This is a genomic window from Bradyrhizobium sp. USDA 3240, assembly GCF_054063295.1.
In genome coordinates, this window is sequence record NZ_JBSSGD010000002.1 from 667,892 (window position 1) to 724,775 (window position 56,884).

General features: G+C 62.5%; 53 protein-coding genes and 1 tRNA gene (2 of these 54 cut by a window edge). 27 read left to right on the forward strand and 27 right to left on the reverse strand.

Translation table 11 applies throughout. The features are described from left to right. The 10 genes from rpoB to ACVIGA_RS03810 all read right to left on the reverse strand — a co-directional run. Positions 1-395, reverse strand: partial view of a DNA-directed RNA polymerase subunit beta gene (gene rpoB / locus ACVIGA_RS03765; protein WP_223967329.1) — the start only. It extends 3,724 nt beyond the left edge of the window; 395 of the gene's 4,119 nt are visible here — the first part of the coding sequence; its start codon is at positions 393-395; its stop codon lies beyond the left edge, outside the window. 440 nt (positions 396-835) lie between these two features. After that, positions 836-1,213, reverse strand: a complete 378-nt coding sequence (gene rplL, locus ACVIGA_RS03770; RefSeq protein WP_223967328.1) for a 50S ribosomal protein L7/L12 — start codon at positions 1,211-1,213, stop codon at positions 836-838. 54 nt (positions 1,214-1,267) lie between these two features. Beyond that, positions 1,268-1,786 (reverse strand): 50S ribosomal protein L10, encoded by a 519-nt coding sequence (rplJ, locus tag ACVIGA_RS03775; RefSeq protein WP_223967656.1) that lies wholly within the window; start codon positions 1,784-1,786, stop codon positions 1,268-1,270. Positions 1,787-2,365: 579 nt separating this feature from the next. Further along, positions 2,366-3,319 (reverse strand): 2-hydroxyacid dehydrogenase, encoded by a 954-nt coding sequence (locus ACVIGA_RS03780; RefSeq protein ID WP_456665333.1) that lies wholly within the window; start codon positions 3,317-3,319, stop codon positions 2,366-2,368. Between the two features lie 198 nt (positions 3,320-3,517). Continuing rightward, entirely contained in the window at positions 3,518-4,210 is a 693-nt protein-coding gene (gene rplA, locus ACVIGA_RS03785; RefSeq protein ID WP_029081784.1) for a 50S ribosomal protein L1, read from the reverse strand. Positions 4,211-4,216: 6 nt separating this feature from the next. After that, on the reverse strand, positions 4,217-4,645 hold the full coding sequence (gene rplK / locus ACVIGA_RS03790; RefSeq protein ID WP_066499365.1) for a 50S ribosomal protein L11: 429 nt from the start codon (positions 4,643-4,645) through the stop codon (positions 4,217-4,219). Between the two features lie 130 nt (positions 4,646-4,775). Then, positions 4,776-5,309, reverse strand: a complete 534-nt coding sequence (gene nusG / locus ACVIGA_RS03795; protein WP_021081670.1) for a transcription termination/antitermination protein NusG — start codon at positions 5,307-5,309, stop codon at positions 4,776-4,778. A gap of 20 nt (positions 5,310-5,329) precedes the next feature. Then, a complete protein-coding gene (gene secE, locus ACVIGA_RS03800; protein ID WP_223967326.1) occupies positions 5,330-5,521 on the reverse strand; it encodes a preprotein translocase subunit SecE in 192 nt (63 codons plus the stop codon). A 331-nt stretch (positions 5,522-5,852) separates the two neighbouring features. Continuing rightward, positions 5,853-7,466, reverse strand: coding sequence for an acyl-CoA synthetase (locus tag ACVIGA_RS03805; protein WP_456665334.1), 1,614 nt, complete (start codon positions 7,464-7,466; stop codon positions 5,853-5,855). Positions 7,467-7,531: 65 nt separating this feature from the next. After that, entirely contained in the window at positions 7,532-8,296 is a 765-nt protein-coding gene (locus ACVIGA_RS03810; protein ID WP_456665335.1) for a FadR/GntR family transcriptional regulator, read from the reverse strand. 187 nt (positions 8,297-8,483) lie between these two features. Between ACVIGA_RS03810 and ACVIGA_RS03815 the strand changes: the two genes are divergently transcribed. From ACVIGA_RS03815 to ACVIGA_RS03855, 9 genes are all read left to right on the forward strand, one after another. Next, positions 8,484-9,689, forward strand: a complete 1,206-nt coding sequence (locus tag ACVIGA_RS03815) for an ABC transporter substrate-binding protein (RefSeq protein ID WP_456665336.1) — start codon at positions 8,484-8,486, stop codon at positions 9,687-9,689. Positions 9,690-9,987: 298 nt separating this feature from the next. Continuing rightward, the gene (locus tag ACVIGA_RS03820) at positions 9,988-11,484 is read left to right on the forward strand and encodes a tyrosine-type recombinase/integrase (protein ID WP_456665337.1); all 1,497 of its coding nucleotides are present in this window, start codon (positions 9,988-9,990) and stop codon (positions 11,482-11,484) included. Continuing rightward, positions 11,484-12,152, forward strand: coding sequence for a hypothetical protein (locus tag ACVIGA_RS03825; RefSeq protein WP_456665338.1), 669 nt, complete (start codon positions 11,484-11,486; stop codon positions 12,150-12,152). Before ACVIGA_RS03820 ends, ACVIGA_RS03825 begins: the two co-directional genes overlap by 1 nt. Positions 12,153-12,259: 107 nt before the next feature. Beyond that, the gene (locus tag ACVIGA_RS03830) at positions 12,260-12,634 is read left to right on the forward strand and encodes a hypothetical protein (RefSeq protein ID WP_456665339.1); all 375 of its coding nucleotides are present in this window, start codon (positions 12,260-12,262) and stop codon (positions 12,632-12,634) included. 245 nt (positions 12,635-12,879) lie between these two features. Beyond that, positions 12,880-13,326, forward strand: a complete 447-nt coding sequence (locus tag ACVIGA_RS03835; RefSeq protein ID WP_456665340.1) for a hypothetical protein — start codon at positions 12,880-12,882, stop codon at positions 13,324-13,326. Next, positions 13,323-14,468: a PriCT-2 domain-containing protein gene (locus tag ACVIGA_RS03840; protein WP_456665341.1), complete on the forward strand. Its 1,146-nt coding sequence runs from the start codon at positions 13,323-13,325 to the stop codon at positions 14,466-14,468. Before ACVIGA_RS03835 ends, ACVIGA_RS03840 begins: the two co-directional genes overlap by 4 nt. Next, on the forward strand, positions 14,465-15,109 hold the full coding sequence (locus ACVIGA_RS03845) for a hypothetical protein (protein ID WP_456665342.1): 645 nt from the start codon (positions 14,465-14,467) through the stop codon (positions 15,107-15,109). Before ACVIGA_RS03840 ends, ACVIGA_RS03845 begins: the two co-directional genes overlap by 4 nt. A 698-nt stretch (positions 15,110-15,807) precedes the next feature. Continuing rightward, positions 15,808-16,221, forward strand: a complete 414-nt coding sequence (locus ACVIGA_RS03850; RefSeq protein ID WP_456665343.1) for a hypothetical protein — start codon at positions 15,808-15,810, stop codon at positions 16,219-16,221. A 195-nt stretch (positions 16,222-16,416) separates the two neighbouring features. Then, a complete protein-coding gene (locus ACVIGA_RS03855; protein ID WP_456665344.1) occupies positions 16,417-16,539 on the forward strand; it encodes a hypothetical protein in 123 nt (40 codons plus the stop codon). A gap of 61 nt (positions 16,540-16,600) precedes the next feature. Here ACVIGA_RS03855 and ACVIGA_RS03860 read toward each other — a convergent pair whose 3' ends face one another. Beyond that, positions 16,601-17,791 (reverse strand): DUF5677 domain-containing protein, encoded by a 1,191-nt coding sequence (locus ACVIGA_RS03860; RefSeq protein WP_456665345.1) that lies wholly within the window; start codon positions 17,789-17,791, stop codon positions 16,601-16,603. 505 nt (positions 17,792-18,296) lie between these two features. On the opposite strand from ACVIGA_RS03860, the gene ACVIGA_RS03865 reads away from it, so the two are divergent. Both ACVIGA_RS03865 and ACVIGA_RS03870 read left to right on the forward strand, forming a co-directional pair. Continuing rightward, positions 18,297-18,971, forward strand: coding sequence for a recombinase family protein (locus tag ACVIGA_RS03865; protein ID WP_456665346.1), 675 nt, complete (start codon positions 18,297-18,299; stop codon positions 18,969-18,971). A gap of 980 nt (positions 18,972-19,951) precedes the next feature. Beyond that, positions 19,952-21,640, forward strand: a complete 1,689-nt coding sequence (locus tag ACVIGA_RS03870; RefSeq protein ID WP_456670731.1) for an aspartate:alanine exchanger family transporter — start codon at positions 19,952-19,954, stop codon at positions 21,638-21,640. A 523-nt stretch (positions 21,641-22,163) separates the two neighbouring features. Here the strand turns inward: ACVIGA_RS03870 and ACVIGA_RS03875 are convergent. From ACVIGA_RS03875 to ACVIGA_RS03885, 3 genes are all read right to left on the reverse strand, one after another. After that, the gene (locus ACVIGA_RS03875; RefSeq protein WP_456670732.1) at positions 22,164-23,315 is read right to left on the reverse strand and encodes an AI-2E family transporter; all 1,152 of its coding nucleotides are present in this window, start codon (positions 23,313-23,315) and stop codon (positions 22,164-22,166) included. 240 nt (positions 23,316-23,555) lie between these two features. Then, on the reverse strand, positions 23,556-25,436 hold the full coding sequence (locus ACVIGA_RS03880; protein ID WP_456665347.1) for a sensor histidine kinase: 1,881 nt from the start codon (positions 25,434-25,436) through the stop codon (positions 23,556-23,558). 84 nt (positions 25,437-25,520) lie between these two features. Further along, positions 25,521-26,528, reverse strand: coding sequence for a transporter (locus ACVIGA_RS03885; RefSeq protein WP_456665348.1), 1,008 nt, complete (start codon positions 26,526-26,528; stop codon positions 25,521-25,523). Between the two features lie 978 nt (positions 26,529-27,506). On the opposite strand from ACVIGA_RS03885, the gene ACVIGA_RS03890 reads away from it, so the two are divergent. From ACVIGA_RS03890 to ACVIGA_RS03900, 3 genes are all read left to right on the forward strand, one after another. Continuing rightward, on the forward strand, positions 27,507-28,112 hold the full coding sequence (locus tag ACVIGA_RS03890) for a hypothetical protein (protein ID WP_456665349.1): 606 nt from the start codon (positions 27,507-27,509) through the stop codon (positions 28,110-28,112). 197 nt (positions 28,113-28,309) lie between these two features. Further along, positions 28,310-28,519, forward strand: a complete 210-nt coding sequence (locus ACVIGA_RS03895) for a hypothetical protein (RefSeq protein WP_165123342.1) — start codon at positions 28,310-28,312, stop codon at positions 28,517-28,519. Positions 28,520-28,655: 136 nt separating this feature from the next. Continuing rightward, entirely contained in the window at positions 28,656-29,105 is a 450-nt protein-coding gene (locus tag ACVIGA_RS03900; RefSeq protein ID WP_456665350.1) for a hypothetical protein, read from the forward strand. Between the two features lie 296 nt (positions 29,106-29,401). On the opposite strand, the gene ACVIGA_RS03905 is transcribed toward ACVIGA_RS03900, so the two are convergent. Continuing rightward, on the reverse strand, positions 29,402-30,157 hold the full coding sequence (locus ACVIGA_RS03905) for an outer membrane protein (RefSeq protein WP_456665351.1): 756 nt from the start codon (positions 30,155-30,157) through the stop codon (positions 29,402-29,404). Positions 30,158-31,049: 892 nt separating this feature from the next. Between ACVIGA_RS03905 and ACVIGA_RS03910 the strand changes: the two genes are divergently transcribed. The 4 genes from ACVIGA_RS03910 (at position 31,050) to ACVIGA_RS03925 (ending at position 32,798) form a co-directional block, all read left to right on the forward strand. Further along, positions 31,050-31,409: a response regulator transcription factor gene (locus ACVIGA_RS03910; RefSeq protein ID WP_456665352.1), complete on the forward strand. Its 360-nt coding sequence runs from the start codon at positions 31,050-31,052 to the stop codon at positions 31,407-31,409. Positions 31,410-31,577: 168 nt separating this feature from the next. Continuing rightward, entirely contained in the window at positions 31,578-31,841 is a 264-nt protein-coding gene (locus ACVIGA_RS03915; RefSeq protein ID WP_456665353.1) for a hypothetical protein, read from the forward strand. 111 nt (positions 31,842-31,952) lie between these two features. Further along, a complete protein-coding gene (locus tag ACVIGA_RS03920) occupies positions 31,953-32,201 on the forward strand; it encodes a hypothetical protein (protein WP_456665354.1) in 249 nt (82 codons plus the stop codon). A gap of 396 nt (positions 32,202-32,597) precedes the next feature. Further along, positions 32,598-32,798 carry a hypothetical protein gene (locus tag ACVIGA_RS03925; RefSeq protein WP_229165582.1) on the forward strand — a complete coding sequence of 67 codons (201 nt, stop codon included), beginning with the start codon at positions 32,598-32,600 and terminating at the stop codon, positions 32,796-32,798. Between the two features lie 1,286 nt (positions 32,799-34,084). Here the strand turns inward: ACVIGA_RS03925 and ACVIGA_RS03930 are convergent. Beyond that, positions 34,085-34,160 (reverse strand) — tRNA-Trp (locus tag ACVIGA_RS03930). A 169-nt stretch (positions 34,161-34,329) separates the two neighbouring features. On the opposite strand from ACVIGA_RS03930, the gene ACVIGA_RS03935 reads away from it, so the two are divergent. Beyond that, positions 34,330-35,553 carry a serine hydrolase domain-containing protein gene (locus ACVIGA_RS03935; RefSeq protein WP_456665355.1) on the forward strand — a complete coding sequence of 408 codons (1,224 nt, stop codon included), beginning with the start codon at positions 34,330-34,332 and terminating at the stop codon, positions 35,551-35,553. A gap of 104 nt (positions 35,554-35,657) precedes the next feature. Here the strand turns inward: ACVIGA_RS03935 and ACVIGA_RS03940 are convergent, their stop codons facing one another. Together ACVIGA_RS03940 and ACVIGA_RS03945 are read right to left on the reverse strand one after the other, a co-directional pair. Next, a complete protein-coding gene (locus ACVIGA_RS03940; protein WP_092115009.1) occupies positions 35,658-36,425 on the reverse strand; it encodes an SDR family NAD(P)-dependent oxidoreductase in 768 nt (255 codons plus the stop codon). Between the two features lie 76 nt (positions 36,426-36,501). After that, positions 36,502-37,209 (reverse strand): histidine phosphatase family protein, encoded by a 708-nt coding sequence (locus ACVIGA_RS03945; RefSeq protein ID WP_456665356.1) that lies wholly within the window; start codon positions 37,207-37,209, stop codon positions 36,502-36,504. A gap of 153 nt (positions 37,210-37,362) precedes the next feature. Here ACVIGA_RS03945 and ACVIGA_RS03950 point away from each other — a divergent pair, with 153 nt between their 5' ends. From ACVIGA_RS03950 to lepB, 3 genes are all read left to right on the forward strand, one after another. Next, the gene (locus ACVIGA_RS03950) at positions 37,363-38,148 is read left to right on the forward strand and encodes an SDR family NAD(P)-dependent oxidoreductase (RefSeq protein WP_456665357.1); all 786 of its coding nucleotides are present in this window, start codon (positions 37,363-37,365) and stop codon (positions 38,146-38,148) included. 389 nt (positions 38,149-38,537) lie between these two features. After that, on the forward strand, positions 38,538-39,707 hold the full coding sequence (gene argE / locus ACVIGA_RS03955) for an acetylornithine deacetylase (RefSeq protein ID WP_456665358.1): 1,170 nt from the start codon (positions 38,538-38,540) through the stop codon (positions 39,705-39,707). Between the two features lie 39 nt (positions 39,708-39,746). Then, a complete protein-coding gene (gene lepB, locus ACVIGA_RS03960) occupies positions 39,747-40,505 on the forward strand; it encodes a signal peptidase I (protein ID WP_456665359.1) in 759 nt (252 codons plus the stop codon). 102 nt (positions 40,506-40,607) lie between these two features. On the opposite strand, the gene ACVIGA_RS03965 is transcribed toward lepB, so the two are convergent. From ACVIGA_RS03965 to ACVIGA_RS03975, 3 genes are all read right to left on the reverse strand, one after another. Then, complete coding sequence (locus tag ACVIGA_RS03965) at positions 40,608-41,522, reverse strand: DMT family transporter (protein ID WP_456665360.1); 915 nt, start codon at positions 41,520-41,522, stop codon at positions 40,608-40,610. 155 nt (positions 41,523-41,677) lie between these two features. After that, positions 41,678-42,736, reverse strand: a complete 1,059-nt coding sequence (locus ACVIGA_RS03970) for a phosphotransferase family protein (RefSeq protein WP_456665361.1) — start codon at positions 42,734-42,736, stop codon at positions 41,678-41,680. Positions 42,737-42,870: 134 nt separating this feature from the next. Continuing rightward, positions 42,871-44,103, reverse strand: a complete 1,233-nt coding sequence (locus ACVIGA_RS03975; protein WP_212309687.1) for an acyl-CoA dehydrogenase family protein — start codon at positions 44,101-44,103, stop codon at positions 42,871-42,873. Between the two features lie 295 nt (positions 44,104-44,398). Between ACVIGA_RS03975 and ACVIGA_RS03980 the strand changes: the two genes are divergently transcribed. Beyond that, positions 44,399-45,088, forward strand: a complete 690-nt coding sequence (locus ACVIGA_RS03980) for a TetR/AcrR family transcriptional regulator (RefSeq protein WP_176530624.1) — start codon at positions 44,399-44,401, stop codon at positions 45,086-45,088. An 11-nt stretch (positions 45,089-45,099) separates the two neighbouring features. Here ACVIGA_RS03980 and ACVIGA_RS03985 read toward each other — a convergent pair whose 3' ends face one another. Next, positions 45,100-45,495 (reverse strand): Rid family hydrolase, encoded by a 396-nt coding sequence (locus ACVIGA_RS03985; protein ID WP_375775264.1) that lies wholly within the window; start codon positions 45,493-45,495, stop codon positions 45,100-45,102. Positions 45,496-45,739: 244 nt separating this feature from the next. Continuing rightward, positions 45,740-46,966 (reverse strand): CaiB/BaiF CoA transferase family protein, encoded by a 1,227-nt coding sequence (locus ACVIGA_RS03990; RefSeq protein WP_456665362.1) that lies wholly within the window; start codon positions 46,964-46,966, stop codon positions 45,740-45,742. A 284-nt stretch (positions 46,967-47,250) separates the two neighbouring features. Between ACVIGA_RS03990 and ACVIGA_RS03995 the strand changes: the two genes are divergently transcribed. Next, positions 47,251-47,493, forward strand: a complete 243-nt coding sequence (locus ACVIGA_RS03995; RefSeq protein ID WP_456665363.1) for a hypothetical protein — start codon at positions 47,251-47,253, stop codon at positions 47,491-47,493. Between the two features lie 20 nt (positions 47,494-47,513). Here ACVIGA_RS03995 and ACVIGA_RS04000 read toward each other — a convergent pair whose 3' ends face one another. From ACVIGA_RS04000 to nirB, 4 genes are all read right to left on the reverse strand, one after another. Then, positions 47,514-48,707, reverse strand: coding sequence for a lanthionine synthetase C family protein (locus ACVIGA_RS04000; protein WP_456665364.1), 1,194 nt, complete (start codon positions 48,705-48,707; stop codon positions 47,514-47,516). A 166-nt stretch (positions 48,708-48,873) separates the two neighbouring features. After that, positions 48,874-51,537 carry a nitrate reductase gene (locus ACVIGA_RS04005; RefSeq protein ID WP_456665365.1) on the reverse strand — a complete coding sequence of 888 codons (2,664 nt, stop codon included), beginning with the start codon at positions 51,535-51,537 and terminating at the stop codon, positions 48,874-48,876. 21 nt (positions 51,538-51,558) lie between these two features. Continuing rightward, positions 51,559-51,888 carry a nitrite reductase small subunit NirD gene (gene nirD / locus ACVIGA_RS04010; RefSeq protein WP_456665366.1) on the reverse strand — a complete coding sequence of 110 codons (330 nt, stop codon included), beginning with the start codon at positions 51,886-51,888 and terminating at the stop codon, positions 51,559-51,561. Then, complete coding sequence (gene nirB / locus ACVIGA_RS04015; protein WP_456665367.1) at positions 51,885-54,344, reverse strand: nitrite reductase large subunit NirB; 2,460 nt, start codon at positions 54,342-54,344, stop codon at positions 51,885-51,887. Before nirB ends, nirD begins: the two co-directional genes overlap by 4 nt. A 114-nt stretch (positions 54,345-54,458) precedes the next feature. Here nirB and ACVIGA_RS04020 point away from each other — a divergent pair, with 114 nt between their 5' ends. From ACVIGA_RS04020 to ACVIGA_RS04030, 3 genes are all read left to right on the forward strand, one after another. Beyond that, positions 54,459-54,659, forward strand: a complete 201-nt coding sequence (locus ACVIGA_RS04020) for a hypothetical protein (protein WP_456665368.1) — start codon at positions 54,459-54,461, stop codon at positions 54,657-54,659. 322 nt (positions 54,660-54,981) lie between these two features. Further along, positions 54,982-56,241, forward strand: a complete 1,260-nt coding sequence (locus ACVIGA_RS04025) for an MFS transporter (protein ID WP_456665369.1) — start codon at positions 54,982-54,984, stop codon at positions 56,239-56,241. 30 nt (positions 56,242-56,271) lie between these two features. After that, positions 56,272-56,884, forward strand: the 5' end (the start) of a protein-coding gene (locus ACVIGA_RS04030) for a protein kinase domain-containing protein (RefSeq protein WP_456665370.1). The gene runs 1,091 nt beyond the window's last position; only the first 613 of its 1,704 coding nucleotides appear in the window; it begins with the start codon at positions 56,272-56,274; its stop codon lies beyond the right edge, outside the window.

A 56,884-nucleotide genomic window follows, 5' to 3' on the forward strand; every position in this document is an offset into this window, starting at 1 on the left:
CCCATGTAGACGTCCTGCTCCTTGATGTCCTTCACCGACTTGGCGCCGGTTTCCTCGTCGATATCGAACACGATGAGGCGCAGCGTCACCTTGAGCGGCGCAGCGAAGGTCATGCCGCGCTGGCGGCACTCGTCGACGTCGTACTTCGGCTGTTCGAACTCGTAGCGGACGAATTCGAGCATCGAGGTGCCCGAAAAATCCGAGATCGGAAATACCGAGCGGAACACCGCCTGCAGGCCCTCGTCGAGGCGACCGCCGGCCGGCTCGTCAACCATCAGGAACTGGTCATAGGACGCCTTCTGAACCTCGATGAGGTTCGGCATCTCGGCGACTTCCTTGATGTGACCGAAAAACTTGCGTACGCGTTTGCGACCGGTGAATGTCTGCTGCGCCATCGTGGCCTCTCATTTTCGTCGCCTTTGTGGGGCGAACCTTCCGGGAGCGACTGCCATCGACCCCGGGTTGAATTTCGAATCGTCCCGAAGGAACGAAGCGCAAAGTCAGGAATTAAATCCCCGGCCCGCCTCCATCGCCTCCAAAACGCAAAACGACGCGCGAGGCGCATCACTGCACCCGCTCGTCCAAACGCTCCGCTTTACGGACTGAAAAAGCCCGAAATCTGACTGTCTCCCAACGGCTTCCGCCGGGTGCCCTGCCGCCCCCGCCGCCTACCGTGTTTTTCCGCTGCCAACCCGATATGGGATGGCAATAAAGGAGATTCGAGGGTTAAGTCCACGGATCCCCACACTTTTTTGTGTCCGGTACGCCACGCGACAACCTGTCGCACGCCGTTTGTATGGCCCGGGAGCGCCCTGCGGCGCTCCCGGATCGCGCATTACTTGAGTTCGACCTTGGCGCCAGCCTTCTCGAGCTGGGCCTTGATCTTGTCGGCTTCTTCCTTGTTGACGCCTTCCTTGACGGGCTTCGGAGCGCCTTCGACGAGGTCCTTGGCTTCCTTTAGGCCCAGGCCGGTGATGGCGCGGACTTCCTTGATGACTTCGATCTTCTTGTCGCCGGCAGCAGCCAGCACGACGCTGAATTCGGTCTTCTCTTCAACCGCAGCAGCGGCAGCGCCGCCGGCAGCCGGGCCGGCCACCGCAACGGCGGCAGCGGCGGAGACGCCCCACTTTTCTTCGAGGAGCTTGGCGAGTTCAGCCGCTTCGAGCACGGTGAGGCTCGAGAGGTCGTCGACGATTTTCTGCAAGTCAGCCATTGATCTATTTCCTTAAACGTTTGGTTCGAACCAGGTTTTGAGATTAGCGAAGGGTCAGGCCGCTTCGCTCTTTGAGGCATGAGCCTGAATGACGCGTGCGAGCTTGGCCGCAGGCGCGTTCGAGAGCTGAGCGAGCTTGGTCGCCGGCGCCACGAGGAGGCCAACGATCTTGCCGCGCAGTTCGTCAAGCGACGGCAGTGAGGCAAGCGCCTTCACGCTGTCGACATTCAGGACGGTTTTACCCATCGAGCCGCCAAGGATGACGAACTTTTCGTTCGCCTTGGCGAATTCGACGGCAACCTTTGGCGCCGCAACCGGATCGCTCGAAGTAGCGATCACAGTCGGCCCCTTCAGCAGGGAACCGATGGCAGCAACGTCAGTGCCTTCAAGAGCAATTTTGGCGAGACGGTTCTTCGAGACCTTCACCGACGCACCCGCCTGCTTCATCTGCATGCGCAGCTTCTGCATCTGGGCCACGGTGAGGCCGGAATAGTGAGCGACGATCGCAACGCTCGTGGCCTTGAAGGCCTCGTTGAGCTGTCCGACCGCCTCTTTTTTTGCCGCTCGTTCCACAGCAAGCTCTTTCCGGTTGGCGGCCTTTCCGCGAAGGCAGGACCGCCGGGTTGCACCCATCGTCCCGCCCTAAACCTGATCCGTTGGGCGCAAAGACCCTTCGGACATGCCGGGCAAGACGACATCTAGAAGCCTGCCCTCCCAGAGCCTTGCGGCCATGGGCTGTCGAGGTTCGAACCAAACTAGCCTCCCAGCCGCGAACAGGCCGCGACGTGGAGCACAAAATCCGGTCTTCACCCGTCTATGCAGGCCATGCGATTAAGCCGTTGAAAACACGAAGTTCTCGCGGGCGCCTGCAGTCTCGGACAGGATCGGGCTATCGGCCGAGGCCGAACACCCTGCTCTCATTCCGTTTGAGGCGATGGGTTTCCTTCCTTTCGAGCACCCTTGCGGGCATGCGGAAAGGAATGATCTCCTATCACCTCAGGTTTTCGGAATGCGAGCACGGACCTGCCAGCAAGTGCCAGCACGCCCGGAAGCCGCTATGTAACCGGTCCCGCCCTGCTTGCCAAGAGCAAATTTCAGACCAGTTTCATATTGGGCCGGGGAACCGGTTCCGAGGCCGGAACCGCCAGCCGCTCAGGCGCCCCTTACCTCAAACGGCAACGGTTTGCCGGCGAAGAACGCGTCGAGATTGGCGAGTACGCAGTCCTGCATCGCCATGTGCGATTCCAGGGTGTGGCCGCCGATATGCGGCGACAGCACGACGTTCGGCAGCGCCGTCAGTTCGTCCGGCGCGTGCGGCTCCCTGGCGAACACATCGAGGCCGGCGCCCGCGATCGACTGATCGGCAAGGGCCGCCACCAGCGCGTTCTGGTCGACGACGGAGCCGCGCGAGATATTGACCACGATCCCGTTGCTGCCGAGCCGGCGCAGGATGTCGGCATTGACGGCATGGACGGTGTCCGCGCCGGCGCGTACCGCGATCATCAGCACGCTGCACCAGTCGGCGAGCGCCTCGAGGCTCGGAAAGTGCTGATACGGCACGTCCTGCCGTGACCGGCTGAAATAGCCGACCTCGGTTTCGAACGCCGCGACCCGCGCGGCGATCTTGCGGCCGATCTCGCCGAGACCATACACGCCGACCTTGCGGCCGCGCATGCCGGCCTGCGGCCGCATCATCGGCGACGGCTTGGCGCCGATCCAGTCGCCGCTGCGGACGTAATTATCGACGACCGGCAGTCGGCGGACCGCCGCCAGCATCAGCGTCACCGCGATGTCGGCAACCGATGCGGCGTTGGCGCCGGGGCTGTGGCCGACCGCAATGCCGCGCTTCGCCGCGGCGGCAAGATCGATCCCCTCATATCCAGTGCCGTAACAGATGATCGCGCCAAGCTTCGGCAGCATGTCCATCGCCTCGCCGCCAAGTGTCGTGCCGCCCGATGTGATCATTGCCCGGATATCGCCAAGCTCCGCCGCCGGAAACAGCTCGGTCGGCCGCTTGCCAGCGGCGTTCAACAGCTCGTAGCGCTCGCCGAAGCGCACCAGCTCGTTTCTCGGAAAACGCGAATAGACCAGGACCTTGTCGGGCATTGTTATTGTTTCCTGCGAGAGGCTTCACTTGGAACCCTTTGCACTCCGATCGAATCGGAATCGGGCTCTGCATTCTTGTCTTCGCGCGTTTTCTTCACGCGAGCCGGTAGCCACTTCACGCGAAAACGCTCCGGCAAAACAAAGGGCGGAACCGGTTGCCCGATCCCGCCCCTGTTTATCTCGTCACGGCCAAAGACCTCAGCCGAGGATCGTGCCCGGCTCGACCTTCACGCCCGGGCCCATGGTGGAGGAAACCGCCACGCGCTGGATGTAGGTGCCCTTGGAACCCGCCGGCTTCGCCTTGGAGACCGCATCCGCGAGCGCCTTGACGTTCTCGACCAGCTTGTCCTCGGAGAACGAGGCCTTGCCGATGCCGGCCTGCACGATGCCGGCCTTCTCGACGCGGAACTCGACCGAGCCGCCCTTGGCGCCCTTCACGGCGTTGGTGACGTCCATGGTCACGGTGCCGATCTTCGGGTTCGGCATCATGCCGCGCGGACCGAGCACCTTACCGAGGCGACCGACCAGCGGCATCATGTCGGGAGTGGCGATACAACGATCGAAATCGATCGCACCGCCCTGCACCTTCTCGACCAGGTCTTCGGCACCGACGACGTCGGCACCGGCGGCCTTGGCTTCCTCAGCCTTGGCGCCGCGCGCGAACACGCCGACGCGCAGCGTACGGCCGGTTCCGTTCGGCAGGTTGACGACGCCGCGAACCATCTGGTCGGCGTGGCGCGGGTCGACGCCGAGATTGATCGCGATCTCGATCGTCTCGTCGAACTTCGACTTGGCGCGCTCCTTGACCATCTTGATGGCGTCCGCGAGCGGGTAGAGCTTCTCGCGATCGACACCCTCGCGGGCCTTCTTCAAACGCTTTCCGATTGCCATGGCCCGTTACCCCGCAACTTCCAGACCCATCGAACGGGCAGAGCCCTCGACCATCTTCATGGCCGATTCGATGGTGTCGCAATTCAAGTCCTTCATCTTCTTCTCGGCGATCTCGCGCACCTGCGCCTTGGTCACCTGGCCGGCCTTGTCGCGGCCCGGCGCCTTCGAGCCGGACTGGATCTTGGCAGCCTGCTTGAGGAAGAACGACATCGGGGGCGTCTTCATCTCGAAGGTGAACGAACGATCGGCGTAGATCGTGATCACCACCGGGATTGGGGTATTCTTCTCTTCCTTCTGGGTCTGCGCGTTGAACGCCTTGCAGAACTCCATGATGTTGAGACCGCGCTGACCAAGCGCGGGACCGATCGGGGGCGAAGGATTCGCCGCACCGGCCGGGACCTGAAGCTTCAGGTATCCGGTCACTTTCTTTGCCATCTATCACTCCTGTTGTGCCGGACGGTGCCGGCGGTTTCAGGTTCCGTGGTTCGGTTGAAGGGGCTGGCGACCGCCTCCTCCCTCCCACGGCCTCTCACTTGACGCGAGGCATATACCCCGCGCCGTCCGGTCAGACCACCTTTTCGACCTGGCCGAATTCCAGTTCCACGGGGGTCGCACGGCCGAAGATCGACACCGCGACCTTCACGCGCGAGCGCGCCTCGTCGATTTCTTCCACCACGCCGGAGAACGAGGCGAACGGGCCGTCGGCCACGCGCACGTTCTCGCCGATTTCGAACGACACCGACGCCTTCGGACGCTCCACGCCTTCCTGCACCTGGTGCAGGATCCGCATCGCCTCGGCTTCCGAAATCGGCATCGGCTTGTTTTCCGCGCCGAGGAAGCCGGTCACCTTCGGGGTGTTCTTGATCAGATGAAACGCCTCGTCGGTCAGCTTCATCTTCACCAGCACATAGCCCGGGAAGAACTTGCGCTCGGCGTCGATCTTGCGGCCGCGGCGCACCTCGGTGACCTTCTCGGTCGGCACCAGAATCTGCTCGAACAGCTCTTCCAGCCCGCGCTGCTTGGCCTGCTCGCGGATCGATTCCTGAACCTTCTTCTCGAAGTTCGAATAGGCGTGAACGATGTACCAGCGCTTGTCCATAAATTGAGTTCCCATGCTCATCAGTGGATGCCCAGTATCAGGGTAATCAGATAGCGGATGATCTGATCTGCGGCGAAGAAGAAGATGGAGGCCAGCGCCACCATCACGAACACCATGATGGTGGTGATGGTCGTCTCGCGGCGCGTCGGCCAGGTGACCTTGTTGGTCTCCGAGCGCACTTCCTGCAGGAATTTGAACGGGCTGAAAGCCATCGTGAGATCCGCATCCGTTTCCGGACGATTTGCAACGTTTCAAGGAATCCGAACAGCCGACCTTGCGGACCCAGCCCTCGTTTGGAAGGTTGAGCCGATAAACGAGCTCGAATGTTCGGGGAATTAGGCCGCGCCGGATATCCGCGATCAAAGCGGGCCGGCTGCGAGTGGGCGGTATCTACTGCGAGACCGGCCAAAGGTCAAGGTCGGCGGGGTCGCGCCCCACCCCGGCCGGGACCGCGGCAGGCCGGAACGGGGCCTCTCGAATCAAACACTTAGGCTGATGGTACGAGGTCCATTGCCCGGCCGCCCACCGCGGCGGCCGGGTGGATCACCCGACAAAGCTCTTCTGGACCGCCTGATCCAGCGTGGCGCCGCCGACATAACGCTGGCGCAGCTCGCGCTTCAGCAGCTTGCCGCTCGGGTTCTTCGGCAGGGCATCCACGAAGATGACCCGCTTCGGCACCTTGAAATGGGCCATCGACGCCGCGCAGTGCTTGATGACGGCGTCGGCATCGAGGCTCGCGCCGGCCTTGACCACGACGATCGCGGTTACCGCCTCGATCCAGCGCGGATCGGGCAGCCCGACCACCGCGACCTCCGACACCCCGGGCAGCCGGTAGATCATCTCCTCGACCTCGCGGCTCGCGACGTTCTCGCCGCCGCTCTTGATCATGTCCTTCACGCGGTCGACGACGGTGATGTAGCCGTCGGCATCGACGGTCGCGAGATCCCCGGAATGAAACCAGCCGCCGGCAAACGCCGCCGCCGTCTTGACCGGATCGTTGTAGTAGCCGGACAAGAGATGCGGCGAGCGATGCACGATCTCACCGACCTCCCCGACCCCGACATCGGTCATGTCCGGCTTGACCACCCGCGTCTCGACATTGATCGCGGGCTTGCCGGCCGAGCCCGCCTTCGGCAGCTGGTGCTCCGGCGCCAGCACGGTCGCAAGCGGCGCGATCTCGGTCTGGCCGTAGAAATTCCAGAACTTCACGTCGGGCAGCCGGCGCTGCAATTCGAGCAGCACCTCGACCGGCATGATCGAGGCGCCGTAATAGCCCTTGCGCAAGGTCGACAGATCGGTGCGATCGAACGCGCTTGAGCGCAGCATCGCGATCCAGATCGTCGGCGGCGCGAAGAACGCATTGATCTTGTGGGCGGCGATCAGCGCCAGGACATTGTCGGGCACCGGCTTGCCGGTAATGAGGCTGGTGGCGCCGAGATAGATCGCGGGCCCCAGGAAGACGTCGAGCTGCGCGCAGTGATAGAGCGGCAGCGCGTGCAGCACGGTGTCGTCGGTCGCCATGCCGCCGTCGATGATGCAGCTGACATACTGCCACATGACGGCTTCATGGGTCAGGATCGCGCCCTTCGGCAACGACTCCGTGCCGCTGGTGTAGATGATCTGCGCGGGATCGCGGCTGTCGACCGCGGTATCCGGCGCCGAGGCGTCGCTGTGCAGCAGGCTGTCGAAGGTGGTGATGCCGTCGGGCGCTGTGGCCGGATCCTCGCCGGGCAGCCAGATCAGGGTTTCGACCGCCGAGCCCTTGGCGGCAGCGGCGTGCCCGGTCTCCACGAAATCGGGACCGACCGCGAGCAGCTTTGCGCCGGAATTAGCGAGGATGAAATTGATCTCGTCGGGATTGAGCATGAAATTGATCGGCACCAGGATCGCGCCGATCCGCGCCACCGCGAAGCGCAGCGCGGCGAAGCCGTGCGAGTTGCGCGACAGCACCGCGACGCGGTCGCCCTTCGCAACGCCAAGGCCGAGCAAGCCGCGCCCGAGCCGATTGCAGATCGCGTCCATCTCCGCAAAGGTCCAGCTCACCTCGCCGCAGATCAGCGCGGTCTTGTTGGGGTAGCGCTTTGCCGACCGGCGCAACAGGTCGCCGATGCTGTGCTCGCGGGCGCGCTGGATGGTTGCTGCGATGTCTCCGCTCATTTGAGTCCCTCCCGAATGTGCTTTTTGTCGTTGTCTTGTCTTTGTCGCTCTTGGCCTTGGCGTCTCTATTGCCGGGCGGCGTAAGCGTGTTCCATGTAGGTGTGCTCGACCGAGCGATCGAGCGAGGCGATCTTCTCGAAGCCGCGCCGCCAGTCCTGCAAGTGCCGCCGCGTCCACAGCACGCCGGCCCCCTTGTCGCGCCGCGTGATCGCATCGAGGATGTGGCGATGCGCCTCGACAAGGCGGGCGCCGCCCTCCGCCACACCGCCGACGATCATCTCGGTGGTCGGAAAGAACAGCTGCGCGGCGGGCTCGCGGGCGAGCTGCAGCACGCGGTTCTGCGAGGCCTTGGCCATCAGCACGTGGAATTCCGCATCGAGCTCGGCGAGATCGGCGGGATTGCCGACCACCGCGGCACTGCGCTCGAGATTGCCGGCAAGGTCGGCGATGTTCTCATCGGTCGCACGCTCCACCGCGCCTTCGACGCTCGCGACCTCCAGCGTCATCGAGGTCTCGAACAATTCGCGGAACGTCACCTCGTGCAGGATCAGCGCGCGGGACAGCCGCGTCGCGAGCTTGTTGTAGCGCGGCAGGCAGGCCTGCAGGCGGCGGCTGGAATCGCGGCAGATCAGCCCGCCCTCCTCGAGCACGCGAATGCCTTCGCGCACCGTCGAGCGGTTGACGCCGAACTGCGCGACCAGCTGCTGCTCGGTGCCGATCGGCTCGCCCGGCTTGATCCGGCCGTTGACGATCTCGCGTTCGATCGCGTCCGCGACCTTCTGGTACGCCGGCGCGACGTCGATGCGCCGGAACAGCGGCGTGGCGGACATCCTCAACTCCCCGGGGCTTCCCGATTGTCGTTTGTCGGACAAAGCATAGGCCAAGCCATTTGTAGCGTCAAATCGGCTATATTTGGCCCAATTGTCGCACCCAGCCGGGCCGGAATTGACAGCGGAACCGGCCAAATCTAGCTTTGTCGGACAAACCGATAAGAACACCCCGGGGAGGTCCATCACCATGAAATCCATCGTCACGAGTCTGTCCGCCGCCGGCCTGATCGCCGCCGCGCTGGCGGGACCCGCGCTTGCACAACAGACGCCGCTCAAGATCGGCGTACTGACCGATTTCCAGTCGGTCTATTCGGACATCGGCGGCGCCGGGAATGTCGAGGCCACCAAGATGGCGATCGAGGAGTTCGGCGGCTCGATGTTCGGCAAGCCGATCGAGCTCGTCACCGCCGACGCCCTCAACAAGGCCGACGTCGCCGCCACCATCACCCGCAAATGGTACGAGGCCGAGAATGTCGACATGATCATCGACATGCCGACCTCGGCGACCGCACTCGCCGGCATGGAGATGTCGAAGCAGTTCGAGAAGATCATGATCGTGACGGATGCGGCGAGTTCCGACATTACGGGCAAGTCCTGCTCGCCCTACACGCTGCACTGGACCTACGACACCTACGCCAACGCCCACACCGTCGGCAGCGCGATCGTCAAGAACGGCGGCGACAGCTGGTTCTTCATCACCGCCGATTACGTGTTCGGCCATTCGATCGAGCGCGACACCGGCGACGTGGTCCGCGCCGCCGGCGGCAAGGTGCTCGGCAGCGCCCGGCATCCGCTCAACACACCGGACTTCTCCTCCTTCCTGCTGCAGGCGCAATCGTCGAAGGCCAAGATCGTCGGCCTCGCCAATGGCGGCGGCGACACCATCAACGCGATCAAGCAGGCCGCCGAATTCGGCATCGTCGCCGGTGGGCAAAATCTCGCCGGCATCGTGATGTTCATCTCGGACATTCACAGCCTCGGGCTGAAGCTCGCGCAGGGCCTGATCATCACCGAGGCCTACTATTGGGACCTCAACGACCGCACCCGCGCCTTCGGCAAGCGCTTCTTCGAGCGCATGAAACGGATGCCGACCATGAACCAGGCCGCGACCTACAGCGCCACCCTGCACTACCTCAATGCGGTGAAGGCCGCCGGCACCAAGGAGACCAAGCCGGTGCTGGCGAAGATGCGCGCGACCCCGGTGCGCGACGCCTTCACCGACAACGGTGTGGTGCGCGAGGACGGCCGCATGGTGCACTCGATGTTCCTGTTCGAGGTCAAGAAGCCCGAGGAATCCAAGGCGCCGTGGGATTACTACAAGGTGCTCGCCGAGGTGCCCGGCGACCAGGCTTTCCGGCCGATGAAGGACGGCGGCTGCCCGCTCATCAAGTGAGTGAATAGAATCATGGCCGGGGTCCAGGACCTCGGCCAACACCTTCAAATGATTGGTGAAAAGCTGGCAGGAGTGGCAGGGCTCGAACCTGCGACCCCCGGTTTTGGAGACCGGTCTCGGCCCCCTAACAGCACCGTACAGGCGCCCACTCTACCCAACATGATTCCCGGCCTACCGTCCTCTAACCCCTATGGCAACAGGTGATTTGTGCGCCTATCTCATGTGCACGGGCAAACAAGGCATAACGAATGCGCCTGTGCGCCTTCTGTGCGCTTTGACGATAAACCGGAGGCGCCGCATGTCCAAACCGCTGGCCCATCCCACCGACGTGCAGTTCCTCAAGCCGCTCGCCGTGCGCCGTCTGAAGCCGCCCCGCGTCGAGCGCATCAATCTCACCAATGCCGCCGCGCGCAGCCTGAAGCCGAATCCCGCTGGCAACCGCCTGATCAAGGACGACGGCGCCACCGCGCTGTTTCTGGTCATTACGCCGGGCGGTCACCGGAGCTGGATGATGCGGTTTCGCGATCCCGCAGGGCGCCCGCGCAAGATGGTGCTCGGGCCGCTGCACAGCGGCAAAGAGGAGATTAAGGGCGACGTGGTGGTCGGCATGCCGCTGACGCTCAAGGCGGCGCATCTGCTGGCCGCCGACGTGTTGCGCGACCGCGCGTTGAACAAGGACGTCGCCGCCGAGCACAAGACGCGCAAGGTGCGCCAGCGCACCGAGAAAGAGCGGCAGACCGCCACCGCGTTCGGCGTCTGCGTGCGGCGGTTCTTCATCGAGTACAAGGTCAAGAAATCCAGCACCCGGCCACGCCGCTGGTATGAGACCGCCGCGTTGCTGGGCTTGCGCTGGCTAGTCGGCAGCGACCCGGCCAAGGTCGAACCCGAAGTCATCGACGGCGGATTGGCGCAGCGCTGGGCCGACACGCCGGTGACCTCGATCGACGAGGCCGCCATTCTCGTGGTGCTGGACGGGGCCAAGCGCAAGCAGGTCCCCGGCCTCGAACCCCGCTCCCCCGGACTCAACGACGCCCGCACCCGGCATCTGTTCAGTGCGCTCAGCGTTTTGTTCGGCTGGCTCAGGGATGAGCGGCTGGTCGCGAGCAATCCGCTGCGCGAGCTGAGCCGCCCCGCGCCACCGGCCGCCCGTGAGCGGGTGCTGAAACCTCACGAGCTGATCTGGTTCTGGAAGGCGTGCGATCGGGTCGGCGAGCCGTTCGGCACCATATTCAAACTGCTGCTGCTGACCGGCAGCCGGTTGCGCGAGATCGCTGGCATTCGTCGCAGCGAACTGAGCGAGGACGGCACGCTGCTCACCCTGCCCGGTGCACGAACGAAAAATCGGCTTCCCCATGCCGTGCCGCTGCCGCCGATCGCGCGAGCCCTGCTCGCCGAGGCGACGGGTAAAGAGCTTGTGTTCACCACCACCGGCAAGACGCCGCCAAGCGGCTGGAGCCGCGCCAAGAGCCGTCTCGACGACATCATGCTCGGCATTGCCAAGAAGGAACGCGGCAAGGATGCGGAAATCCCGGATTGGCGGCTGCACGATCTGAGAAGATGCTTTGTGACCGGCATGAATGAGCTCGGCGTGCTGCCGCACATCGTCGAGGCTTGCGTCAATCATCGCTCAGGCGTCGCCAAGGCTGGCGTGGCGGGCGTTTACAATCTGGCGGAATTTTTGCCAGAACGCCGCGCCGCCTTGGAGCGCTGGGCCGCTCATGTCGCCGGGTTGGTCAGCGGCAAACCGGACAATGTCTCCGATATCAAAGCCGAACGTCGGCGGAGGAGGAAGTGATGGCCAAGCCCGCCAAACCGATAGCGGAGCAGGCGACGCCACCACCGCCGTTGCCGACCTATCCACCGCGCAACGAGGATGATGTGCATTACATCGCGGAGTGGTTCAACACACACGTGCTGATATGTGAAGTCCCGAACAACTGGACAAAGCCGTTGCCGCAATGGCCGCCGAGACGCGCGGACGACAACCTCCGTATGGAGGAATGGCTGACCCACAAGCTGAACGATCAAAACTTCAACCGCCTGTTGGCGAGATTTGACAGATACAATTGGCGACCTGAGCTTGCCCTCCAACAAAGCAAACAGGAAGGTAACGCTGATGGGCTGCGCGCGATCATCGTCGACGCCCTCACCGCTCGTCACGGCAAAGCCTACGCCGAACGAGTTGCGAATGAGATGGTCATTTCACCAAAAGGCCGTCACAAGGACAAGCATATCAAGAGCGTTGTTGAAGAAGGCGCGATACTGAAGCGGCAGATCGAGCAGCTGTTGCGGCGGCGCTTTAAAGCGCACAAGAAGAACACTGCCGTCGAATGGTCAGCCACCGATTTCGCCTTGCGATATCTGCGCAACGTTCGCCGACGTGCCTTCGATGAAAAGATGTTGAGACACAAAATCGAAGTTCGCTGCCGCAAGCGGGTCGACGCCGAGTCGCATCGGGTCTAACGCGGGCCGCCTCCCAAACATAATGCCCATTTTATATTTGGTTGAGCTGTGGCTGTGGATGACGCTAGCCTTGGGGCCACATGTTTTAACAAGGCGAGCCACTGACCATGACGCGCAACACCCGCGCTACGCGCAGCGCAAGCAAGAATATCGTACCGCCGTCGACTAGCGCCGTGCAATTTCCAGATCGAGCGCCCGCCGCGCTGCCGGATGACTCTACCAGTCCGCCTGACCAATGGGTCGCGGAGCAGGATGTCTGCGCCGAGCTAAGCCTGACGTCGATGAGTTTCTGGCGCTACGACCGAGATCAAAAAATGATGGAGCTGGGCTGGCCGCCGGCGATCCGACTGAACGGTCGCATCTATCGATCGCGGCGCGCGCTCGATCTCTTCAAAACCAACATGGCCATGCTGGCGCTACGCGAACGCGAGGCGCTGCTGCGCGCCGTCGAACGCAAGGCCGCGCAGCAGCAGACGGCGTAAATCAATGCCTCAGCAACTCGTTCGTTACGACGCCATGTGCAGGGCAATCGACGCCTGTCACAAGGTCGATGAAGTGAAAGAAATTCCGACAAGGCGATTGAACTGGAAGCCTGTTGTCGAGCCGCAGCCAATACCGACGAAGAGCGCCAGGTCAAAAACCTGGGTCATCCGAGGCAACCCCGGCGAAGCTAAAAGATTTGGGCATCACCAAGAACTAATCCGCTTCATGGCAGCGCCTGGGTGCGATGCCTCAAGATGAATTTGAACAGACAATCAGCAGCACCATTGCCGCGCGCGAACGCCAGGTGAGGTCGAGTGATATGTCCCCCAAAAAAACTCCGGGCAGTGCTGCTTCGCCGCTCGGGACTGAGAATGCGTCTGCGGTAAGCGACGCGACTTTCCACCAAAGGGGGCCTGACATTGAGGCCCTATGGGATGCTTGCCGCAAGGCGCAGGACGCCGCCGAGTCGCGCAAGGCGCTGGAGGTCGAGAAACTGAAAACTGCCGCCTTGCCTCTCGGCTTCACTCCAACCGAAAACGGCCGATGGGTGAAGGAGTGCCCCGGCTGCGGGTCCAACCTTTGGCTGAGCACCGCACCGAACGGCTACGTTCGCGCGTCGCGATCAAAGCTGGAATGCGAGGCGGTCACACCGCTTGAGCAATGGCTGCGCGACAATGGATTCCAGTCATGAAGGGATCCATCGCACGCAAAAACCCCGCCGCTGTGGCAACAGCGAACGGGGCACAGGACTGTTTTGCAAACAGCATGCAACATAGCACGGCGGCGATACACGTTCAAATGATGCGGTTATTTCCCGCCAGTCAGCGGGCGCATGCCACCTACATTGTCGACGAGACCACGCACCAACGGCGTGGCCGCGACGGCAAGTTAGAAGTGCATTACAGGACGGTGCGCAAACCTGTCACGCTCGACCTGTGGAAGCTGCACCTCGTCGGAAAATATCCGCTCGTTCTCAGCCTGGCCTGCGATGACTGCACGAGCAGCACAAGCGTGGTCGATGTCGACCAATACGACATCGATATCACTTCCATCGTCGGAGCGATCAAGGCGCACAAGCTGCCGTTCTACGTTCGGCCATCCAAATCAGGGGGCGCGCACGTGTATGCCTTTCACGATAAGCCGATCCCGGTGGCAGAGGCGACCGCGGTCGCGGAGGGAATGGCGCGGCGCCTTAGTCTCACAAAGGTGGAGTTTTTCCCAAAGCCGCAGAACCCCGACCCCACCGTGTTGCCGAAGTCGTTGAATATGCCTTATTTCGGCGGTGCGGGCGGCTTCATTCGTCCCGGTTCTAAGGTGCGCGACCAGATGCCTGTGGAAGAGTTTCTGCGCAGTGTCGATCGCCTGACCGCCGAGCGGCGTTCGGAGTTGACTAGTTTCGCCACGCCCACGAGGAAAACGGTGCCTCGAAAAACCAAGATCGATCGCGTCAACGATCCGGCGTTCGCGGCCATAATGGAGGCTGATGCAGGGAAAGGAATATCGACTGACCCCGATGACTACTTCCCGGGTGACCCGGACCTCGAACTGAAGATCAGGGTGGCGCTGTCCGTCGTGCCCAGCGACGCCTACGAGGTTTGGTATCGCATCGGCGCCGCAATTTACTCGGCGCTCGGCGATGCGCGATATGCCGTATTCGATGAGTGGTCCCGACAGTCTTCGAAATATGAGCCACGCGCGTGCCAGCGCAAGTGGCGGGAATGTGCAAAGATCCGTTCGATCCGAGCTGAGACGATATTTTGGTACGCCGATCAGCACGATCGCCGCTGGCGCGCTGTATATCGGAAGTTGCTGATTGGCCAGGTGGCGGCATGACCGAGCCATCTATCGCGGAGCTGAATGCCATTGTCGGCGCGGAACAGGACGTCGGCGACGTCCCCGAGATCGTCGGGTTGGAAAAAATCAATTCTGAGGAACCCTATTGGAACGTCACGATCCGGGGCAGCAATGTCACGATGAGGATAACGGACCCGCGAGACATCACCGACTATCGACGGTTCGTGACCCAGTGTTTTAAGCAATTGAACATCGTTTTTCCGGCCGTGAAGCAGGCCATTTGGCTGAACACACTGCGAGATGCCATGCCAAGGATGACCGTAAAGCAGGCGGACGAGGACACGACGCGTGAGGGTCAGTTCAAAGAGCTCCTGGAGACATTCCTGACGAACCGGATGCGCGGCAAAGTGAGAGAGGACCTTTTGCGCGAGCTACCGTGGGAGGACGAGGAAAGCAGGCGGCGCTACTTCACGATGGCTGCACTGGCTAAATTTCTCGACCGGGAAGGGCTCCGCAACGTGAACCGCAGGGATATTGCCACGTGGATCAGGGCCCTAGGTGGAGAGCTGCAGGGCCTCACCATCAAGAACTATCGCAAACGTTTCTGGTGGGTGCCGAGCGATGCCGTCGAGGAGGCTCCGGAACTGGATGTGCCTACCTTGCCGGAACCGGCGATTTAATGACGCGTGACGCACATAAGGGAGCTACTACAACACCGCAGTGTTGTAGTCGGGCATACTGGGGCGCCGCACCATGTTGTAGTGTTGTAGCAGCGTTGTGCCAGATAGTTAGTGTTTACACGCACATACGCGGACACCATAGCACTACAACGCTGGTTTGTGCGCGGGCGTCCTAGGCAAAAATCCCATGTGCGTGTGCGTAGTAGTGTAGCCCCATGCGACCAACGCACTTTGACCCCGCGCACGTGGCCCAGGGATACCCCAAGTGGGCAAAGCCATGCGGGCGCCCCCGCGCAGGTCTGCCCAGCCCGCCGGCCTGACAGGGCCTATGGGCGCTTCTCACATGGCGATGGGCAAAAGGGGCAGCCATGACCCTCATCGCACCAGCAGCGCCCGCAACCGGGCTGGTAGCCCCGGCCAGCGCTTACCTAACGGCTGCGGACCAAAGGCGCTACCATGGCATCCTGCCGCAACGAACCCGAGGCTTGAGGCGAGCGGCACGGCGGCTTAACCTTGGCAGCTGGTTCGCACGCCGATCAAAAACTGTGGTGGTGGTGGTGGCGTTTCCAGCAACCCCACGTTCAATAGGCGATGCAATGCGACGGCTATGATGGCTACGAGACTCTCGGCGGCGAAGCTGCCGTTTTCAAGGCCGCACCGTCCGGTAGCTAAGTTAAAGGATAGAAAGGCGGTACACGATGCCCCGTGGTCATGTAGCCAGCTTAAAGATACCCAAGAAAGGCGAACGTTTTGGGGGCCGTCAGAAGGGCACGCAAAACAAGGTGACACGTGCGTTGAAGGAAGCAATCATCCTCGCGGCCGAGAACAGCGTGCACTCAAAGACCAAGGACCTCGTCGGCTACGTCAAGTACCTTGCGGACAAGCGACCAGAGGTGTTCGCGAGCTTGCTTGGTCGCCTGATCCCGCTGCAAGCCATGGTCGCCGTCAAAGGCAACCTTGAGCACACCATCAAGGCCAAGGCCGAGCACAACATGAGTCCGCTGGAGCTGGCGGACTACTACAATAAGCTGAGGCTACGACCGGCCAGCGTCAATCCTCTGGTAATCGAAAAAGATACCGGCGAGCCGCTGTGCTCGAAGGCCGCAGAATGATTGTGCGATTGTGCTCGCCCTGCTGCAGTTGCTCGCCGAGCGGCGCGCCGGCGCGCCCCGCGGGTATTCTGGGAGTAGCAATAATGGGGACCGAGTGCCCTATGCTGGCGTGCGGCAACCTGCCCCATGTGGCCATAGGGTCCTGGCTTCACCAGCCTGAGGCGCTGAAAGGCGAGAAATTCTCAAAGTCCTACGATGACGTCGCAGGCCGTGCACAACATGAGCCCGCGGGAGCTGGCAGACTACTACAACAAGCTGCGCGCATTGCCAGTGAGCACGGATACCGGCGAGCCGCCGCAGTCGGAAGTCGCAGAATGATTGCGCTGCCCCTGCTGACCATGAATTCTCTCCGCGCTCGGTCGATCTGCTTGCGAGCTAGCTACTTGTAAGCCTTGACGTGTTCGACCTTCATTGCAGCGGCTCCCAGATCATCAGAAAGTCCGACAAGCACCTTGGAGCAAACCGCACTGTCGATGCTTGGTCGGGACATCAACAGAGAGCTAGTGGCGTGGGTCAAGCTGATGGCCGTCATGTGCAACGGATCCACCATACCGGAATTGCTTTGCCCTATGGCGAACACAGGAGAAGACACTTCCGTCGTGGCCAGCATGGTGCCAAACGGGCGATGCCCGCCATGGGTGTGTTGGGAAGCCCATTTGAACCTTGGTCTCCAGTGGTCAAGTCCGACCGCCTCCTCAAGATCAAGCAGGTTCGGTGATTTCTTTCCGACCACTTCGGAGGCCCAGCCATAGTCGTTTTGAATGTCCTTGCCGAAACGAGCAATGTGAGCGTTGCATCGCGCTTCGATTGCGGAAATTTCATCGTCAGTTGGCGGGTCCATTTTGGAACGCTCCGCGTACCGTTTCATTTGCCGTGCAGCCGTCAGGGCCTGAATTTCGAAGCTGACCATGTAGCGTTCTGCGGCATTCCCGTTGCTCAACAGGAATGAGGCGACGACGTTCAACTCATGCAACGTCCGCCAACGGCTCAGAGCACCGTCGGGGAAGCCGCCTCTCATCAAGCAGATGCACTCGCTCGCGACCAGCATCGAGCGAGCGTGTGTGTGGACAAGCGCCTGAAAAAGATAAGCCTGATCCCTAGCGACCGATTGACCATGTAAACCTTGGTTGAATTTGTTGCCAACTTCAGCAGCGACTTCCCAGATCAACTCGATCAAGTTGAACGCCTTGCGCCAGCGTTGGAGATTCCGTTTTTCAAAGTCGGAGGTTTCGCGGCGCGTACCCGCCAGCATCGCGGGTGCCCTACGTTTGAGGTCGCGCCGCATTGTGGCGGCAGCCGATACTATAAAATTCTTGGTGATGTTACTCGATGCGTCCGATAGTTGATCAGGCGACAGGAGCTTATCGTCAATGATCTTCTGGAAAGCGCTTTGAAGCATCTGGTCGAAGGTGCCCCACGTCGCTTGTTCTGTCATCTGATCCCATACCGCGCTGGTTGAAAAGCGGTTTAGCACATCTGACGATACATCTGGAGGACCCATGTTCGAACCGTGCTTGCCGTCGAAGGTGGCACGGCCACCGTCCGGGACCGGCTGGGTCCACGAAATCAAGCGTGACGGCTACCGGCTGATGGTGCGCCGAGATGGCCTGCGCGTCCGCTGCTCCACGCGGGGGGCGATGACTGGGCCGACCGCTTCCGCGGCTCCTGCTGCAGCAGCGCCGCGCGAGATGTCGTCGGCATGGTCGGTGATGTGCTTGCTATAGGTCTCGGGAGCTATGGCGGCCCGTGTAGGCGTCTCGCCGGCCGCGGCCCTTTAGGGCAACCTTGGGATTCGCAGCGCCAGTGGCGCCAGCAACCTGCCTCCCGGCCTCGTCCAACGGGGCAGTCCGCTCGGTGGCCACCGCAACGAGTGGCCCTGGTCGGTGCGCCAGGGGCACTTGTGAGGGCTTTCGCTGAAAATCTCCCACCGCAGCCCAAGGGCATTCCCGCGGCTCGCCTGCCCTGCAGAAACTTTCCAAAAAATCATTCAATTACAGTATGTTAGACCATTGCCATGAGTGCCTGTAACACGCCAACGCTGGTTGCAGTGTTGTAAATTTTAGGATTTTAGTCTCATGATTAAATCGGCCATCGCATACATCCGGGTTTCGACCGTGCGGCAGGGGAAGTCAGGCCTTGGACTCGAGGCCCAGCAAGCGGCGCTGGCCAGATTTGCCGAAGCTGAAGGCTACAACCTAATCCAGACCTTCAAGGAGGTCGAAACAGGCAAGGGTGCGGATGCACTCGATCGCCGACCGCAACTCGCGGCGGCGCTGAAGGCGGCTCGGAAGCTCAAGTCGCCGATCATTGTTGCCAAGCTCGATCGGCTGAGCCGTGACGTTCACTTCATCAGCGGGCTGATGTCGCACAAGACGCCGTTTATCGTCGCAGAGCTGGGCGCTGACGCCGACCCGTTCATGTTGCATCTCTACGCCGCGCTGGCTGAAAAAGAGCGGGCGATGATCTCCCGACGCACTCGGGACGCGCTCGCGGCTAAAAAGGCTCAGGGCGTTAAACTGGGCGGGCTCAACGCAAGGGGCATCGCGAACCGCGACGAGGCGATGGAACGCGCCGAGCAGTTGCGTCCGATCCTGACTGAACTCGCTGGCCGATCCGCGCGGGCCATGGCCGCGGCGTTAAATGAGCGCAAGATTGCGACCCCCACCGGCGGGAGATGGCACGCCGCTACTGTAATCCGGGTTCAGAAGCGAATTGGAGAAGGGCCCCCCGCCTGTTGCGGCGCAGTTTAGTTCGTTCGCCAGCATGATCTTTTGTTTAGCTGGGCTCGGCGTTTTCACACAGCCAAGACCAAACTCGGACAAGGTGGTTGGCTTCCAGAGCAGGACTCAGTATGAAGGCGCGGTACGGCAGTTGCTTATTGAAGATGCGGACGCCCTCGCGGCCGTGCAAAATCTTTTCGGCAGCCTCGCGGCAGATATCAATGCAGCCTAGCGGGGCGCAGAGAACTTCGCGAATTCGTCAAGTCCCCTCCTCCAGACAATCGCTGAGCGACGTGTCCGTTCCGCGCCGCAAAGGGCAGTATGGCGTCGCGGGTATGGGCGATTTGACTATCGCGGATCACGCTGCATTCACTGCGGCATCATGACCGAAAAATTTTGCTGGATGCCTCCGCGCTGACGCGCCGGCCGATGGAAGAGCGCATCGGCTGGCACGTTTACTACACCGACGTCTGCATCGGATGGATAGCCGCCCGGGCCGGCGTCCCCCGAATCCGATCAATGGGCGCGGTAATGAGGGTTCTATCCAGGAACTCCACAGCACAGCGAGTGCGACGGCAGCGCGGTCGACTTCGAGGAAGCTCCGCCTGGCGCGATCTGGCTGCAGGCCTTACCGAGGCCAATTTGCAGGCATGGCGCGATGAGCGCGACTGGACCGAGCGGAAATATGCAATGTGGGCGCGGGGATCGCTGGCGGCTTTCCTCAGCGCTCGATTGGCGCGATCATGGCGCAATGCCCTGGCCCCGCAACTCGCTCACTTCCTTCAATACTGGACAGGTCCAGTCAATCGGGATGCCCGCGCTGCAGAAGTGAACGCCTCGATCTGCGCAGATATTAAATCAACGAGAGTGCCCTCCTTGATCCGTCACGACTGTCCCGAATTCTGCACGGCTCAATGGGCAACGGCTTTCCGTCGGCGAGGATTGATCTGAATCAAGCGTCGCCGGGTTTCACGGACCAAATTCGGCGCAAATGGCTGGAGGCATGCGCCATGGGTACCGTCAGGTGGATGATCTCCACCGCTCCGGAAATCTTCCTGCTGCTTTCCATCGCCATCGGCACGGTGCTGGGCCGAGTTAGGATTCGTGGCTTCTCGCTCGGAACGACAGCCTGCATACTGGTGGTGGCCGTTCTCATTGGTCAGCTCGGGACCTTTACATTCCCGTCGGTGCTGCGCGTGCTCCTGTTCAGCCTGTTTGTGTTCACGATCGGCTACCGGTCCGGCCCCGAATTCTTCGCCTCCTTGAGCATCCGCACCCTGGCGCAGGTCGTCATGGCGCTCGTGCTCGGCAGTACGGGCCTCATCCTCGTTTTGATATTTGCATTCACGTTCAAGCTCGATCCGGGCACGGCCTCGGGACTTGCCGCCGGTGGGCTGACGCAATCTTCCATCATCGGCACGGCGTCCGGAGCGCTCGCGCAGGTCGGCCTGTCCAGTGATGCTTTAAAGCAGCAGGAAGCAAACATCGCAGCCGGATACGCCGTCACCTATGTCCTCGGCTATATTCTCACGCTCCTGTACGTGCCGTTTGTCGCACCGAAACTGATGCGGATCGATTTGAAGGCGGAGGCGGCGAAGCTGGAGGCCGAACTTTCCGGCGGCAACCCGCCACAAAGTGAAAATCTCCACTATCGCAAATTCCAGGCGCGCGCGTACCGGGTATGGGCCGCCGCGGGACGCACGGTCAAGGACGTCGAAGAGGAAATCGGCAGCCGCACTGTCGTCGAGCGAATCGTGCGGCAGGGAGCCGATATCGAGCCGCGCCTCGACACCATTCTCGAACCAGGCGACGACATCGTCGTCGCCGGGCGAACCGCTGCCCTCGTCGCGGCAAAGCCGGTCATCGGCAAGGAAATCGATGCCGACGAAATCCTGAAGGCAATCCCAGGCAATGTGATCGACATCCTCGTCGACAGCCGCCATCTCCATGGCCTATCGATCAAGGAGATCGCTGAACGCGTCGGCAACGACGCACGCGGCGTCTATCTCCGTACGCTGACCCGGATGGGTCGCGAGGTCCCGTTGGGCCCGGACACTCGCGTCTATGTCGGAGACGTCATGACGCTCGTCGGCAGCACTCGCAACATCGAGCGCGCTGCCACAAAGATCGGGCAGATCCTGCGCTCCGGCGACCGCGCCGACATCGCCTTTCTCGCAACCGGCATCGCCGCGGGTCTCCTCGCGGGTCTCGTCAGCTTCAGGGTCGGCGGCATCCCGCTGACCTTGGGCGGCGGCGGCGGCGCGCTGATCGCAGGCCTCGTCTGCGGCTGGCTGCGGTCGCGCCGGCCGACCATCGGAGCGTTACCACGCGCGGCACAGCAGACATTGAGCGATCTCGGGCTCGGTGGCTTCATCGCAGCAATCGGCCTCGGCAACGGAGCCGCGGCCTGGGCTGCGATACAGGCGCACGGGGCCTTGCTGCTGGGCATGGGCCTGGTCGTCACGCTGGTGCCGCTGATCGTCGCGACGCTGTTTGCGCGCTATGTGTTGCACATGAATCCGGTCATCACCTGCGGGGCGCTGGCTGGCGCCATGACCGTCGATGCTGCGGTGACCGGAGCCTGCGAAGTCGCCGAGAGTCAGACCCCAGTACTCGGCGTCGCAGTGCCCTACGCCATCGGCAATGTCGTCCTGACCGTACTCGGCCCGATCATCGTGGCGCTCACCTATGCCGGCTGACGGCGGCGACGATGCGTAGGCAGTTGGCCGCAATCTTCCGACCGCTCTTGACGGCTTTGGGCTCCTTGCCGCCTTCGGCTTGCTAGCCATCGCCGACAATGTCCGTACCTAGGAGGATCTGGGCGCTGCCGCTGCCACTCCCGATGTTCGCCCCCTCGGCTACGGCCCCTTCCCGCTCGCGATCATGAACCATGGCGTCTCGCTCAAGCCGGTCGATCGCGGCTTCTTTCCGCAGGTGGATTCCGCGACGCCGCGAAGTGGTTCGCCAAGCGCGGCTACTTCGTGGTGGCGACGGTCGGCAGCGGATATGGTGCAGCCGCCATCGACATTCCCGAGCACGGTCTCTACGGGCCATTCTTCTCCATGGTCGGAAACTGTACCAATTTGAACTGCCACGACGCCGGACGTTCGGTGGCGCAGGTCGATCTCTGGATCATCGATTACATGGTAGCCGAGAAGCGCGTTCTCCCGAAGGACGACGTCGCTCCCATCGCGGACTCGGCCATGCTCGTGGTTTTGTGGGTCAGCGATTGTTATCCAGCGAAGGGGCTGAAGAGACGCCTTGATGCAGATCAAGAGAGCGCGGCGGCCCATAGCCAACATCTCCCCGCTGCGGAGCGCGTTCGGTACGGATCCAGGCAACCGTCAGCTCCCAAGCCACCGACAGAATGATCGGTCCGATGAAGAGGCCAATGATGCCGTGGACGAGGGTTCCCCCGATCACCCCGATCAAGATGACGATTGCGGGCGTGGTAAGGCCTCGCCCCATGACGAGCGGCTTTAGGATGTTGTCGAGCACTGATACGATCACGAGAAACACCGTTAGCAGAAGCGCGATCGGGAATTCCTTGTCGGTCCAGATCCAGATAATGACCGGCAGGATGACGATCGTTCCGCCGATCTGCACGATCGACAGTAATAGCACCACGAACGCCAGCAGTCCGGCGCTGGCGATACCGGCCAGCTTGAACCCAATGCCGGCGAGCAAGGATTGGACGATCGCGACGCCGATCACACCCTGGGCGACCGCACGGATGGTGGTACCCGCGAGGTCCAGAAAGTGCTCGCTCTGGTCCGGCACGATCCGTGATAGAAAGTCACGACCCGCGGCCGCGAGTTGCGGGCCATATGGAAACAGGACGCCAGCCACGACCACGGACAGCAGGAACTTCACGGTCCCCACACCGGCACTGCCGGCAAATCCAAGCAAGGTCGTCGCGAAGGGCTTGAGATAGGGCACCACTTCGCGCAGAAGCGAACGCAGATTGGTCGAGGCCTGATCCCAGAGATCGAAGAGCCGAGGCCCGACGAGTGGCCAATCCTTGATCGATTGAGGTGGCGAAGGAACCAACACCTCGCCCGCTGTCATTTGACCGGCAACATCCCTGATCCCGTCGACTGCGCCCATGCCGAGCCACGTCGCGGGCCCGATGACAACGGCAAGACTGATAAGGGTTAAGATCGCTGCCGCAAATTTCGGCCGGCCGCCGAGGATTTTGGCGAGGCGCTGAAACACCGGATTAAGCGCGACGGCGAGCACGACACTCCAGGCCAGGATTGGCACGAACGGACGGATCAGGACCAGTGTCCAGGCGATCAGAACCGCGAGCAAACTTAGCCGGATCACAAGCTGGATGATCTCGTCTCCGGAGATGATCTGACGGAGTGTTCTCACGGACGCGCCTTCAGCCTTGGCCACCCATGTTGCGGCTGAGAGAGCCTAGTTCCCCCTCTCGCGCGGAGGGCTTGATCCAGATCAAGCGAACACGACCGACCGGGAGGCCCGTAGGCGGGAGCGGCAAGTGCGCCGCCCTGCTGACTGACGACCAATCCACTCGCCTTCTTGCAGCCACCGGAATGGCCTTCGGATGGATCGGCTCGACGGTGGCTTTCGGCGCGAAGCCGCCGCTCTGGGTCAACCAACAAGAGGAAGCCTGATCCTAAAAGACGCGCCGCCGTGATCCCTATTTCTCACTGATATCAGCCCCTTGTGTGCCTGGACAATAGTGCGCGCGATGGATAGTCCCATGCCCATGCCTTCGGCCTTGCTGGTATAGAACGGCTCGAAGACTCCTTCTAGTTTGTCTTCGGGAATGCCCGAACCATGATCTGACACGGATAGCTGAGCGAAGTGTTCGACCCGCGAAGTTCGGATGCTGATGATGCGATTCTCGCTCGGCGTGTCCTTCATCGCGTCGATCCCGTTCACGACAAGGTTCAGAATGACCTGTTGAAGTTGGACGCGGTCGCCGAGGACCGGAAGCGCACCCGGCGTTATCACGCCGATCAACTCGACCTTTCGTGCGACAGCCAACGACAAGAGAAATTCGATGGTTTCCCGCGCGACGTCATTGAGGTCGAGACGTTTCAGTTCGAAGGGGGCCTTTTTTAGAAGGCTGCGCATGCTCCGGATGACCTCGTTAGCGCGCCGGTCATCGTTCACAATATCGTCCACAATCTCGTTCAGTTCGGAAATGTTAGGGCTGGGAGATTGCAGGATTGCCTTTGCGGTTTCGGCGTTCGTCAGAATAGAGCCGAGCGGCTGGTTGATTTCGTGAGCAATCGAGGCGGTCAGTTCACCAGCAGTCGAGAAGCGATTGACATGAGCAAGTTCAGCCATGCGCTGCCGCGCCTGCACTTCGGCAAGTTGACGCCGACGATGCTCACGCAGCAGGGCCGAAATAAACCCGGTCTGTATCAGAATGATCGCGACGATGGATGCGGTCTGCCACCTATACCGCTCCCAAACCGTCGGCTGTCGGAAGTAGACGGTGCTGCCAATAGGCAGGTCACTGTCGCTGATCCCAAACCGCTGCATTTGCCGCCAGTCAAATTTTGGCGACGCGTATTCGATGGCCGGAGTTTTGATATTGCCTGCTTTTTCTCCCTCAAGGATGCGCATGGCAACGGCTGCGGCTCTCCGCCCTCCCTCAAGCGGAGAGAACATCGGTCCGCCAACGACATTCTCTCCGAAAAAAGAACCATCGAAAGAGAAAATCGGCGCGCTGGCTGAGGCAGCGAGCTTATTCAGAGCATTGCCCGTTTCGTGTGTTATCCCTGCCGCATCGACATTCATTAGAACAAAGAAGATTGCGGTATGAGGCGGAAGATGTTTTGCTTTTTTAAGAAGCTCGTCGAATGGAAGTTCATCGTACCATTTTAGCTCGACCCGGCCCGCGAGTGGCGCGAGTTCTCGATGCATTTCTTCCGTCCAAAATCGCTCTATCGGAGAAGTGCCGTTTACAATTGCGATGGTCTTTGTGTCGGGCAAGACGCGCATGATATTCTCGAAAAGAAACGGAACATCATTCGTGGCCGACACTACAGCATCATTATCCGTCAGTTTTTCATATTGAACTACGCGCTCGTCTACGGCTGTAATGATCATCGGCACCATTGGAAAAATAAGCTGACGATGGCGCTGGATGAAACTGGCTGCCGGTGCGCCGAGGGCCACGATAAGGTCGGGCGGATGGTCAGTGTAGAGGGTGCTAAGGTACTCAACGACGGCACCTTCCAATTTTTCCTGAGATTGGCCGGCATTCACAAGTGAATGTTCCAGAAATTCCACCGAACTCTGCGAGTGCAGGTCTATTTCTGTGCGAATCGCCTGAGCGTAGTCGCTCCAAGGTTTGGAACGAGGACCGAATGAATGCAGCATCAGAACTCGTTTGGGCCCTGGATCAGCCGCCTGACTTTGAGCCAGCGTCGCCAGCAACAATGCGACCGCCAGCGCAGCGGCGAAGGTCCACGTGCAAAAAGATCGCCTTGATAAGGCAACTAGCCAAAACTGCATTGCTGTCTTACCGCGACGATGGCCCGCGCCTGATCGAGCGAATAGACCGCTACGGACTTTCGGCCTGTTATACGACATCCTTCCTCAATATCCGTCGCCCCAACGATACTGCCATGCGATAGCAACTGCCGTCAGTTCGCTTCCTGTGCGGGTCGTGATGCCGGTACTGGCAGAGAGCTTGAGTGAGTTCTGTCGATTGATCGGCAAAGCGACCGTCAAGCCAGCTCGCGTTATCGCCTGCTCGTTATCACTTTTGACGCCGTTGAGGGCCGTGCGGCCGCCCGCGAAATAGAGCCCGTCCAGCGCCATCCATATGCCGGACTGAAACGTGTAGATGACATGTCCCTGCACGGCATAGATCGGAGCCTGCGAGAACGTATTGCCGCCGAAGAAGTCGGTGTTGTTGCTGAAGAAGGTTACGCTTGGGGCTAGCTCGGCGGTCCATGGACCCCATGCCTTCGAAATCCCGAACTCGGGCCGGAATGACCACCGATTTCCGCCTAGGTTGAGCAGCTTCGTGTTGTCATACTGCCCGACCGGCGCGGAGACCTGCATGCTTACTCCGACGATTAGATCCTGTCGATAACTGGCGAATTCCTTCGCCGAGAGCGCGGGTGCCCCGAACAAGTTGACCGAGAAGCGAAACCGCGGATCGCCCAAACCCGACATCTCCCGCTCGCGCGGCTCACCGTTCACGAGGCCATGCGCGGCGAAGGACGATGTCGGCACGATCACATCAAGCTTGGCAGACTGGCCCGCAAGCTCGAAGGACCGAACATAGGCCAGCACCCCGGTGTCGGAGCGGAATGTGGTGTTGGCAATCGCCGTGTTGGGATCGAACGCGAGCTTGCCTTGCGAGTAAGCGTAACCCGCGATCAGAAAATTCAACCCGATAGGCGTATTAGAGTAGGATCGCGGCTCTGCCTCCTGTGCCTTCGCATTGGAGACCACGGATAAAGCGGCGATCATTCCGCATGCCAAGCCGAGAGAGAGCCGGCTTGCGACACGCGCTTCAGGCGCATCGGAGCTTGCATCGACCACGATGGGCGCATCACCGACCGTCAATTGCACCCCAACGCCATGCCGGTTCATCGAAGCATCCTACCAAGCGACCTTGTCGGATCAAGGGATCGAACGGTCCATTGGCAACCTTCGTCATCGTTTTATGCTTCAGGCACGAGGAGCCGCAAAGGCCCAGCTATCCATCTCGCCGAAATCGGCATCCGGGGTAGCGCGCTCCCCGCATAAGTTGCGCCCTCGCCAGGACCCTTAACGAACGATGACGAACATCCGGCATCGCAGCGCCCTCACTAGTTCTCGGTAGGACTACAGAGAGACCCTATTCACTGTTCTAGGCATATAAGTTCCGACAGGTCGCAATGCGTTTCATGACCCAAATCAACGAGCGGACCGGCCACAGCTTCAAACGTTCACAGCATGAAATGGGATCGGATAACGATCGCTGGCTGCGTCTCAATCGCACTTTCCGTGCTGATCCTGATTGTCATCTTCACGATGTAGCCGAGCGCCTTCCGGCGCTCTCCGTGGGTGAACGGTGTTCCGGTGATATAATTTTAATGGCTTGGCACAAACTGCACTGGCGTGACCGAGTTTTCCCGCCTTAGGTCTTCAACCTAAAAGAGAGGACGGTTGCGTTATGCCGGACGACCTACTCTACAAGGTGCTCGCTGTAGTTTTCGGGCTTTGCCCTGTCGCACTGACAGCCGCCGTTATGTTTATTTCAGGGTAATTCCCCGCAACCTGGCCCGACCCACCGCCGGCCGGTAGATGGCCCCAGTACCAGCCCCCGTGGCCCCAAAAAGGTGTTGCCGGAGCGCTCGACCAGAGGCCGCCTCAGTTGGCGGCCTCCTTCATTTAAAGACGCGATCCCGTGTCGCCTCTTGGCCCTTTTCGCGAGTGCCGCGCGGGCTATCGAAAGTCCGGTGTCGGGGTGAAGCGGACGTTACTGTTGCGTGTTCCGACTTCTGCGTTTGACCCCATCAGAGACATCAGCCGCTCGGGCGTCTTGCGGTCGGTCAGTACTGGGTCCGCTATAGCGATAACGGGAACGTGACCGATGCCCCGGCTGAACGTCTAGCCGCGTTGATCTGCGTCAATACGCGTGGAAGCATACATTCATTGGTGAAAGATGGGGTGGGTATTCCTCAAAACGGAGAAGAGCTCATGAAGTATGTAAGAAAGGCAGCGCTTGCAGCTTCTGCCTTCGGTTGTGCAGCACTGTTCTCCTTTGGTTGGGCTGAGCAAGGCGGCATCTCGCTGTCAGTCGAGAGCGCCCAGGCGCGGGTTGGTCGCCCGCTAACCCCCGTGAGCGTTGCGGGCGTTGCGCGTCGTCAGAACCGACGGGCGGCCTACTACGGGGCGGGTGTTGTCGGCGCAGGCGTCGCAGCGGTCGGCACGGGTGTCGCTATCGCCGCCACGGCTGCGCCTAACGCTTGGGGAAACAACAATTGGGGAAACAACAATTGGCGCGGCGCTTACGCGGCCCAAACTGATCCTTACTTTGGGCAAGCTCACTACGTCCACAGGGCTTACCACGGACATAGCCCCTACTATAGTTATTCCGGATGGGATGATTACTCGGCACGTAACGGCATTAAATGCACACCGGGTGGCGCAATTAAACTTGACGACGGTCAGATGTATTTCTGTCAGTAGGGGCTCCATCTACGCATCGCAAAAGAGGCGGCTTTCTCGGCCGCCTTTTTTGCGGCTGCTCGGACGAAGTATTAATTGATTGACCTAGATCAACACTCCGCCGATCTATCAGATTGCCTATAACAGTTGTCGACAATAGGCACACAGACCAGACAGCCTTTGCCGTCTACCCAATGTGACAACAGGGAGTAGGTGCAATGAGAGCTTTCTCACTTATCGGACTGCTGTTTGCAGCGGTGGTGTTGGCAACCGTTCCGGTCTCGCCGCAGGTGACACCGCGCGGCGTGGAGTTAAGCGTTGATCAAGCGCAGGCCATCACTTACCGGCGCGCCCGCGTGACTGCGCGTCGCGTCGACCGCCGCGATTTCCGCCAAACACGGCGCGCCGTGCGGCGTGGTGTCTATTAACGGTGCTCGATGGGCAAGGATGATGGCGCGGGCAAAGTGAGCCAGAACCGGTTTCAGTCGCGGCCGTGCGGCTCGATAGACGACTTAGCAGGACGAGCCCAGGTCAATGTTTCGGGGGCGCACCGGAGCGACCGGCATGCCACTGGCGGAATATTTCTGGAAGGTCGGAGCAGTGTTGCTCGCACTGCTCTTTGTTGCAGATTATTGGCTGCCGAGGGCCCCGACCGTCGATCAGGCGGCTGCGGACCGGCCGGCCATACGTATCCACTCAGATCGCAAATGGCCCGAGCGTATTGTCTTCGATACCCGATCGCCGGTGGTCGTCGCCGCCGCGCCCGTGGCCGAGGCGACCGAGGTCGCAACTTTGTCGGATGTGGCCGAACCGCCAATTAGCGTCGCACAGAGCCCCGCGGGGGCGAATTCTTTCGCGATGCTGCCGGATAAACACCCGCCTGAAACCGTCGATCGCAAGCGACAACGCAAGAAGTTGCATGTTGCGGCTCGGCCGAGGCGAAACGTCCAGCCGCAGATGCTTCTGGCGGCACGACGGGGTCAGTTCGGCTGGTTCGGCTTCGGAACCTGGTGATCGGCGTCCGGTCGGGACCTGTATCTCGCTCAGCGTTTTATTGTTCATCAAAGGAACGCTCGACCGGCTCGGCTGCCACGCTGGCGGCGGGGCTGATAGGTTTGGATCGGCGATGGAGCGCTCAGGGTCGCGCGCGCGTCGTACCGCAAAATTCGCCCCATGTGCGGACCCTTACGGACTACGCGAAACCGCCGCGTGTGCGAGATCATCACTGGCAACAACGACTGCCCGACAGGCTCGATAAAACAGCCCCGGCCGAGGCCGGGGCTTTAGGTCAGCTGGAGATAGCTTGGTTGTCAGTAGCGCGCCGCCACCGGCGTCGAATAGCCGCCGAAGCGGTAGTTGATGCGCAAAGTGACCATATCGACGTCTTGGCTGATCCGATTGAGCGCACCGGCAACAATCGGGTTGGCGACAGAGAACGAATTGTTCGCGTCCCCCATGAACAGGTGGTCGTACTCAATACCGGCAGACCAATTGGGTGCAAAGCCGTACTCCCAGCCCACACCCACGGTCCCGCCCCAGCGGGTCGCGCTTGCGGAGGCCAGTTCGGCGCCGGTAAGCGTGCTAAGGATGCTGAAACGATTGCTCGTGACCGCCGCGCCGCCCTTCACGTACAACAGTGAGGCGTTCCAGGCGTAGCCGATCTGGGCGGTGAAAAGCCCGATGCCATCCGTTTTCGCGCGGGTCGAGAACGCCGGAGCGATAATACTGACACGCTGGCTGCTGAGATCAGCCCAATCCCCCTGGGCTTCCAGGCCGAACACCCACTGATTGGCCTGCCAACGGTAGCCGATCTGCCCGCCGACAAGGCCGCCTGACCGCTCGCGGCAGCCGTCACCGATGACCGTACCGGCCACCCCAACGAAATCCCAGCAGTTGCGGCTCTGTCCCCAGCCGCCGTTGGCGCCTATGTAGAAGCCGCTCCAGTTGTAGATCACCGGCAGCGGAGCCGGAGGCGGAGCCTTGACGGCCATGTCAGCGGCCGATGCAGGTGCGGCGGCCATTGCAATTGCCGCGAAACTGACAGCGGCGGCTAAGAACTTTCTCATCCCAGTGTCCCCTCTCTCAACTGCACGCTCGCGTGCAAACCACTTGCACTACCAGCGCAGAGCGTAGTGTGCGTCGGGCAAGACCTCCGTAACAAAATGGCAACACTCAAGTATAAACGTTTATGCACGACACCCTGCACTATTCTCGGTCGTTGCCGTGAGGACTCTCGCCACTCGCGTCTTCATCGGCGAGCCAGGCGTAGATCTGGACAAGCGGCTTGGGTGAGAACGGATTGATCGTGCCCGCAAATGCAGCGAGACCTTCGTCGAGCTGGGCGCGTCCTAGGCAGACGTGTTGCCTCGCCTGAAGCTGCAACCACGGATTTTCTCGCGCCAAATTTCTTCGATGGATGCGGTCGCGCGGTCTCGGCACCTTGGCACGCCCTGCAAAGGACCCCTGCGACCAATTGCGGAGAGACGCCATCGTCGGAGGCCACCATCGTCAGACGGTCACCCGCCAGCGCTCGGGCGCATCGACAAAGCACAGCAACGACGCGGCAGCGTGGCACAAAGTGCGTAGATACTTTGGTAGCATGTTTCTTGCTCGTTTTTGACCCGCGCGTGATTGGACAGATCAGCGCCGCGCCTGAGAAAATCGGCAGTGCTCTTTGGTTTGGGGACGTTCGGTGCCGGGGCGCGTGCATATTGTTGACGACGATCCGTCCTTCGCGACTGCGATGAAAACGTCGCTTGAAGCACGCCGGTTACGAGGTCGCCGTCTATGCGTCAGCGCAGGGGTTGCTAGATCGCTTGCCGAGCGACAGCATTGCGAGTTGCAGCCTTCGTCCGGATGCAGGGACTGAGCGGCCCCGAGTTGCAAGAACGGCTCATCGAACTCAGTTCGACGCTGCCGATCATATTTATCAGCGGATAGAACGACATCCCGGCCACAGTGCGCGCATTAAAGGCGGGGGCGTATAACTTTCTGACCAAGCCGGTAGCATCCGACGACCTTCTTCCGGTTATCGAACGGGCGCTTGCCCATCACCAAACATCCCGCGAGCAACGAAGCAAACTAGATGTCGTTAACGCCCGCGTTGGCAAACTGACGCCGCGCGAGCGGCAGGTTTTTGAACCCATCATTGGCGGCAAGACCAACAAGCAGATCAGCATCCTGTTGGGAACGACTGAGCGCACCATCAAGGCTCACCGGCAGAAGGTGATGGTCAAAATGCAGGTCCAGACCGTCGCGGAACTTGTCTCGCTTGCCGAACGGATCGGCCTTGGGTCGGCTGCCGGACAGACGGAATAGGGTCCGCAGGGCGGTAATCCGTTTCTCGTAGCACGGCATGGACTTGGGTGGGTCGCTCCCTTGATCCAGGTCAACGTCAGCGATCCTTTGGCGCCCACGCTATGTTCAGCCGCACCTGAGGCGGCTCCCGTGCATCTGTTCCGCAGGCACGAAAAAGGGAGGTCCGCGATGCATTCGAGGAAGCGTCTTTCGATCAAGTCAGCGACTGTTGCCGGGATTGCCGCTAGCGCCCTGTTGGGGCTTGCAGGTCTCACTCTCAATCCAGTCCCAGCCAATGCGGTCGTGTACTGCGAATACGTCGGTTATCCCGCCCATTGCGTCGCAAGGGCTGGCGTCGTCCTGCGGCCTCGTCCGGTGGCGCGCGCTGCGGTCCGCCATAACGCCGGTGGCAATGCAAATGGTGGCGTCAATCGCGTTGGGGCGCGGCGGTAAAGCACTCGTTTGCAAGTCCCGGAGACACGATCGTCACCGTTTCCCAGCAGAGGCTTTTTATGGTCCCGGTGCGGAGGACAGGCGACCGACACTGGGTGGCGACATCGCGGCATGAACCACACATGGTATGTCACTTTTGAAGTGCCGACAGATGGCACGCTGTCAAGAAGGCGACATCCGCGCTTAACTAAGACGTTCGCAACAGAGGCAGAAGCTAAGGATTTTGCGCGAACCAAATTCAACGACGGTTTGATCGTCACTGCCGGAACCATCAACCCGCACCTGCCGAGAGTATCAATCCCATCGGTGGAAATTCCAGCGTGGCTTCAACCGCTCGGCCAAGTTGATCAAGATCAATAACTCTACCCAGCGGCTCTGGATCGCGCTCGGGCTACGGCCGAACAGAGGAAGGCCTTCCGCATCATAGTGGAGCCCTAGATGAAATTACCCCTTGCGGTCGACATCGGTTGATACAGAATCTCAGAAGAGGATCACCGGTCATCAATTTCGCCAAGGGCGTCTCGGGCTGAGCGTCCTTCTCCGTTGGGGCGTCACCGGCGCAAAAAGTGCCAACTTCTGAGCCGACAGTACGCGGTCGGTCTCGCCCGTCCATACCCAGCACCACGCAAAGTAACGCCCGTGTCGTTTTTGTCACATTCGGCAAAGAAACGACCGCACGAGCACCAGCGATAATTGCCGTGTAGCCGTTAGAGGGTAAAGGGTGTTCGTGCTCAGCTACCCATCTCGGAGATCACGATGTTGAAGTTTCTGGTTGTTGGAGTTGCTACTTTCGGTTTCGTGGCTGCTGCCAGTGCGGCCGACCTCCCTCGTCCGCAGCCGGTCACCGAACAGGCTCCGATTGGCAAGATGCCAATTGGCAAATATCCGGTTGGCAAGTACCCAGTCGGAAAATACCCGGTTGGAAAAGCTCCTGCTCCGATCGTAACGAAGGGCTAGCTCGAAGATCGCCCAGGCAAGCGTCCCCTTCAGTTTTCGCTGAAGGCCGCTGCTCTGTGCGTCTCGCCCTAATAAGGGGTTGAGAGTGCCAGAAGCGAACCGGAGCGGCCCCCGGTTGGGGCCGCTTTCGTTGGGTTCGCCAAACGGGCCGCCGATACTTACCTTCCGCGAATGCTCATCACCCGAAAACCGCAGCCGCTGCGGCTTGCTGATATACTCAAGCTTTTCGAGCTGATGCGATCGAATGCACAAAGCTGCCTCACGGGCCCATCAAAACGAAGGAGGGCTCGTTGCAAACGTGGACTGTCGATAATCGTTGCGCCGCACCGGTAACGATGCGCTATTTGGTGAAAGGCTCCCCCGACAGCGTTGCGAGAGTCGCGGTCGTCCCAGCCTGCAGTAGGCAGCGAATTATTTAAGCCTTCGAGACTGATCAGATCGATTTTTTTACACGGTCTACGATCCAGGCTGGGAGAAGATCTGCCACCGTTGGATAATGAGAGTCGCTCCAAAAACGACCGCACAAATCAATCAACGACGCAGATCAGATCCCTTTTCCATCCATAAGCCCCGCGCCCTTGGCCGGTCCCAAGCCAATAGGCCCACGTCCGGCGTCTCGCGGGACGCTTTTTATCGACGGCTGTCTCTGCTTGCTCGTTGTAGAAGTTGGCAGTACCACCAAGGTTCGCGATCCTCTGGCGGAGTGCGGCGACGTTAGCGGGGTCGAGATCGTTAAAATGCAATCCGGAAAAATTCGTTCCGCTCTGCCGTGCTGACTTGTAGGCCAACGAGCGGACTTCCATCGACCGGGGCCGGAAAACAATTCGATGAACGCGGCTCCCCCGGTCGCGCGCGGCGGCAAATACTTTGCGCGCACGGAGCGGCGGCGTTGATGTACTTGCGCAGTCGTTCGTGCTCCTCGGACGCCCATTGGCCGACGACATCGACGATCAGCCGTCAATTGGATCAACGATAGGTTTGGCCAAAAAGCACCCCCGCAATACGGGTTACGCTATCATAGATGCAACCGCAGATGTATTAATGGCCCCGGGCGCGGAACGGCCAGCCATTACCCTGCCAACGCCAATCCGTTTGCCTGCCGCCCAAGGCCCCACCCGCGGGCCAGCCCGCCCCGCCCATGCGATGAATTGGCCGGGGGGCACAACACACCGGGTTGCGGAACCAAGTCCCCCGGGCAGGGCGCCAATCTGTGCGCCTTGTTGTGCGCCTAACGCAAAATTGGAAGATCGGCGGTTTAGGCAACTGGCGCTAAACGCTTGATTTGATGGCAGGAGTGGCAGGGCTCGAACCTGCGACCCCCGGTTTTGGAGACCGGTGCTCTACCAATTGAGCTACACTCCTGCAGGGAACCAGCGTCGCCGCCGGTTCGCGCCGTTTCAAGCACAGGGCATGGCCGGTTTGCAAGGGCGAAGCGGTGAAGCTTCTGTTCATTGCAAAACTTCTGCGCCAGACTTCGGCCATCACTCCACGTCGGCGCTCCGCCGCAAGAATCAAGAACCCGGGAGAGACCATGAACGCCCAGACCGCCACCAAGCACGCCTCCGGTCAGATCACCCCGTCCCTCCCCCTCGCCAAACCCGAATCGATCGGGCTGTCGAGCACGCGGCTGCAGGCCCTGTCCGACACCTTCAAGCGCGAGGTCGACAAGGGAACCGCGCCCGGCTTCACGGTGCTGGTGGCGCGGCGCGGCCAGATCGGCTGGTTCGACGCGATCGGCCGGCAAAGCCCGGCGGCCGCCGCGCCGATGACGCACGACACGATCTTCCGCATCTTCTCGATGACCAAGCCGATCGTTTCGATCGGCATCATGATGTTGCTGGAGGACGGCCACTTCCTGCTCAGCGATCCCGTCGCGAAGTTCATCCCGGAATTCGCCGAGACCAAGGTCGGCGTCGAGCACAACGGCAAGCTCGAGCTGGTCCCCGTGCAGCGGCAGATGACGATTCAGGACCTGCTGCGCCACACCTCGGGCCTAACCTACGATCACACCGGCAACGGGCCGGTGCAGCAGTTCTACCAGCAGTCGCGGCTGCGCAGCCGCAAGATCACCAATGCCGAGCACGCCACCATGCTCGCCGGCATGCCGCTGATCTGCCAGCCCGGCGCCGAGTGGAACTACAGCCGCTCCACCGACATCCTCGGCCGCATCATCGAAGTCGTCAGCGGCAAGACGCTCGGCGAATTCCTCACTGAGCGCATCCTCGCCCCGCTGCAGATGAACGAGACCGCCTTCCACACGCCGGAGGCCAATGCCGGCCGTCTCGCCGAGGCGTTTGCGAACGATCCCTGGACCAACGAGAAGGTGCAGCTGTTCAACATGCTGGAGAAGCCGGCGATGGAATCCGGCGGCGGCGGACTGGTGTCGACCACGATGGACTATGCCCGCTTCGCGCAGATGCTGCTGGGCGGCGGCGCGCTCGACGGCACCAGGATCATCGGCCGCAAGACGCTCGAATTCATGGCCTCAGATCACCTCGGCGCCGGCGTCAAGGTCCAGGGCACGCTGGTGTCGCCCGGCCACAGCTTCGGCCTCGGCTTCGCGGTGCGCATGCAGCAGGGCATCGCGCCGTTCTCCGGCTCGGTCGGCCAATACTTCTGGAGCGGCATGGCCGGCACGTTCTTCTGGATCGATCCGCGCGAAGACCTGATCGCGGTCTTCATGATGCAGGGTCCGGGCCAGCGCGAATATACCCGCTCGCTGGTGCGCAACGGCGTGTATGCGGCGGTGGAGTGATCCGTCATTCCGGGGCGCGCGCAAGCGCGAACCCGGAATCCAGAAGTTGTCGCGCGAGATTCCGGGTTCAGCCCTGCGGGCTGCCCCGGGATGACGAATAATGGTCAGCTGATCGTCGCACCGCCGTCGATCACGATGGTCTGGCCGGTGAGGAAGTCGCCGGCGCGCGAGCCCATCAACACTGCGGCGCCCGCGATCTCGTCGGGCACGCCGATGCGCAGCAGCGGCGACCGCGCGGTCGAGGCCTTCAGCGTGTCCGGATTGTCCCACAGCGCCTTGGCGAAATCAGTCTTGATCAGGCCCGGCGCGATGCAGTTCACGCGGATATTGTGCTTGCCATATTCGCAGGCGAGGTTGCGCGCGAGCTGCATGTCGGCGGCCTTCGAGATCGCGTAGGCGCCGAGCACGGTCGAGCCTTTCAGGCCGCCGATCGAGGACACGATGATGATCGAGCCGTCCTTGCGCTCGATCATCTGCGGCACCACCATCGAGATCAGCCAGTTGTTGGCGACGATGTTGTTGTCGAGGATCTTGCGGAACTGATCGTCTGAGATGCCGGCAAGCGGACCGTAATACGGGTTCGACGCCGCGTTGCAGACCAGCACGTCGATCTTGCCGAAGGCGCGATTGCTCTCGTCGACCAGGTTCTGCAGGTTTTCCTTCGACGAGATGTTGGCGGCGATCGCAACCGCGGTGCCCTTGCCGAACTTGCCGTTGATGTCGCCCGCGACCTGCTCGCAGACGTCGGCCTTGCGCGAGGAGATCACGACCTTGGCGCCGTGCTCGGCCATGCGCTCGGCAATGGCGAGCCCGATGCCGCGCGTCGAACCGGTGATGACGGCGACTTTTCCCTTCATGTCGAACAAGGTCATGTTTCTCTCCCAGGTGTGAAGTGTTCGAATTCTGCGGTTGAGCTTAGGCAGCGTTCCGGTGTTGCGATAGCGGCAATCACGCAAGCTTGCTCGCCGGCCGGACTTCAGGTCCGGACGGTTGATGCATCGCGGCGTGGCGCGGATCGGCGATCCAGGGCTGCTGATTCACCATCGGCAGCCGCCAGGTCGACAGGCCGATGCCTGCGATGTGATCGAGCCGCGTCACCGAGACATTGTCGATGTCGAACGACAAGCCTCGGTCGGGCTGGCCGCCCAGCGCGAGACCGACCGCAGCGCGGATCACGCCGCCATGGCCGACCGCGATGATGTTCTTGCCCGGCTCTGCCGCCGTGATCCGCACGATCGTGCGGCAAACCCGCGTGTAGAGATCCATGAAACTCTCGCCGTCGGGCGCGGGCTCGTTGACATCGGCAAACCAGCTTCTGCCGGGAGGCTGGCTCGCGAGCAGCGCGGCGCGGTTCATACCCTGCCACTGGCCGAGATGCTGCTCGGCGAAGTCGCGTTCCTGCGTCATGTTGGCCGGCTTCGGAAAGCCGGCGGCCCAGATCGCTTCCGCGGTCTTGTGCGTGCGCTTCAAATTGCTCGAATACCACACCGCATCGCGCGGCAGCATCTTGGCGACCGCCTCGAACACTTCGACATCGCCGGTGTCGCAGTCGATATCCTCTTGTCCGTAGATGTTGCCGCCATCGCTGCGCACCGGTGCGTGGCGAACCCACCACCACCGCGTCACCGTCACGTTAGGCTTGTCTGGATTGGACATCGGATGAGCCCTTCAATACTGTCCCCCGTCGCTGTACGTCACGCCGCACATCGTCTCAAGTGCTTCGGACGTTTGAAATTTTGTTTGAATTCCGTCGCGCGGCAGACGCGCCAAGGATCACTCGAACTAACCATGTGAGCAGGGAGAAAAACCATGGGCCGCCTCGAAGGCAAATCCGTCATCATCACCGGCGCTGGAAGCGGCATCGGCCGCGCCGCCTCGCTGCTGTTCACCAGGGAAGGCGCCAAGCTGATCGCGGTCGATCGCACCGATGGTGTCAACGAGACCGCCAAGCTGGTGCGCGATGCCGGCGGCACGGTCGAAGCCGTCACTGCGGACGCCGGCTCGGAGAGCGACGTGAAGGCCTTCATCGAGAAGGCGCTGTCGAAGTATGGCAAGCTCGATGCGATCTGGGCCAATGCCGGCGTCAGCGGCGGCCTCGTTCCACTCGCCGACCAGACCCCGGAACATTGGCATGAGGTGCTGCGCGTCAACCTGATCGGGCCGTTCCTCGCGATCAAGCATTCGATCCCGCACATGACCAAGCAGGGCTCCGGCTCGATCGTCTGCACCGCCTCCGTCGCGGGCCTGAAGTCCGGCGCCAGCGGACATCCCTACGGCGCGAGCAAGGCCGGCGTCATCAGCCTGGTGCAGACCACGGCCTACTCGCTCTCCGGCACCGGCGTGCGCATCAATGCGGTCTGCCCGGGCCTGATCGAGACCGGGATGACCAAGCCGGTGTTCGATCGCGCCAAGGAGCGCGGCACCCAGGACAAGATCGGCCAGCTCAATCCGCTGAAGCGCCCCGGCCAGCCGCACGAGCTCGCCGCGATGGGATTGTTCCTGGCGAGCGACGAGGCGTCCTACGTCAACGGCCAGGCCATCCCGGTCGACGGCGGCCTCACCGCGTCGATGCCGTATACCGGCAAGCCGATTTAACGACGGCATTCGCTGTTCGCGGCGCAAGCCCGCGAATGGCGCGATGACGGCGTCACATCCACCACCGTCGTCCTGGCGAAAGCCAGGACCCATAACCACCAACTCGATTGTGAACGGGAACGCGGCCCCAGCATCACGCAACAATTCTCATTTGGGGTAATGGGTCCTGGCTTTCGCCAGGACGACATCGAATGTGCTGCGCATCGAGAGCCGTAGGACGGGTAGAGCGAAGCTAAACCCATCATCTCACGGCGCGGATGCATTTTGATCGGCAGGCAACGGTCCGAATATTGCTTGGCGGCGGCAGGCAAACCAGCTGTTATACTTTGCTGGCAGGATCGCCGGCACATCAGCAATTCCCTGCACACTCCCTCGTACCCGAACAGGCAATGCAAAATCAACGCCCCGACCGTATCCGCAAGCTACTGGCCGACCTCGTCGCGTTCGACACGATCAGCGACCGCAGCAACCTGCCCCTGATCGACTACATCGAGCGCTACCTCGGCTCGCTCGGCGTCAGCGGACAGCGCATCGTCGATGACACCGGACAGAAGTCCTCGCTGTGGGTCACGGTCGGCCCCGAAGACAAACCCGGCCTGGTGCTGTCCGGGCATACCGATGTCGTGCCGGTCGCGGGACAGGACTGGAGCCACAACCCGTTCGAGCTCGTCGAGCGGGACGGGCGACTGTACGGCCGCGGCACCACCGACATGAAGGGCTTTGTCGCGGTCTGTCTCGCGATGGTTCCGGAAATGCTCGCGGCCGATCTGAAGACGCCGATCAATCTTGCGATCTCCTATGACGAGGAGATCGGCTGCGTCGGCGTGCGCCCGATGCTGCGTGAGGTCGCACGCAAGCCGATCAAGCCGCTCGGCTGCTTCGTCGGCGAGCCGACCCAAATGCAGGTGATCATCGGCCACAAGGGCAAGCACGGCGTACGCGCCACGTTCCGCGGGCTCGCCCGCCACTCCTCGATCGCGCCTGACGGCGTCAACGCCATCGAATATGCGGCCGACCTGATCACCGAGATCCGCCGCCGTGCCACGTTGCTGGCCGCGGATGCCGAGCGCGACAGTCTCTATGACGTCGCGCATTCGACCCTGCTCACCAGCATCGTGCATGGCGGCGCCGCGCTGAACATCGTGCCCGACAGTTGCGTGGTGGAATTCGAATGCCGCGGCATCGGCATCACCGAGTCCCGGCAGGTGACGGACGCGATCGTCGCCTGGGCGAAGGCCGTGATCGAGCCTGCCATGCGCAAGCGCCATCCGGAGTGCGGCATCGATTTCGAAGAAATCCTCGACTACCCCGCGCTCGACACCGCAGCTGACGCTGCCATCGTCACCCTCGCCAAGCAGCTCGCCGGCCGCAACGACCACGCCAAGGTCGCGTTCGGCACCGAGGCCAGCCTGTTCGTCAGCATGGCGGATGTGCCGTCCGTGGTGGTCGGTCCCGGCGGAATCGCGCAGGCGCACACGCCGGATGAATTCGTCGAGATGTCGCAGCTCGAGGCCTGCAGCGAATTCGTCGCGCGGCTGATCGCGCATTGCGCGAAGTGATATTCTGCTGCGTAGGGCGTGAAACGGGAGCCCGGGCCGATGTCGACCGAGAAAGAACGCCAGCAAGGCGGAGTGGCGGATACCCTCCGCGTGGCCGTGCAGGCGCTGATCATCGCGCTGGTGATCCGCACCTTCCTGTTCCAGTCCTTCAACATTCCGTCGGAATCGATGGAATCGACGTTGCGGGTCGGCGACTACCTGTTTCTCTCGAAGTACAGCTACGGATACACGCATTACTCGCTGCCGTTCTCGCCACCGCTGTTCTCGGGCCGCATCTTCGGCTCCGAGCCCAAGCCGGGCGACGTCGTGGTGTTCCGGCTGCCGAGCGACGACTCGATTGATTTCATCAAGCGGGTGATCGGCCTGCCGGGCGATCGCATTCAAATGATCGACGGGCAGCTGTACATCAACGGCACCGCGGTCAAGCGCGAGCGGGTCGATGATTATGTCGATCGCGACGAGGGGCCGCGCCCGGTCCGCGTCAAGCGCTGGCGCGAAACCTTGCCGAACGGGGTCAGCTACGACACGCTCGATCGCATCGAGCGTTCCGAATACGACAACACACAGGTCTATGTCGTGCCGCCGGGACATTTCTTCGCGATGGGCGACAACCGCGACAACTCGGCCGACAGCCGCGTGCCGCCGGCGCGCGGCGGGGTCGGCTACGTGCCGTTCGAGAACCTGATCGGACAAGCCAAGGTGATCTTCTTCTCGATCGGCAATGACGCGCCGGCGTGGCAAGTGTGGCGTTGGCCGGCTTCGGTGCGCTGGAACCGGCTGTTCACCGGCATTCACTGATGTTCGGTGCGTAGGGCGGGTTAGCCGAAGGCGTAACCCGCCGCTCCTGCGTCGCGGCACCGTCGGCGGATTACGCCTTCGGCTAATCCGCCCTACACAGCATCACAACCCATCCGGCGGCAGGCCCGGCCCTGTCGCCGCTGGGCGGAGCTTGTCGCGCTTGCGCTCGCGATAAAAGGCATAGAGGCCGGAGGCGACGATGATCGCGGCGCCCGCGACCATCTGAATGTCGGGCTGGTGGCCGAAGGTGAGATAGCCGAGCAGCATCGCCCACAGCAGCGCCGAGTAGCGGAACGGCGCCACCGCCGAGATGTCGCCCGTGCGCAGCGACACGATGATGCATTGGTAGCCGATCAGGATCAGCACCGCGGCCAGCACCAGCAGGCCCAGCGCGTGGCCCGACGGCGGCCGCCAGCCGCCAAGCGGGACAAGCACGGCAGCGCCTGCCGTCGTCACCGTCACCGTGGTGAGCAGCGTGATGAACACGGTCGGCAGCTGTTTCGGGATACGTCGCGTGGCGAGATCGCGCACCGCGCAAAAGCCGACCGACGCCAGCGCCAGCAGCGACGCCTGGATAAAGCCCTCCGCCCCCGGCCGGACGATGACCAGCACGCCGATGAAGCCGGCTGATATCGCAAGCCAGCGCCGCCAGCCGACCGGTTCGCCGAACACCAGCGCCGCACCGAGCGTGATGACGAGCGGCAGCGCCTGGAAGATCGCCGACGCATTGGCGAGCGGGATCTGCGCGATCGCCGACAGATAGGTCAGCGTGCCGCCGATCTCACCCATGACGCGCAATCCGACCGGCCAGATCAGCAGTGCGCCAAAACTGCGCAGCGCGTCGCGGTACCAGGCGAGTGCCGCGACCAGCACCATCGCGACCAGGCCGCGGACCAGCAGGATCTCGCCGATGTTGAGCTCGGCCGCCACCGCCTTGGTGATGGTGTCGTTGGCCGTGAAGCTGGCCATGGCCGCAGCCATGAACAGGCTGCCACGAAGATTCGAGGAAAGGGCCAAAGTGAAAATGTCCGATCAGGACCAGGGCGGGCGTTGACCGGACTGACTTGCCAAAGCGGCGCCACGAACTCAAGTCACAGATGGCTACAATGCGGAAACATGCCGCACCACGCAGAAGCGGCGCGAACCCTGGGGGATCGCGCCGCGTTTTCGGATCAGATTGCGCCGGCCTTCTGCGCGTATTCCCACGACGCCTGCGACAGCGGCACGGTGCGCTTGGCCGACTCGAGGGCCTTGGCATTCGCGGCGGTGCCGTCGCGGACCCGGCCCGCAATGCCCTGCGTGATGCCCGCGAGGCGGAACAGGTTGTAGGAGAAGTACCAGTTCAGATCCGGCACAGCCATGCCGGTAACGTCGCAGTAGATCCGCGCGGCCTCGTCCTGGCTCGGAATGTTCAACGCCTTGAGGTCGGCATTGGCGAGGCCCGGCATGGTCCACTGCATCAACAGATAGGTGAAGTCGGCCATGGGATCGCCGAGCGTCGACAATTCCCAATCGAGCACCGCCTGCACCCGCGGCTCGGTGGCGTGGAAGATCATGTTGTCGAGGCGATAGTCGCCGTGCACAACCGAGACACGCTTCTGCTCCGGCACCGTCTTGGGCAGCCACTCCGCGAGCTTCTCGAATTCGGGAATGTGCTGCGTCTCGGACGCACGATACTGCTTCGTCCAGCGGTCGACCTGGCGCGCAAAATAATTGCCGGGCTTGCCGAAATCGCCGAGGCCGATCTTCTCGGGATCGAGCATGTGCAGCTTCGCCAGGGTCTCGATCTTGCTGGTGAAGATCTTGTGGCGTGCGGCGGGCTCCTGGCTCGGCAGCGTCGGATCCCAGAACACCCGCCCCTCCTCCATCGACATGATGTAGAAGGCCGAGCCGATCACCGCATCGTCGGTGCACAGCGCGTAGGCTTTCGCGACCGGGAAATTCTGCTTGCCGAGCGCCGCGATGACGCGGAACTCGCGATCCACCGCATGGGCCGACGGCAACAATTTACCGAACGGACGGCGGCGCATCACGTAATTGCGGCCGGGGGTCTCGAGCTTGTAGGTCGGGTTGGACTGACCACCCTTGAACTGCAGGACCTTGAGCGGGCCCTGATAGCCCTCGACGTGTTCCTGCATCCAGGCCGCGAGGTTCGCCTCGTTGATACGATGGCGCTCCTCGACTTCCCTTGTGCCGGAAAATTCTTCGTCTTTCCTGACGCCGTCCGCCACGATGACGCTCCCTCAATTCAGTTTTTGGGGAGCGCCGTCGGACGCTCCTTCAATCAGGCTGGCACGCCAGCCTGATTTCTCTTTTTCATTCTGAGCACGATGTCAGCGCGAACGCCATGCGTTCCGCGTCATGCTCAGTGCGACGTGTTTGCATACTTCCGAAGTTCAAGTCTGGCAATGGCGCGATTGTGCACCTCGTCCGGACCGTCCGCCAGCCGCAGCGTGCGGATGTGGGCATAGTCCTTGGCGAGCCCGGCCTCGTCGGAGACGCCGCCGCCGCCATAGGCCTGGATCGCCTGGTCGATGATCTTCAGCGCCATGTTCGGAGCTGCGACCTTGATCATCGCGATCTCGGCCTGCGCGGTCTTGTTGCCGACCTTGTCCATCATGTCGGCGGCCTTGAGGCACAGCAGGCGGTTCATCTCGATATCGGTGCGGGCCTCGCCGATGCGCTGCTCCCAAACCGAATGCTCGATGATCTTCTTGCCGAACGCGGTGCGCGAGGCGAGCCGCTTCACCATCTTCTCCAGCGCCTCCTCGGCCTTGCCGATGGTGCGCATGCAGTGATGGATGCGGCCCGGACCGAGACGGCCCTGCGCGATCTCGAAGCCGCGGCCTTCGCCGAGCAGGATGTTCTCCTTCGGCACACGGACGTTTTCGAGCAGCACCTGGGCATGGCCGTGCGGCGCATCGTCGAAGCCGAACACCGGCAGCATCTTCTCGACCTTGATGCCGGGGGTGTCGAGCGGCACCAGGATCTGCGACTGCTGCTGATGCTTGGCAGCGTTGAAGTCGGTCTTGCCCATCAGGATCGCGACTTTGCAGCGCGGATCGCCGACGCCCGACGACCACCATTTGCGGCCGTTGATGACGTAGTGATCGCCGTCCTTCTCGATGCGGGTCTCAATGTTGGTGGCGTCAGAGGAGGCAACCGCGGGCTCGGTCATCAGGAAGGCGGAGCGGATCTCGCCGTCCATCAGCGGGCGCAGCCATTTGCGCTTCTGCTCCTTGGTGCCGTAGCGGATGAACACTTCCATGTTGCCGGTATCGGGGGCGGAGCAGTTGAAGACCTCGGACGCCCAGGAGATGTGGCCCATCTCTTCCGACAGCAGCGCGTATTCGAGGTTGCTCAATCCCGCGCCGTGGAATTCGTCGTCCTCATGCGAGGACGGCGGCATGAACATGTTCCAGAGGCCTTCGGCCTTTGCCTTCTTCTTCAGATCCTCGAGGATCGGGATCACCTTCCAGCGCGGGCCTTCGGCATCCTGCTTGTCGTAGATCGGCACGGCGGGGCGGACATGCGTTTTCATGAAAGCCTGAACGCGCTCAAGCCATTCCTTCTGCCTGGCCGACATCGTGAAATCCATGGGACGCTCCTCGTTTCCTAGACTTGGGCCGCTGACCTGGCCATGAACTCGGGCCCTGATTGGGTCTCGAACTTCGGCCTTGGCCTTTTGGGCAACATTGTTGACCCCGCCTCCGCGGCCCGCAAGGGCGTTCGCGAAAACGGCGGCGGTGGTGTGCCAGAACGCCGCCCCGCGATCAGCGGATTGACATTTCCGGCTCTTCAAACGATAGTTTCATACAAATGTTTGAAATGCAACTCCCTGTCGTCTTCGTCATTCCCCGGCATACCGCGGAATAACGGAAAGGCTCTCAGCCATGGCCAGCGACCAAACCAGATCCGCCATTCTCGCCGCCGCCGAGCGGCTCTATGCCGACCGCGGCTTCGGCGACGTCACGCTGCGCGACATCGTCGCGGAGGCGAACGTCAACCTCGCTGCGGTGAATTATCATTTCGGCTCCAAGGACGAATTGATCGCGGAGCTGTTCGTCACCCGCAGCATCCAGACCAACCGCGAACGTCTCAATGAATTGAAGGCGGCCGAGGAAAGTGGCGGCGGCCGCGCCTCGATCGAGGACATCATGCGCGCCCTCGTCGGGCCCACTTTGCGCGGCTGCCTCGGACCCGATCGCGAGGGTTCGACCGCGGCGCGTTTCATGATCCGGGCCTCGATCGAATCCGTGCCGCCGATCCGTCGCATCAAGAATCGCGAGGTCGATCACTTGCGCAAATTCGCCGCCGCGATGCGCCGCGCGATGCCGGGCCGCGACGACACCGAGCTGTATTGGGGCCTGCACTTCGCGCTCGCGATGGCGCATCACACCATCCGCGAGAAGGAACGCCTGCTGCGGCTGTCGGAAGGCAAATGCGATCTCGACGACGTCCGCGCCATCATCGATCGCGTGGTCACGGTCTCGGTGATGGCGCTGACGATGGGCGACGTGCCGAGCAAGCCGGCGCTGCGGCCGGTCGTGGTGCACGGCCGGCTGACGCGCCAGGATCTGTAAGGGGCCCTGCCCTACACCATCGCGATGCAATCGATCTCGATGTCGAACGGCCCGGTCCATTCCGGGATGCAGACGAAGATCCGCGCCGGCAGATCATCCGCGAAGTATCTCCGGTAGATCGCGTTGAAGGTCGCGAAGTGCTTTGCCGAGGTGCAGAAGATATTGCACTTCATCACATTGTCGAACGACGCGCCGGCGGCCTCGAGGCATTGCCTGAGCTGCTCCATCACCAGCTCGCTCTGCCGCTCGATCGAGGCCCCAGTGGCGATCTCGCCGGTTGCCGGATCGAACGGCGGCAGGCCGGAGACAAAGATCATGTTGCCGGCGCGGGTGACCGCCGACGCCGGCGCCTTCCAGCGCTCCAGCCAGCTCGAGATCGGTTCGACGCGGACCACTTCCCGTTTCATGATTGGCACCTTCGATAAGGGATCGATGGCGCCAATTTAGCAGGCTCGTGTCAAGGATGCTTCGATACCGGTCGAAGTGTCATCGCGAGCCCCCCCCCTCTCGCTCCGTCATCCTGAGGTGCGAGCTCTTGCGAGCCTCGAAGGATGAACGGCCCGGCTGGTGGCCGATTCATCCTTCGAGGCTCGCTCCGCTCGCACCTCAGGATGACGGGAGGGGCAGACTGCGCGTTGCTCCAATCCCGGCCTACAGAATCCCCTGCGCCTTCAGCCCTTCGACCTTGGCGTCATCATAGCCGATGGTCGCCAGCACGTCCTTGGTGTCGGCTCCGAGCAGCGGCGGGGCGCGGTAGTCGGTGATCGGCGTCCCCGAGAAGGTTAGCGCATTGCGGATCAGCGACAGGTTGGGCTCGAAGGGATGATCGACCTTCACCCGCATGCCGCGCGACTGCACATGCGGATCGCTGAACACCTGCTCGAAATTGTTGATCGGGCCCGACGGCACGCCCGCCTCCTCGAGCTTGTCCAGCCAGTAGGCGACCGGATGCTTCAGGAACAGGCCGGCGAAGATCGCCATAATCTCCTTGCCGTGCACGACGCGGTCGTTGTTCCTGACGAAGCGCTTGTCGTTGGCGAGCTCGGGTTCGCCGAGCACCGCGCAGGTGCGCTGGAACTGGCCGTCATTGCCGACCACCAGCATCAATTCTCCGTCGGTGCAGCGGAACACGCCGGCCGGCATGCCGCCATTGCCCCAGGTGCCGCGGCGCGGCGGCATGTTGCCGTTGACGAGATAGATCTGCAGCCAGTGCGACAGTGAGGCGATCACGGTGTCGAACAGGCAGACGTCGACATGCTGCCCTTCGCCATTGTTGGCGTCGCGATGATAGAGCGCCGACAGAATTCCGATCGAGGTGTTCATGCCGGTCATGTAGTCGACGATCGAGGGGCCGACCTTCATCGGGCCGGCGCCGGGCTCGCCGTCGATATGGCCGGTGACGCTCATCAGGCCACCCATCGCCTGCAGGATCGCATCATAGCCGGCGCGCGTCGCATACGGGCCGGTCTGGCCGAAGCCGGTGACCGAGCAATAGATGATGCCGGGGTTGAGCTGCTTGATGGTGTCGTAGTCGAGGCCGTAGCGCTTGAGGTCGCCGACCTTGTAGTTCTCCATCATCACGTCGACCGACTTGGCGAGTTCGCGGATGATCGCCTGCCCTTCGGGCTTGGCGATGTTGACCGTGACCGACTTCTTGTTGCGGTTGGCGCAGAGGTAGAACGAATTGTTGTTGTTCGCCTTGCCTTCGGGATCGGGGAGGTAGGGCGGGCCGAAGGCGCGGGCGTCGTCGCCGCCGCCGGGCCGCTCGATCTTGATCACCTCGGCGCCGAGATCCGCCAGCATCTGGGCCGACAGCGGGCCCGCGAGCACCCGCGTCAGGTCGAGAATCTTGATGCCCGAAAGTGGCAGAGCCGACATGAACGTTCCTCCGAAATCTTGCTCAATCTTGATTATCCGGCGCCGGACCGTGCCTTGCACGTGTCCTGCCCCCATCTTGGGCGCGCCAGAGCTTGCCGATACACCATTTTGGCGCTGCGAGCACTGCATTGTCGGCATGAAGCTATCCCCGTGTGGCGCAGCGGAGGAGTCCTTCGGGAACCGGCCGCGAGGATCGGCCGATTGCCGCCACGCGAAATTGTGAAGTTGGCCGACACCGATTTGCCCCAGCGTCAGCGGTACTTTACCGCGTCGAGGAGGACATCATGCGGACATTCACGACGGCCGGGCTGCTGATGCTGCTTGCGGCCGCAATCCCGGCAGCCGATGCGCGTGGCGGCCATGGCCATGGTGGCGGCCTGCACGGCATGCATGCCGGCGGCGCCAGCCGCAGCAGCGGATTTGCCGCCGATAAACGCCACGCCGACGACCCCTACACCAAGGCGGCCTCCGACGAGGAGGACCGCCTGCTCAACAGCAAGCTGAAGAGCATCTGCCGCGGCTGCTAGGACACGGACTTATTCTAGAGTCAAAACACATCGATCGTCGGAAACCGGGCATCCCCGGTGATGCAATCCCAAAGGTAGATTGCAAGGCCGATGTCACCGGTCCAAAGCGAATACCGGCCGCGGCCGGTAACCATCTGGGCGCCACGAAACTGGACGATGGCCGTCATGGCGAACTGGCGCGCGCGGTCGAGCCAGATCGGATCATTCGTGCGTCGGTAGAGCTTGAGGAATGCGTAGCCGTTTCCACCCGTGCCGTGGCAAAGGTTCGAGCCCTTTGTCAGCGGTCCGGCGGCCCAGGCAAAGCGCCCGCCATCCAGCAGCAGCGCGTCAAATTCCGGCATATCGAACGGCGCGTCGGCAAAGCTCGTCACCATTCCCGGCGCGCCGTGACAATGCTGGCATATGAAAAGCCGCTTCTCGCGCTTGCTTCTCGGGCCCCATGTTGTGCCGATGTCGTAGCGCCACGCATTCGCTTCAAGCGACTTCGGCACGAATTCGGCGACGTGCGCCTGCTGCGCTGCCGTCAACCAATCCCATCCGAGCAATAACGGGATCACGTTGCCGGCAAAGCCGTGAACCGGCCCGAGAAAGCGATCCTTGGCACCGTAGAGATCCTGGGTCCAAAGTGGACCTTGCGGCGTGTCCTCCAGTTCGGCCAACAGCCGCGCCGCCTGCACTTCGAACAGGCCGCGCCATCTCAATTCCCCGGTCATCCTGCTCATGTGGACTGCCGCGACCATCGACCCCGGCATTCCCCACATCAGCTCCCGGATCGGCAGTTCATTGTTTGCTTCGGCCCGGCTATAGACCAGGTCGGCGAGGCTCGATGTCGGCTCAAGGCGCATCGCGAGAAGTGCCGCCCCCATGTCGCCGCGAAGCAGCGAGCCATGCTTCTCATAATCGGGCAGCGAACTGGTGTCGTGGTCGATTACGGTCTGCTCGATCAGCTTCGGCAGCACGGGGCGGAAATCGCCGGCGACCCGGGTAGCCCCCGCGCGGTGCAAGTAATCCAGTGCCCAAATGACCCCGGCCGCCCCCTTGTAGAAGCTGGGATCACCATCTCCTCCACCGTCTTCACTCGGGTGAGCCGGCCAGAACGTATCGGGATGGAAATGTGCGACCGCATCGGCCGCAATTTCTTCGATCGCGACCCGAACAGCCGATTCATTCCAGGCGTCCGGTGCAAGCGGACGATGACGTCCCGCGGTAATCATGGCGTAGCGGCTCCTGCTCCTGAGCGCTGTCCATCTGTACTTCAGGTGAGGCAAGTAAGGATGGCACGATTGAACGAAAGCTATCCAAAAGCATGCCGCGCGGCAAACCAGCTGCACCGCCTGAAAGCGCGGCGCAGCGATGAGGCGTCAAGCCGGCGCCGGGACTTTAGGACGCGATCGCCTGCCGCGGCTGCGCGGTGGCACCGATCAGCTTGCCGATCTCGGGCTTGCAGCCGCCGCAATTGGTGCCGGCCTTCAGGCAGCGGCCGATCGCCTCGACACTGTCGGCGCCCTTCCTGATCTCGGCGGTGATCTGGTGCCGTCCGACGCTGAAGCAGGAGCAGACGATCGGCCCGACATCCTCGCCGGCGCCGAACGGCCGCCCGGCCAGCAGCGCCATCCGCGCATTGGCCGACAATTGTTGCTCGGCGAACAACCCGGCGAGCCACGCCCGCGATGGCAGCACGTGATCGGGCGCGATGAACACGCAGCCCTCGAGCCGGCCGTCGCGCACCGCCGCGTAGCGGAAGCGGCCCGCGGCCGGATCGCGATAGGCGATCCATTCGATCTCGACGCCTTCGAGACCGAGCTGCGCGCGCGCCCAATCGCGCCAGCTCTCCGGGCGGACGTCGAGCGCGAGCTCCAGCCGCGTGCAATCGCCGGCCTTGCCGTAGACCCAGTAGCCGCTCGCTGGACGCTTGATCGCATCGCGGCTCAGGATGAAGGCGTGCCATTTCGGCGCGTAAGGATCGGCCTTGACCGGCGTATGCTTGGATTCCGGCTGGCCGGACAGCGGATCGACCACCGGATTGACCAGCGCGTTGACGCGGCCCTCGCCGGCGAACTCCTCGTTCCAGTGCATCGGCACGAACACACAGCCGCGGCGCTGGTCGGCGCTGACCACGACCCGCGCGATCATCTCGCCCCAGCTGCTGGTCAGCCGCGTCAATCCCTCGTTTTGCAGCCCCGCCTGCCGCGCATCCTCGGGGTGGAACTCGGCATAGGGCTCGAAGATATGCGACAATAGCCGTCCGGTTTTCCCGGTCCGGGTCATGGTGTGCCACTGATCGCGGACGCGGCCGGTGTTAAGCACCAGCGGATAGTCGCGGCTGGTCGCATGCCGCGCCGCGCGCGGCGCGATCGGCACGAAGCGCGCCTTGCGGTCGAGCGTGAAGAACTTCTGGCTCTCGAACATCCGCGGCGTGCCGGCCGGATGGTCCGCCGTCACCGGCCACTGCACCGGCGCCAGTTCGTCATAGGCGCGATCATCGAGCGCAGCCAGCGCCGAGATGTCGAAATCGCGCTGGCCGTTATTTTCGAAGCCGGACAATTCGGCGTGCTCGCGGAACACCTCCGCCACCGAGGCGTAGTCGAAGCCGGAGTATCCCATGCGACTGGCGACATCGCAGATGATCCGCCAGTCGGCGCGTGCTTCATCCGGCGCTGACAGGAACGACCGCTGCCGCGATATCCGGCGCTCCGAATTGGTGACGGTGCCGTCCTTCTCGCCCCACGCCAGCGCCGGCAGCAGCACGTCGGCATGCCGCGTGGTGTCGGTGTCGCGCATGCAATCCGTCACCACGACGAGCTCGCAGGCGTCGAGCGCGGCGCGCGCGCGGTCGGCATCGGGCAGGCTCACCACCGGATTGGTCGAGATGATCCACACCGCCTTGATGCGGCCGTCGGCGATCGCGTCGAACATGTCGACCGCCTTCAGCCCACCCTTCTCCGCAATGACAGGCGCGCGCCAGAACCGCTGCACCAGCTCGCGATGCGCCGGGTTCTCGATCTCCATATGCGCGGCAAGCTGGTTGGCGAGCCCGCCGACCTCGCGGCCGCCCATCGCGTTGGGCTGCCCGGTGAGCGAGAACGGACCCATGCCGGGACGGCCGATGCGCCCGGTCAACAGATGGCAATTGATAATGGCGTTGACCTTGTCGACGCCGCTCGACGACTGGTTGATGCCCTGCGAATACAGCGTGACGACACGCTCGGTCTTCGTGAACCAGTCGAAGAACAGCCCGACCGCGCCTTCGCTCAGCCCACACGTCGCGGCGGTCTGCGCCAGGGTCTGGCCGGCCACCTGCTTGAGGGCGTCGACGATCCCCGTCGTGCAATTGCCGACAAAGCCGCGATCGACCGCGCTGCTGCCGGCAAGGAATGCGAACAGCCCGTTGAACAGCACGCTGTCGCTGCCGGAGCGCAGCGGCAGATGCAGATCGGCGCCCTCGCAGGTCGCGGTGCGGCGCGGATCGATCACTACGATCTTGCACGCCGGGTTCTTCTCCTTTGCCGCCAGCATGCGCTGGTGCAGGATCGGATGGCACCAGGCGGCGTTGGACCCGACCAGTACCAGCAAATCCGCCTGCTCGAGATCCTCGTAGCAGCCCGGCACGGTGTCGCTGCCGAAGGCGCGCTTGTGCCCCGCGACGCTGGAGGCCATGCACAGCCGCGAATTGGTGTCGATATTGGCGGTGCCGACAAAGCCCTTGGCGAGCTTGTTGATGACGTAATAGTCCTCGGTCAGCAGCTGGCCGGAGACATAGAACGCGACCGCATCGGGCCCGTGCTCGCGAATGACCTTGTTAAAGCCATCGGCGACGCGATCGAGTGCGTCGTCCCACGCCGTGGGCACGCCGTCGACGACAGGCTCGAGCAAACGCCCGTCGAGATCGATGGTCTCGGCGAGCGCCGAGCCCTTGCTGCAGAGCCGGCCGAAATTGGCCGGATGCTGCTTGTCTCCCTCGACCCGGACCGCGCCCGCCGCGTCCTTCGACGCGATGACGCCACAACCGACACCGCAATAGGGACACGTGGTCTTGACGGGCATGGCTGGCCGATCCTTGCCCGCTCAGCTCACCGCAGCCGCCTGCCGCACCGACAGCCAGACAACGCCGTTCTCGACCTTGGCCGGATGGGTATGCGTGCAGCCTTCATCAGGCGCGACCGCCTGGCCACTGGCCAGCTCGATGACGAAATTATGCAGCGGACAGGTCACGCGCTTGTTGTGCACGATGCCCTGCGACAGCGGTCCGCCCTTGTGCGGGCAACGATCGTCGAGCGCGAACACCTCGTCGCTCTCGGTCCGGAACACCGCGATGTTGCCGCTAGGGGTGCGCACCACGCGCGAGCCGAGCCGCGGAATGTCGTAGAGCGCACCGATTTCGATCCAGCTGGTCATGCGAGCTCCAATTCGGCGAGAGGCGCGAACTCGTTGCGGTCGACACCGCGGCTGGCGCGCTCGGCCCACGGATCGGTCTGCGCAAACTGCTGCGAATGGGCAAAGCGGGCGAACAGCGCCTTGCGGTTGGCGATGTCGTCGACCACCCGCTTCCTGATCTGCTCGAGACCGACGCGGTCGCACCACTTGTACATGCGCTCGAGATACCAGCCCTCCTCGCGGTAGAGCTGGGTCAGCGCCACGATCACCTCGAGCGTCTCGTCCTCGGTCTCGACCTTGGTCAGGAACTCGGTGCCCTTGATGTGCAAGCCCGCGGCGCCGGCGAAATGGATCTCGTAACCTGAATCGACGCAGACCACGCCGACGTCCTTGCAGGTCGCCTCCGCGCAATTGCGCGGGCAGCCGGAGACGCCGAGCTTGACCTTGGCCGGCGTCCACGAACCCCACATGAACTTCTCGAGCTTGACGCCGAGACCGGTGGAATCCTGGGTGCCGAAGCGGCACCATTCGGAGCCGACGCAGGTCTTCACCGTGCGCAGGCCCTTGGCGTAGGCATGGCCCGACACCATGCCGGCATCGTTGAGATCGGCCCACACCGCCGGAAGGTCCTCCTTCTTGACGCCGAGCAGGTCGATGCGCTGACCGCCGGTGACCTTCACCGTCGGGATGTTGAACTTTTCGGCAACGTCGGCGATGGCGCGCAGCTCGCTCGGCGTGGTGACGCCGCCCCACATCCGCGGCACCACCGAATAGGTGCCATCCTTCTGGATGTTGGCGTGGACGCGCTCGTTGATGAAGCGCGACTGCTGATCGTCGCGATACTCGCCCGGCCAGGTCGCGAGCAGGTAGTAGTTCAGCGCCGGACGGCAGGAGTGGCAGCCGTTGAGCGTCTTCCACTCCATGAAGCGCATGACGGCTGGAATGGTCTTGAGCTGCTGCTCGACGATGACGCGGCGGACGTCGTCGTGGCTGTGATCGGTGCATTTGCACAGCGGCTTGACCTTCGGCGCCGCCGAATAGTCGCCGCCGAGCGTGAACGCCAGCACCTGCTCGACAAGGCCGGTGCAGGAGCCGCAGGACGATGACGCCTTGGTATGGGCGCGGACGTCGTCGAGCGTGAACAGCTTCTTCTCGGAGATCGCCTTGACGATCGCACCCTTGCAGACGCCGTTGCAGCCGCAGATCTCGGTCTCGTCGCTCATCGCGGCAACCGAGTTCTGGCCGCTGACGCCGCCTTCGCCGAGATTGGCGGCGCCGAACACCAGGCGCTCGCGCATATGCGAGACGTCGGTGCCGTCGCGCAAATGCTGGAAGTACCAGGGGCCGTCGATGGTGTCGCCATAGAGCACGGCGCCGACGATCTTCTTGTCCTTCAGGATGATGCGCTTGTAGACGCCGCGATTGGCGTCCTGCAGCACGATCTCCTCCTTGTCCGGGCCCGGCGCGAAATCGCCGGCCGAGAACAGGTCGATGCCGGTGACCTTCAGCTTGGTCGAGGTGACTGAGCCGTCATAGGTGGCAAAGCCCTTCATCGCGAGATGGTTGGCGCAGACCTTGGCCTGGTCGAACAGCGGCGCGACGAGACCGTAGGTCTGGCGGCGATGCTGCACGCATTCGCCGACCGCATAGATGCGGCCGTCATAGGTCTGCATGGTGTCGGAGACGACGATGCCGCGTTCGCAGTAGAGCCCGGCCTTCTTGGCGAGCTCGAAGTTCGGGCGGATGCCGACCGCCATCACCACGAGATCGGCCGCCAGCTCGGTGCCGTCGCCGAAGCGGACGCCGGTGACGCGGTCCTCGCCCAGGATCGCCTGGGTCTGTGCCGGCATCTTGAACACCATGCCGCGCTCTTCCAGCGACTTGCGCAAGAGACCACCGGCCACCGGATCGAGCTGGCGCTCCATCAGGGTGTCGAGCAGATGCACGACCGTGACGTTCATGCCGCGCTTCATCAGCCCGTTGGCGGCTTCGAGGCCCAACAGGCCGCCGCCGATCACGACGGCGTTGCGATAGTCGGTCGAGGCCTTGATCATGCGATCGACATCATAGATGTCGCGGAAGCCGATCACGCCCGGCAGGTCCTTGCCCGGCAGCGGCAGCATGATCGGATTTGAGCCCGTCGCGATCAGCAGGCGGTCATACGGAACGCGCTCGCCTGCCTCGGTGACGACTTCACACGTGCGGCGATCGATCATGCTGATCGTCTCGCCCTTGCGCAGCGTGATGTTGTTGTCCTCGTACCAGTCGACGGTGTTGAGCATGATGTCGTCGACGGTCTTCTCGCCGGCGAGCACCGGCGACAGCAGGATGCGGTTGTAATTGCCGTACGGCTCGGAGCCGAACACCGTGATGTCGTAGAGATCTGGGGCGCGCTCGAGCAGCGCCTCGACCGTGCGGATGCCGGCCATCCCGTTGCCGATCACCACGAGCTTCTGCTTGGTCACTTTGTCGAGCATGGTCTGCCTTTCAATTCCGACGGCGCTATCCAGCGACGCGGCGTGCGTCGTTGATAGGCACCGATAAAGGTTTGGAGTTGTAGGAAGCCCAGCCGCGGGCGCAGACCGTCTTCGATGACGACCGATGTTCCGTTACTGACTGATATTCAAGACGCGTGCCAACTCGGCACGAGCGAATATGGCAGCAAAATCAACGGCTTTTCTGCGACCTCGCATGTGCCTGATGCCGCGGCGCGCGTCCGGCTGGCCGATTTTTTAGCCACGCCGATGATCTCTTGTGCATCACAGCATCAGCGGCCGCGGCCGCAATCGTGAACCCGCCGTTGATACGTCATCGCGCGCTCGTGACGCATCGCACAAGAAAGCATCAGCATGCGCGTTTGCGCGGCGGCGCTTGCTGCAAGCCACGCCAATTCCGATCGCCGGACCCGGTTCGCGATCTCGCGGCAACGTCTTGCGACTGCAAGGCAAAGCGACGCGATCGATTCGATGGCACGCAAATTGCTGACCGCACCTCTCGACGGAGTGCGTCTCAACGGCGAGCGCGCTCACGCATTCACCCACATTCGATTTATCTGCGCCCGAGAGCGTCGCACGTCAGCGGCCATCTCCGCCGCATCACCGCGAGACGCTTGCGATGAAGCTAGCTGAGTTCAAGAAGGCAGGTCACTGGCCGACCCTGCTCGCCGCGTTCCTGTACTTCGACATCAGTTTCATGGCGTGGGTCGCGCTCGGCCCGCTGATCGTCTACATCGCGCGCGACATGAATCTGGCGGTGAACGAGAAGTTCACCCTGGTCGCCATTCCCGTGCTCGCCGGTGCACTGTTGCGCGTGCCGATGGGCATTCTCGCCGACATCATCGGCGCCAAGCGCACCGGCATCATCGCCCAGCTCGTCGTGATCGCCGCGACCGCATCGGTCTGGCATTTCGGGCTGACCAGCAAGCTCGCAATCGAGCTGTTTGGGCTTGCGCTCGGCGTCGGCGGCGCCTCGTTCGCGGTCGCCCTGCCCCAGGCCAGCCGCTGGTATCCGCCGCAATATCAGGGCGAGGTCATGGGAATCGCCGGTGCGGGCAATATGGGCGTGGTGCTCGACACGCTGCTCGCGCCGACCATTGCCGAACATTGGGGCTGGCAGGCTGTGTTCGGTTGCCTCTTGATTCCGATGCTGATGGTGCTCGCCTATTACGCATTCGCGGCCAAGGACGCGCCGGGCGAGCGCAAGAAGATCTCGCTCAAGGCCTACGGCGCGCTGCTGAAGGATTCCGACAGCCGCTGGTTCATGTTCTTCTACTTCATCACCTTCGGCGGCTTCGTCGGCCTCGCCAACGCGTTGCCGCTGTATTTCACCGTGCAGTATCACGTCTCGGGCGTCGCGGCCGGCATGCTGGTCGCGCTGATCGTCGCGTTCGGCTCGGGCTTCCGCCCCGTCGGCGGCATGATCGCCGACCGCATCGGCGGGATTCGTTCACTGTCGATCCTGTTCGGCGTGGTCGTGGCTGCCTATCTCGTGATCGCCTTCATGCCGGAGGGCCCGACTGCGCCGACCGCGGGCGGCTGGGCTTTGACCGAGCTGCCGCGCATCGCCTGGATCTCGGTGCTGCTGTTCTCGATCGGCGTGCTGGCGCTCGGCATGGGCAATGGCGCGGTGTTCCAGCTGATTCCGCTGCGCTTCCGCCACGAGATCGGCCTGATGACCGGGCTCGTCGGCTGCGCCGGCGGCGTCGGCGGCTTCTTCCTCGCCCAGACGCTTGGCTTCGCCAAGGGCATGACCGGCGGTTTCGGCGCCGGCTTCCTGTTCTTCGGCATGCTGGCGTTGCTTGGCTTCATCGGACTTGCGATGGTCAAGGTCCGCTGGCGCACCACCTGGGGCGCGGTGTCGGGAGCGCGCGTCTAACGGCCCGCTCCGAAAGGGACGGGTTCGGACGTGGCGAACGGCGCGCAACACGATCTGGGCGTACGCGTCGGTTTCGCCAGCGAGACCGGTAAGCGCGCAGCCAATGAGGACTATGTCGCGGCCTGCCTCGGCCAGCCGGGCGCGCTGCATCGCGACGTGGTGGCCGCGGTCGCCGACGGCGTCGGCGGCCACAAGGGCGGACGCGAGGCGGCGGAGGTCGCCGTCCGCAGCTTCATCGACGCCTATTATTCGTTGCCCGAGACGCTCGGCGTCCGCCGCCGCGCCGCGCGGGCACTTGAAGCTGCCAACAGCTGGATCTACGGCCAGGGCCGCGTCGATGCCGCGCGCAGCGGCATGGCCTGCGCGTTCTCCTCCATCATCCTGTCGCGGCGGCAATGCCATGTGATCCATGTCGGCGACACCCGCGCCTACCGCCTGAGCGACGGACGGCTCGAGCGCCTGACGCAGGACCATATCGCCGGCCGCGGCGACCTCGCCCATATGCTCAACCGTGCCATCGGTTTCGAGGAGTTCGCCCGCTTCGACTACACTTCGACTGGGCTGCGGCAACATGATCGTTTACTCATCTGCAGCGACGGGGTTCACGGCGCGCTCTCCGATTCCCGCCTGCAGCGGCTGCTGG

Excerpts from the sequence above, each read along its gene's own strand:
- rplL (WP_223967328.1), bottom strand. The coding sequence starts at position 1,213 with ATGGCTGACTTGCAGAAAATCGTCGACGACCTCTCGAGCCTCACCGTG.
- ACVIGA_RS03780 (WP_456665333.1), bottom strand. The coding sequence starts at position 3,319 with ATGCCCGACAAGGTCCTGGTCTATTCGCGTTTTCCGAGAAACGAGCTG.
- rplA (WP_029081784.1), bottom strand. The coding sequence starts at position 4,210 with ATGGCAATCGGAAAGCGTTTGAAGAAGGCCCGCGAGGGTGTCGATCGC.
- rplK (WP_066499365.1), bottom strand. The coding sequence starts at position 4,645 with ATGGCAAAGAAAGTGACCGGATACCTGAAGCTTCAGGTCCCGGCCGGT.
- nusG (WP_021081670.1), bottom strand. The coding sequence starts at position 5,309 with ATGGACAAGCGCTGGTACATCGTTCACGCCTATTCGAACTTCGAGAAG.
- secE (WP_223967326.1), bottom strand. The coding sequence starts at position 5,521 with ATGGCTTTCAGCCCGTTCAAATTCCTGCAGGAAGTGCGCTCGGAGACC.
- ACVIGA_RS03805 (WP_456665334.1), bottom strand. The coding sequence starts at position 7,466 with ATGAGCGGAGACATCGCAGCAACCATCCAGCGCGCCCGCGAGCACAGC.
- ACVIGA_RS03810 (WP_456665335.1), bottom strand. The coding sequence starts at position 8,296 with ATGTCCGCCACGCCGCTGTTCCGGCGCATCGACGTCGCGCCGGCGTAC.
- ACVIGA_RS03815 (WP_456665336.1), top strand. The coding sequence starts at position 8,484 with ATGAAATCCATCGTCACGAGTCTGTCCGCCGCCGGCCTGATCGCCGCC.
- ACVIGA_RS03820 (WP_456665337.1), top strand. The coding sequence starts at position 9,988 with ATGTCCAAACCGCTGGCCCATCCCACCGACGTGCAGTTCCTCAAGCCG.
- ACVIGA_RS03825 (WP_456665338.1), top strand. The coding sequence starts at position 11,484 with ATGGCCAAGCCCGCCAAACCGATAGCGGAGCAGGCGACGCCACCACCG.
- ACVIGA_RS03830 (WP_456665339.1), top strand. The coding sequence starts at position 12,260 with ATGACGCGCAACACCCGCGCTACGCGCAGCGCAAGCAAGAATATCGTA.
- ACVIGA_RS03835 (WP_456665340.1), top strand. The coding sequence starts at position 12,880 with ATGCCTCAAGATGAATTTGAACAGACAATCAGCAGCACCATTGCCGCG.
- ACVIGA_RS03840 (WP_456665341.1), top strand. The coding sequence starts at position 13,323 with ATGAAGGGATCCATCGCACGCAAAAACCCCGCCGCTGTGGCAACAGCG.
- ACVIGA_RS03845 (WP_456665342.1), top strand. The coding sequence starts at position 14,465 with ATGACCGAGCCATCTATCGCGGAGCTGAATGCCATTGTCGGCGCGGAA.
- ACVIGA_RS03850 (WP_456665343.1), top strand. The coding sequence starts at position 15,808 with ATGCCCCGTGGTCATGTAGCCAGCTTAAAGATACCCAAGAAAGGCGAA.
- ACVIGA_RS03855 (WP_456665344.1), top strand. The coding sequence starts at position 16,417 with ATGACGTCGCAGGCCGTGCACAACATGAGCCCGCGGGAGCTGGCAGAC.
- ACVIGA_RS03865 (WP_456665346.1), top strand. The coding sequence starts at position 18,297 with ATGATTAAATCGGCCATCGCATACATCCGGGTTTCGACCGTGCGGCAG.
- ACVIGA_RS03870 (WP_456670731.1), top strand. The coding sequence starts at position 19,952 with ATGGGTACCGTCAGGTGGATGATCTCCACCGCTCCGGAAATCTTCCTG.
- ACVIGA_RS03880 (WP_456665347.1), bottom strand. The coding sequence starts at position 25,436 with ATGCAGTTTTGGCTAGTTGCCTTATCAAGGCGATCTTTTTGCACGTGG.
- ACVIGA_RS03885 (WP_456665348.1), bottom strand. The coding sequence starts at position 26,528 with ATGAACCGGCATGGCGTTGGGGTGCAATTGACGGTCGGTGATGCGCCC.
- ACVIGA_RS03895 (WP_165123342.1), top strand. The coding sequence starts at position 28,310 with ATGAGAGCTTTCTCACTTATCGGACTGCTGTTTGCAGCGGTGGTGTTG.
- ACVIGA_RS03900 (WP_456665350.1), top strand. The coding sequence starts at position 28,656 with ATGCCACTGGCGGAATATTTCTGGAAGGTCGGAGCAGTGTTGCTCGCA.
- ACVIGA_RS03905 (WP_456665351.1), bottom strand. The coding sequence starts at position 30,157 with ATGAGAAAGTTCTTAGCCGCCGCTGTCAGTTTCGCGGCAATTGCAATG.
- ACVIGA_RS03915 (WP_456665353.1), top strand. The coding sequence starts at position 31,578 with ATGCATTCGAGGAAGCGTCTTTCGATCAAGTCAGCGACTGTTGCCGGG.
- ACVIGA_RS03920 (WP_456665354.1), top strand. The coding sequence starts at position 31,953 with ATGAACCACACATGGTATGTCACTTTTGAAGTGCCGACAGATGGCACG.
- ACVIGA_RS03925 (WP_229165582.1), top strand. The coding sequence starts at position 32,598 with ATGTTGAAGTTTCTGGTTGTTGGAGTTGCTACTTTCGGTTTCGTGGCT.
- ACVIGA_RS03935 (WP_456665355.1), top strand. The coding sequence starts at position 34,330 with ATGAACGCCCAGACCGCCACCAAGCACGCCTCCGGTCAGATCACCCCG.
- ACVIGA_RS03940 (WP_092115009.1), bottom strand. The coding sequence starts at position 36,425 with ATGACCTTGTTCGACATGAAGGGAAAAGTCGCCGTCATCACCGGTTCG.
- ACVIGA_RS03945 (WP_456665356.1), bottom strand. The coding sequence starts at position 37,209 with ATGTCCAATCCAGACAAGCCTAACGTGACGGTGACGCGGTGGTGGTGG.
- ACVIGA_RS03950 (WP_456665357.1), top strand. The coding sequence starts at position 37,363 with ATGGGCCGCCTCGAAGGCAAATCCGTCATCATCACCGGCGCTGGAAGC.
- argE (WP_456665358.1), top strand. The coding sequence starts at position 38,538 with ATGCAAAATCAACGCCCCGACCGTATCCGCAAGCTACTGGCCGACCTC.
- lepB (WP_456665359.1), top strand. The coding sequence starts at position 39,747 with ATGTCGACCGAGAAAGAACGCCAGCAAGGCGGAGTGGCGGATACCCTC.
- ACVIGA_RS03975 (WP_212309687.1), bottom strand. The coding sequence starts at position 44,103 with ATGGATTTCACGATGTCGGCCAGGCAGAAGGAATGGCTTGAGCGCGTT.
- ACVIGA_RS03980 (WP_176530624.1), top strand. The coding sequence starts at position 44,399 with ATGGCCAGCGACCAAACCAGATCCGCCATTCTCGCCGCCGCCGAGCGG.
- ACVIGA_RS03985 (WP_375775264.1), bottom strand. The coding sequence starts at position 45,495 with ATGAAACGGGAAGTGGTCCGCGTCGAACCGATCTCGAGCTGGCTGGAG.
- ACVIGA_RS03990 (WP_456665362.1), bottom strand. The coding sequence starts at position 46,966 with ATGTCGGCTCTGCCACTTTCGGGCATCAAGATTCTCGACCTGACGCGG.
- ACVIGA_RS03995 (WP_456665363.1), top strand. The coding sequence starts at position 47,251 with ATGCGGACATTCACGACGGCCGGGCTGCTGATGCTGCTTGCGGCCGCA.
- ACVIGA_RS04000 (WP_456665364.1), bottom strand. The coding sequence starts at position 48,707 with ATGATTACCGCGGGACGTCATCGTCCGCTTGCACCGGACGCCTGGAAT.
- ACVIGA_RS04005 (WP_456665365.1), bottom strand. The coding sequence starts at position 51,537 with ATGCCCGTCAAGACCACGTGTCCCTATTGCGGTGTCGGTTGTGGCGTC.
- nirD (WP_456665366.1), bottom strand. The coding sequence starts at position 51,888 with ATGACCAGCTGGATCGAAATCGGTGCGCTCTACGACATTCCGCGGCTC.
- nirB (WP_456665367.1), bottom strand. The coding sequence starts at position 54,344 with ATGCTCGACAAAGTGACCAAGCAGAAGCTCGTGGTGATCGGCAACGGG.
- ACVIGA_RS04020 (WP_456665368.1), top strand. The coding sequence starts at position 54,459 with ATGACGACCGATGTTCCGTTACTGACTGATATTCAAGACGCGTGCCAA.
- ACVIGA_RS04025 (WP_456665369.1), top strand. The coding sequence starts at position 54,982 with ATGAAGCTAGCTGAGTTCAAGAAGGCAGGTCACTGGCCGACCCTGCTC.